Here is a 57671-nt window from a genome sequence, read left to right on the forward strand (position 1 = left end):
TATCGGGTTCTTTGGGCAGAGTAAAACTCAGCGCAATCTACTCAATCACTTCGATGAAGGGCGTTTTGTACAGCAATCTTATTACGGTGATAAAGATGGCTCCAACTGGAATGGCAAGCCATGGATTTATAATCCGGTACAAGGCGGTAGTTGGGATAAGCAGCCATCGCGTTTACTTGATTTTAAAGTGAATCAAAAAGATAATAGTTTGTATTCCAAAGTGGAACCACGGCGCTGGTCGAGTGCTAAGCCTTGTCCAGAAGCGATTATGGAACAGCAGATTAAACTCAAGGATAATATTGCCTGTATCACTTTTACTATGAATTACAGTGGTGAAGATCATAAGAAGAAACGCCACCAGGAAATGCCTGCAGTATTTATTGATGGTGAGTTAAAGAATTTTTATTACAGTAAAGAAGGCAAGCTGGTTCAAGTAGATCCAAGAATCTTGGCAGAGAACGGTAAGCCTGGGAAAAGTGGCTTAGAGTTGGGGAAATCTACATCTGAATGGCTTGCCTATGTCGATGAGAATAAATGGGGCGTTGGAATTTATACTCCAGGAACGACAGACTTTACAGTTTATAGAGCTTTGGGAAACGGCACGACCGGCCCCGATGGCTCGGCGTGTTCATACGTTGCTCCACTGCGTACCTTTACGCTAAAAAAGGGGCTCAAAGTTGAGTACACAGTTTATATGACCATTGGTTCTCTCAAGCAGATAAAAAGTCGTTTTGAAAAGCTAAAGACCAAACAAAAACATTTAAAATAGTCACAAACATTATTTTAAATTAGCTCGAGCGTGATTTTACTCGCTTTAATACTTTCGTGACTTTGTAGTGAATAAATATCATTTATTTACAAACTTTGTTATGTGAAAAAATTATCACAATAAACTCAGATAAAGTCTGAACCTACTGATACAGACTTATAAGATTTTTTGAAAATCATAATAGAAAATAATAAATTAATAAAAGAAGAGACCTCCATGAAATGGTTTAAAAATGTAATTTGTTTAGTGGCCTTATCCGGCTCCTTAGTAGGTGCGCAACTAGAGTTAAAAGATGGCGACCGTGTTGCTTTAGTAGGTGGTACTTTTGTTGAACGAGAGGCTGAGCAAGGCTTCATAGAAACGTATCTAACCTTAGCGAATCGAGATAAGGAGATACAATTCCGCAACTTTGGTTGGTCGGCCGATACGGTCCGAGGCGATTCGCGTGGCTACTTTAAAGTGGCAGAAGGCTATGGCTTACTATTACAAAAAGTCAGCAATAGCAAGCCAAGCGCTATTGTCCTTACTTATGGAGCCAATGCGTCTTGGTCCGGCAAAGCAGGTCTACAGTCATTTATAAAAAATTATAGTGCTCTGATTAATGATTTAAAGATACGCACAAAAGCTCGAATAATCCTTATGAGTACACCGCGTCAAGAAAACCTTGGAGCGCCTTACCCCAAGCCGCTAAAACATAATAAAAATCAACAGCTGTATTTCTCTGCCGTTGCTCAATTGGCTCAGCGACAGGGCTTGGATTTCATTGACCTCTTTAATGAACTTGGAGATGTGACAGGTCTGACGTCAAACTCAATACACCTCAATGAAGACGGCTATCGTAAAGTAGCCGAGGTTTTGAGTGGATTAAAGAAATCACATTCACAAGTCATTACAAAAACAGGGCTTAAGCCGGGTAAATACAAGCTTCAGGCCAAGGGGCGTACTTTAATTTTAGCTGATGCTAAAACCTTTGCTAAAGGTATTGAGATCCATGGACTTAAGCTACATGAACGTCTTCTTCAAAAAGAAATCTTAGAAAAAAATGAGCAATTTTTCCATTCATGGAGACCTCAAAACACGACTTATCTCTTCGATTTCAGAAAGCATGAGCAAGGACAAAATGGTAAGGAAATCAAAGAATTTCTTACTTACATTGATAAGCACGAAGAAAAGATTCAGCAATTAAAAAATCTAGAAGATATTTCTTACGAAATTGTTCCTCAGATCATGCCCGTACTAAGTGCAAAGAGAACAGGTGAAGAACTTATCTTATCGGCTGACGATGAACTCAAAACTTTTACTCTTCCCGAGGATCTAGAGCTCAATTTATTTGCAGCCGAACCGATGATTATTAATCCCACGAATATGAATTGGGATAATGAAGGGCGCCTTTGGGTGGCTTGTGCGCCGGGCTATCCACAAATTAAGCCAGGTCACATGGCGAGTGATCAGATCGTCGTTTTAGAAGACACTAATAATGACGGTAAAGCCGACAAGCGCCACGTGTTTGTGGATAATGTACTTATACCCACTGCAGTATTGCCTGGTAATGGTGGTGTCTATGTCGCAAACTCTACAGAAATTGTACATTACAAAGATACTGATGGCGATATGAAAGCTGACAGCAAAAAGGTCATCATGTCGGGATTTGGTACTGAAGATACACATCATATCATTCATACACCTCAATGGGGTCAAGATGGTATGCTTTACTTCAGCCAATCGGTTTACATTCACAGCCATATTGAAACACCTTGGGGAGTTAAACGTCTGATGGCGGGGGGAATTTGGCAGTACAACCCTCATACAGAGAAATTAAAAGTTTATTCGAGAGGTCTAATTAATGCTTGGGGTTTTAGTATCGATAAATACGGACAAACCTTTGCGACTGATGGTGCGGGTAATCAGGGTATTAACTACCTCTTCCCCGATGTTGCCCAGCTAACCGCTCACGGTACAAACCACCTCTATCCAGGACTCAATCCAGGTCAGCCTAAGCACTGTGGTTTAGAAATTATTTCAGGAAATCATTTTCCTGAAAAATATCAGGGGCTCCTTGTGACTAATGACTTTCGCGGGCATCGCATAAATACATTTAGACTTAAAGAAAATGGTAGTGCTTTTATATCTAGACAAGAAGGAGACTTGATGTCCACCGGCTCAGGGAAAATTGACTTCGATGGTAAAGATGGTGGCTTTCGTCCCGTGGATGTAAAAATGGGCCCCGATGGCGCGCTTTATATTGCGGATTGGTCAAATATTATTATTCAGCATGGGGAAGTAGATTTTCGTGATGCGCGTCGTGATCAGAGTCATGGTCGTATTTGGCGCATAACTGCTAAGGACAAGGCTCTATCAACTAAGCCCTTGATTGCTCAGGCTTCTACTGAACAATTGCTCGCAAATTTAAAATCTGACGATCGCTACACAATCGATAAAAGTAAGCGTGAACTGATTGAGCGTGGAGCTCAGGAAGTTATTCCAAAACTGAATCAGTTTTTGTCTCAAGAACAAAGTGATTATACTAAGTTGCAAGCGCTCTGGTTGCGCGTTGGTTTAAACACACCCGATAATCAACTACTCAAAGAGATGCTCGCTGTTAAAGATTATCGTATTCGTGCTGCTGTAATTCGAATAGCGGCGCAACAATATCTAGAGATGGCGGGCTTAATTGATTCATTCAAAATCTCAATCAAAGATGATTCACCAATTGTCCGATTGGAAACAGTTAATGCCTTACGCCTTATACAATCTACTCAATCAGTTGAAGTTGCATTGCAAGCACTTGATAGTGAGCTCGATAAAACCATTGATTACGCACTAGTACTCAACGTAAGAACAATGATGGATCATTGGATCGGAAAAACACTTTTTAATGGCAATAGTAAGCACCTAACTTATGCTGTTAACGCTAGTCGTAATCCTAAAGCTTTGCTGGCCTTGTACCAGGCCTATAAAGCTGGTGAAATCCCTACTAAAAATCAAGATGATGTACTGCGTTTGATCGGTGAACTCGGCAATCACCAACAAGTCACAGAGCTCTATAATTTGGCGATGATGCAAAATACGAGTCCTACTAGTCGAAAAGTTATCTTACAGTCATTGCTTAAGACTAGCCAATCACGTGGAATTAAACCACAATTGAATTTCGATGGGCTAGGAAAATACCTAAGCGATAAGCAATTAAGTTCCGTAATTAGCCAATTAATTGGTGAGTGGCAGATTGTTAGCTTGGTTCCACAGCTGGCACCTTCAGCCTTACAGGGTGAGGATGCAAGCCTTACTGCTCTCGCAAAAATCAAAAGTCCTAAATCCGAGCAAGTTCTCTTGTCAGTGATTGAGAAAAATAAATCTACTCAAATTTCCGTCAAAGCGATTGCTGCACTTGCTTCTATTAATATGAAAAGTTCGGTGGAGCATAGTCTCGCAGCCTTTGAGCATGCTAGTGCTGATCTGGATTATGGACCTATTTTTGAAGTCATTCTTAAAGATAAAGAAGGTCCGGCTATTCTTAGTCATGCTCTCAAAGGTAGGAAGATAAATGCTGCAGTGGCTCTCCTCGGTGTACAAAGAGCCAATATGGGCGGTCGTGATTTAAGCCAACTCATTTTGAGCCTCAGTAAAGCTGGTGAACTCAAGCCCATGAAGCATACTCTGAGTCCCCAAGAATTGCTCGCCATGGTGAAAGCTGTACGCGAAAAAGGCAATCCACATTTGGGAGAAAATATTTATCGAAAGCAATCCATTGCCTGTATTAACTGCCATGCCATTGGCGGTGCGGGACCGAAGATTGGGCCCGACCTCATTAGTATTGGAGCATCGGCCCCGGTGGATTACTTGATTGAATCCATTCTTCAGCCCAGTAAAAAAATCAAAGAGGGCTACCATATGACAATGGTGTCTACTAAAGATGGTCAAATGATTGCGGGTTCGCAGGTGTCTGCTAATAAAGAGCAGGTGCTTATTCGCGATGCGCTTGGTAATATTACTAAAATTCCGACCAGAAATATAAAACGTAAAGAGGTCAACCCCATGTCAATGATGCCACCTGGTCTCGCTAGTTCACTTAGTGAAGAGGAGTTCATTCACTTGATTGCCTTCCTTTCTGAACTTGGTAAAGAGGGCGATTTTAAAATGTCACCTAAACGTACAATTCGTTCTTTTGGTACGACCGGTGAGGCGATCAATAAACGCACTTGGAACAAACTTAAAACACTTAGTTTTAATAATAATTACGCCAAAGTAGATGGGACTATTCCACTTAAAGATAAGTCTATGTTTCCAAGTTCTACACCCGTGATTAAATTTGATTTAGAAGTGATCAAGAAGGGGCAACTAACACTTCAATTCTCAACTATTGAAGACTTAAACGCCTTTAAAATAAACCGTGAAAAACTGAAGGTAGATCCAGTTAATAAAACAGCTTCAATTGAAGTCGATAAAGGTAAAACGAGTATCATTATTTTACTCAATAAAAGCTTTAAAGAAGATGACTTAAAAATTGCTATACTGGAAAACAAAACCACGGCCTTAGTGAAATTAAATTAATCAGTTCCATGGTCCTCAGTTTTGAGGCCCTTGTTAGAACTTGCGCTAAAATTATGAACAATCATCCAAAGAATTTCAGCAAAAGTAAACATCATAAGATACTTCTGTTATAAGACTTAATACTAAGCAAAAGAGACGCAGTATCATTAAAATCAATACGGGCTATCTCTATTTCATTATCGCAGTATGAACTTGACGCGGTCCATTCATAAAACTAAATATTTAGAGGCATAAAAATGTATAAACAATTTCTTCTTATCTGTACTATCTTTGCACTACTTTCTTGTTCATCAAAACAAGTAGAACCGACTGATGGAAGCGTTCGCATTACTGATATAAACAAGGAATCCCCAGCGACCGGATCGGAGCAAGCCGCACATCTTGCCAACGAAAGGATGATCCTGTCGGGCGATACATCTGCCGTAAAGGGATCAAGCATCTTCGATAGCCAGAAGGGCCTCTTCAAGCTGTCACCGGATGGAAAGAAACTGTTATTCTACCGCGCGGAGCCTGCGGAGGAGAATGGTCACAAGGGAGTAGTCAGGCTGGTGCTGCGGGACCTGACGGACGGGAGCGAGACGCTCTTGCCGTTTCCCGCACTTCCCAAGCAACTGGTCCAATACCTCCCCATGATGTCGTTCTCAAATAATCCTTTCGACAAAACAGGCACCAAAATTGTGATGGGAGTCGGAATCGATACGGACGAAAACGGCATATTCGATGCTCAGACCGAAAAGATGCAGGCGGTTGTGTTCGACTTCACAACTTCCAAAACAACGAATCTCTCCGCGACGGGATCATTCGTCACGGCCAGCTATGACAACACTGGTGACCGATATATCGTGTCTGCCATCGACCAGGGCGAACACGACAAGATACACCCGGGCGAACACGACAAGATACGCTTGCTTCTCGCCGACACGGACCAGCTCAATTGGCAGGAACATGTTTTATCAGGCTATCCACGAGCCATCTCGCCCTGCACCGACCTAATCATGCTCCTAAAGGCATCAGAAGTGCATGGCCGTGAGCTCCCTACCGATCTCCTCTTGTATAACACCAGAGAGCGCAAGGAAACCGCAACGCTGCCGGCGTTCAATAAGATCGGCGCATTGTCACTGTATACATACGTCTTTGTTCCGCAGTGGACGGCATCGGGCGAACACCTCCACTACATCGACGTCTTCGGTTTTCCCTATGACCCGCGGCATGGAACAAGAATCTGGGAACGGGATTCGCAAGCCGTTATCAAGGACCTGCCAAACGTTGTCCCCATTGGCCCCGGCCCCACCAAGTCGTCCCTGGTCCTTGTGCGTGTGGACGAGGTAAAAGAAAGTGGCAGTAGGGTGATTGGGATCGTGGTGCATGACGCATCCAACAACCAAACGTGGGAAATCCCCCTGCCGGATACCCGCATCCTCGGAACGCACGGCAGTCACGTGATTTACACAAGAAAGGACAAGGCTGGCAAGGAAGCCGTATACATGGCGAAGATCGTGCTGCCGAAAGCCACATCCGCTTTGCCTGAATAACATACACGGGACACGGGCTTGCCTAATCAGGTCCGTAGCTAGGTGATCGACGGGTTTATTGGCGAGCCAAGAAGAGCCAGAATATGCTGATGACCAACGGGAACGCGCCAGGGCTAACAAAGAGTCGCGCTGATATTCTCGCCTAGGCTCGAAAACAGGTAAACTCAGACGTTCTGTAGGAATAATAATAAATATTTTTTTTTTGAGTAAAACGAATCTAAAAAAACACATCTCCAAAGACTCAATAATTCATCGATCATTACAAGAAAATACGAAACATAAATCAATGGGTTCACACCCCAGGCTAGAAGGTTTCATGGCGATGCCATGTAAAACGAATCCCAAAGGGATGGCATAGTACGCCTATGCGTACACAACATCAGCGAGGTGAAAGACCTCGTCAGGGTTGGCCGTTAGCCCTGTAGTCGAAGCCAACTGCGTCGTTGTGAGACGGGGTGGGTAGTAGGGCCGAGATGAAATACCAGTCCGTAGGATGACGAACACGATTCGGCCGGTTAGGGTGTCGAGCCCGCTATGTCATGGCGAAGACCAGAGAGTGGGTGGAAGAGCTGCGTAGCCTGAGGGCGAAGTAAGCCAACTGCTCAAGCTGTACACGCTGAAGAAAGGCGGAAAGAAAAGCGATGTATAGACGCTGACAGGTGATTGGTGATGGAATGGTGTGAAGGTGTTGTGGATCAAGTAGGGAGACCTGTGTGGGCAGTACGGATGAATCCGCCACGCAGGAGTCAGAGCCCCCATAGTAGCGATGAAGGTGGTGAAAGCCACTGGAGCAAAGGGGGGCAGGAAGGTGAAACTGAGAAGAAAAGAGTAGAAGGAATGTAAGAATGTCAGAAATGGCTAAACAAATATTAGGACGAGATGAACGCTTTGTTGAAATACAAGCGTGGGCGTCACCTTCTGTCTGGACGGATCAGATGCTGAAAACTCTTCATAGAGGAGTTGAAAAAGGCAAGTGGTACAGCTTATCAGATAAGCTGATGCGTAAGAATAATATTATGGAGGCTTGGGAGAAAGTGTGTTCAAATAAGGGCAAACATGGAGTGGACATGGTATCAATCGAGCGCTACGAATCAGAGCTGGAGCATAATAATGCTAAGCTTCTCGAAGAACTGCAAGATGGAAGGTATGATCCCCGTGCAGTGCGCCGAGTGGAAATCCCAAAAGGTGATGGTCGAAAGACCAGACCTCTGGGAATACCCACAGTGCGTGATCGAGTAGTTCAAACAGCTCTGAAACATGTGATAGAGCCGATATTCGATATCGACTTCTCGCCCTACAGTTTTGGATTTCGTCCAAAGCTGGGTTGCAAGGATGCACTTAGACGAGTGAATGAATTGTTAAAGCAGGGCTATCTCTATGTTATGGATGCCGACATCCAAAGCTACTTCGATACTATACCACATGAGAAACTCATGAGTCGAGTCAAGGAAAAGATCATTGATGGTAAAATTCTTGATCTGATCGAACAATTCCTCAAAGCCAATATCTTTGATGGTCTCAAACATTGGGAACCTGAAGAAGGTACACCGCAGGGAGGAATTATCAGTCCTCTGTTAGCAAATATCTATCTTGATCCCTTTGATCACAAGATGACCGAGGCTGGATTCGAGATAGTGCGCTATGCAGACGATTTCCTGATCATGTGTAAAAGTAAAGAATCAGCCAAAAGGGCATTGCGCAAAACGCGAAGGTGGATGAAAGCCAATGGGCTGAAACTTCATCCAGAAAAAACGCGAATTGCCGACATGACAGAGAAGTGCGAGTACTTCGAGTTTCTCGGATACCATTTCGAGAGAACGCGAAATACACATCGCATTAAACGTTGGCCAAGGAAGCAGAGTCTGAAGAAATGCAAAGATGCCATACGCAAGAAAACGAGGAGAAGCAATAAGGACTCAATAGAGGACATAATTGCTTACCTTCGGCCAAATCTTGTCGGATGGTATCAATACTTCAAGCACTCCACTGTGTATGCAATGCGAGGGATAGATGAATTTACACGCAGAAGACTGCGCAGCATTATAGCCAAATATAATCGCAAGAGAGGTTCTCATCGCATGATTGATACTCGTAAATACAATAAAGCCTACTTTACAGATCTAGGCTTCTTTTCACTGGAAGAAGCCTGGAAACTGGAATTTCAGTCTCTTCGGAGTAAGCACTGACTGGAGAGCCGTATGCGGGAGAACCGCACGTACGGTTCGGAAGGAGGGGAGACTCCGCAAGGAGTCTTCCCTACCCTTATTACTAGCTCCAGGTGTAAACGTGGGGCTAAATGATGTAATAAAAATCGCGTGCTTTTAGGTACACTAAACCCCAAAGTTATGGCTCAACAAAATCGTAGAGGAATAGAACGACTCCGATGTGAGAGCTATACCAAAATTGATTATAATCAAAGCCAACAACGATACGCTTATCGGGTTGCAAGTAATAGGTCGTGTAATTCGCCGTTTGCATGGCACGCTGAAGCATAGTTTTGTCATTGCTCGCTTCAGCTAATTGCTTGAGCGTTGATGCCCAGTTGAGGCTGTGGATACCCATGACATAATTACATTGAAGTTGCTCGCGGATACCTTCTGCGGGCTCAAAACCTTTGATTTTATCCATGAAGATCTCTTCAACCCATTCATTGAGTTCGAGAGCCAGTTCTAGGTAGTTATTATCCTCTGTGCGATTTTTCAAGAGATAACGAATGGTGTCGAGACAGTCATAATTCGTACGACCGTTTTTACTTTCTGGGATGTCTTCATAAAAGCCACGAAACTCTTTTGTTTTAATGGGGCCATTGATGAGCCAATTCCATGTTCTATCACGGCAGGATTTATACTGTTGATTATTGTTAATGGCATCGAGTTTTTCAAATAATTGCACGGCATAAATGACGCTGCTGGTGTATTCCTCGATGATTTTCTTTGTTTTGGGATCAACTCTAAAAGGCCAGGTGCCATTAGGTCTTTGATTATTTACGAGCGATTTCGCAATCACTTTAGCAGCATTAAGAAAGCGCTCCTCCTTACTGGCATCGTACAAATCTATATAGCTTATGCCAAGTACGGCAGCTTTATCGGGCATAATGCCGGATTTGTCGCGAAATCCACCGGGTTTTTTGTGTTCAAAAGTGCTGTAGGGCATGCCGGCATATGCCCAATCAGATGGCGTACTATTGGCAATATTCCAGTCGCCTAAATTAATGGCCTCATCGAGAGCTCGCTGATCTTTGGTCGTCCGCCAGTATGTGAGAAAAGTTTTGATACTCAGAGCGTGATGAGCAGCTGGGTAGGAAGTGAATCGGTCAATGGCACGCGGAAATGGATAGCCGTTGTGTTGGAGATTTGAAAAGTAAATCCAGGGCATTTGGACTTTTCCGTCGTCATCAATTAACGAGTCTTTAGGCCCCTTGAACCATTGTGGATGATCATCAAATATGAATGACATGCCCCTGTCAATAGTTTCCTGATAGCTTTGGAGTGGAAGTAGGAACCCCTTGGCGTCGCGTTTACGAGCTGCAACAACCATGTGCTTTTGCCACTTAAAAGTCTTGATCTGATCCCATCTTATATCGGAATGGTTTTGTTTATTGGCATGAGTGGATAATTGCGGAATTGATAAAAGGGCTGTAATGCCCAGTACCATAAATTTGATATTCATAATGACCTCTTAAATGATGAACTGTAATTGATCTCATAAGGTGGATACACTTACTTAGCCATTTATTACTGTCGCAAGCGCCAAAATGACTGTCCTATTCTATATTTTGACGGGATGCGTCAAAAACAGGGGTGATCAAACTTATAGGAATGGATGTGATTTTTACATTTAAATTAAGCAATGATATCCTTAATGACGTGACCAAAGTCGCGGTCCAGACGCTTATAACCTGGGACCTCCATTCGACGAGGGTCGAGGCCCATTTGATGGAGAATCGTCGCGTGCACATCGGTCACGTAGTGAGGTTTTTCGACGGCGTGGAAACCCAATTCATCTGTTGAGCCGTGGACAATTCCCTTTTTGAGACCTCCACCGGCCATCCAGACACTGAAACCAAAGGGGTGGTGGTCGCGTCCATCGGCACCTTGTGAACCGGGTGTACGGCCAAATTCCGTGGCAAAAACGACGATGGTGTCATCGAGTAAACCGCGTTGTTTAAGGTCTTTGATGAGCCCAGCAGTGGGCAAGTCCACTTGCTTAGATAGTTTAGTATGTCCCTTTTTAAGCCCGGAGTGATTATCCCAAGCACCGGCTGCACCATCGCCATGCATGATTTGAATGAAGCGAACACCCCGTTCTGAAAAACGACGGGCGGCTAAGAGCTGCTGGCCGAATTCACGCGTTTCTGGGTAGTCTAAACCATAGAGCTTTCTAGTTTCCGAAGATTCTTTTGTGAAGTCAATGATATTAGGAACGGCTTCCTGCATGCGAAATGCCAGTTCATAGGATTTCATGCGAGCTTCCAAGGCGGGGTCCTTGGGGAATTGTCTGGCAGCGAGCCGATTCATCTGATTCGTAAAAGAGAGTGCTTTTTGCTGATCTTTGCGGGAGAGATTATCAAAGGGCTTCGCATAGTTGAGGGGATTCTTGGGATCGATTTTTAGGTTGATCGCATCGTAGGCCGGACCTAGATAATGCCCATCCTTTTTTTCAAAAAAGCGAGGGCCAACATTGATGAATTGAGGCAGATCCTGACTGAGAGGATTAAGGCCATAATTGATCCAAGCACCAATAGTTGGAACACGGGGGTCAAGGAAGTGTCGACCCGAGTGGAATTGAACCTGGGCACCATGATTATTATCGGTGGTCCACATGGAGCGAATAAATGCTATCTCATCGGCACAGCTACCAATGTTGGGGAACCAATCGCTGATTTCAACGCCCGCTTGGCCGTACTTCTTGAAACCCGTTTGCATGGGGTAGATTTTTTCGCGATTTTGACCATTAGCATCACCTTTAATGGGGACGCGTAGGTCCTTGAGATTACTAGGATCTAAGACATGGGCAAAAGGACTTTCGCTAATGGATTTTCCCGCATACTTATTCAGCGCTGGCTTGGGGTCAAAGCTCTCCATTTGACTGAGTCCACCACGCATAAAGAGCCAAATAACTTTTTTAGCTTTGGGAGCAAAATGGGGAAGCCCGTCGGGGGGAGCATGAGCTTGGCTAGCGTTTAGGCCACCACCTAGGGCCAAAGAACCGAGTCCTAGTGAAGAATGCTTGAGGAAAGAGCGTCGAGTACTGCTGTAGTTTGAATTTTTCATCGGATCACCAAGAAGTCGTTAAGGTTTAAAAGGGAATGGATAAGGCCTCTGCGCTCTTTATTTTCCTGTAGGAAAATTAGGCAAAGTTCTAGTTCTTCGGGGGAGATTTCTTTACCGATAATTTGATAATACGCTTGTCGGCAAAATTCGGCATTGCTGAGCTTTGAGTCAAATTTTTTACTAATGGCTTCGGCCGCTTCGATCGCAGTTTGACTATTCATAAGTGCGAGGGCTTGTTGAGGCACAATACTTTCACTCCTGCGGTAACAGCTAAAGACGTCGGCATCATCAAAGGGTTCGAGAAACTGGGAACGTCCGTCACGGGAGTGAAAAAAGTAGATACTTCGTCGCTTAGCACTGGGACTTGGAGTCAAAGTGGGCCCGCCCATTTTCAGTTCGAGTTTGCCACTCAGAGCTAAAATACCATCTCGTAGGATTTGTGATTCCATTCGTCGTGGGTTCATGCGCCAGTAGTATTTGTTTTCTGGATCAGCAGATATTGTTGCGACATCTGCATTTAAGTTGGACGAGCTGCGTTGCCAGGCTTTTGATGAGAGCATGATTTTGTGAATGTGTTTCATGCTCCAATTGGATTCGATGAGCTCTACCGCCAAGTAATCCAGAAGGTCTTGGTGTAAGGGTTTTGGAGCCTGACGACCAAAGTCAAAAACAGTATCGACCAAGGGAGTTCCAAAATGCCTCATCCAAATGTGATTGATGGCGACGCGAGCAGTTAGTGGATGATCTCGGTGAATGAACCACTTGGCTAAGGCAGTGCGTCGTCCCGTACTGGTTTTGGGATATAGGGGTGAGTAGTCTTCGACTTTGTCCTTAGCAAGAATATGAGCCTTTAAACTCCCCTTAATAGAAGTATATGCGGGGTACTTCTTTTCCTTTAAAGCTTTTTTATCTTGCTCTATACTTTTAAGTATATGGGCTCTTTTTGCAGGATTAGCTTTGGCTAATTCGAATCTTGCTTTTGCGAGTTTGAGCTCGAGTTCCATACGTCCAGCTTTTGCGGCCTTATCTGACTTATTTTGACTAAACTTATCTTTGTCGGCAATGATGACACTTTCGAGTAAATCGAGTTCCATTTTGCTGATGTCGAGTTCCATTTTGGCAATCGTTTTTAAGTCCTGGTGAGCAATATCAATGGTTTTGTTCTTAGCAGTTTTGAGGACGAGTTGAGAATCGAGCTGACGGACGTCAATAGCATAAAAATCTGCCGTTGAATCAAAAGAGAAGAGTTCAACTGAACCTGAATTACGGTGCGGAAGATTGTAGGTGATGAGGAGTTTCTCATTGAGGTAGACATTAGCCAGTTGATCCCGAACTTGAATCTTAAGACGATATTCCTCGTTGAGTTTGATGGGGATATTGGCCAGAGCATTTGGATATATGTGTTTGCCATTTACGATGTGGAAAAATTGAATTTTTGTTCCACCCGACCAAGCACTTGTATAAACGCCATGAGCTAAACTGCCGTCTTTATTCGCATCGAAGATGGCACCCGTAGATTTCCATGTCTTACCTCCAGTCGTTTGAAACTTTAAATTGAGTTCAAAGTCACGAGGATGAGCTTTTTTAGAACGTAGGTAATTGCGTTCCATTGTCGGTGTGATATTTGAGAGTATCCCACCCTGATAACGCCAACCGGAGCCTTTCATATCCCATGTATCGGGGCGAGCCGTTTGGAATTGATCAGACAGTTCTGTAAACTCGATTAATTTTTGAGGTGCTTTTACAGGTGCATTGTTTTTGAGATCATCATATATTTTTTGAGCCTGCTGAATTTTTCCCTTAGCTTGTTTACGTAGTTGAACATGAACAAAACTTTTTGATCCAGGTGCCCAGGCGTCGAGAGGTAGCTGTACAGGCTTTGCGGACTCCGCAAAAGACCCCAGGAACTGCGGAACTGCAGAACTTATTTTCTTTCTTTTATGGGGTTTGTTTTCGTCTCCGCCTTTGTGGAGGTAGGTGGGAGTATCTAAATGTTCGTCATAGACACGCGGTAGGCCACTTTGTTCATAATTGAGTGAATCAGGAAGCGCATCTGTTCGCACATGATAAGGTTCAAAAATAGCACGAAAATTATAGTAATCTGTATGATCAATGGGATCGTATTTGTGATCGTGACATTTGGCACAGTTCATTGTTAGTCCCATGAATGCTTTACCCGTATGTTCTATCACATTATCCAACCAAGTGGTTCGATTAAATTTGTAGTAATTGCGAGCAAGAAAGCCAGTCGCCGCGATAGTTTTGGGCTCATTGGGAGCAATTTCATCAGCGGCGAGCATTTCAGTAATCATTTGATCGTAGCCTTTGTCTTCATTAAGGGAATTGACAATCCAATCACGCCAATGCCACAAGTGTTTCTGGCTATCGCGAAGTTCTTTGTCCAGTCCATACCAATCGCTGTAGCGCCACACATCCATCCAGTGGCGACCCCAGCGTTCGCCATATTGAGGGCTGGCAAGTAATTCCTCTGTAATTTCTTCTATAGATCGGGAATCTTTCATTTGCTCCGGTGTAGGAGGCAGACCAATAAGATCGAAATAGAGACGACGAATCAGTAGGCTGCGTTCGCTAAGTCCCTGAGTTTTGAGTTTTTGATCAATTTGCTTTTGCGCGAGATAAAAATCTACTGGGTTATGTCCGGCGGGGGGAATTGTCTCGGGCTTTTCAATTCTTTGGAATGACCAATGGTTTTTCGGATCACTTTCGGCTTGCTCATTTTCTGGAGCGGGAGCTCCGGCTGCAATCCAGCTTTTTATGAAGTCGATTTCTTTCTTGCTTAGGGAGTGGCCTTCTGGGGGCATTTTCTCGTCTTCCTCATCTGACTCGAGTCGAATAATGAGCTCATCATTATTAATCACGTCTCTTTCATGCATGAATTCAACCGTGTCCAAACGGAGCTTCCCCTTTTGTTTCAGTACACCATGACAAGCGAAACAGCGTTCTTTAAAAAGAGGTTTGATTTTATCGAGGTAGAGGTCTTTCTCATCTGCTGATAAAGAGATGCTGACAAGAGCTGAAACAAGGAATAAACGCAGCAAAATCATAGTGTCCCCAGCTTAGAGATTTCAAGGTTTTTTAGCACAGGGTGATTGTGGTGAATATGATTGATCAATGCTTTGCGAGCCATCTTTTTGTCGCGCTTGAGTAGAGCATTTAGTATTTCATGGTGCTGCTCCACTGCCTGATTGGCGGCGTCGCGATCTTCACCTTCCCATTCAAAGAGAATCTTAAAAAAAGCTTTGTGGCGATTGAAGAAATCTTTGATGTAGAAATTATCAGATTTTTCTACGAGATAATCATGGAGGCGATTATCGATTTTGGGATGTTTGTCTGAGGATGTCGAAGCAATATTGCCTTCAAGTATTTCTTTCAGATCACAATCCACCATTTGATCCCAGGCTAGTTCCAGCGCTTTGAGTTCCATGACTTCGCGGACTTCGCAATAATTATTGAGATCCTTTTGAGTAAATGGGCGAACTCGCCACCCACGGCGAGGGATGTGTTCTAGCAAACCTTGTCCGGCTAATTGTAGAAGGTGCTCTCTCATAGCTGAGCGACTAATATCGTATCTTTTGGCACCAGCTTCCTCTCTAATAAATTCTTCAGAATTCCTAAGACTTAACTGTACAATATCTCGTAATACATCTTCGTAGGTATTTTTTAAAAAGCCAGCTTTTGATTTTCTTGATCTAGTTCCAAGCTGTGGGCTATTGATAGCCTCAAGTCGGCCATTAGGCAATTTTTTTAATAAGTCACGTTCAAGCAAGTTTGCGACAACAGCACGTATCGGAGTAGAACTACTTTGGTAATATTCAGACAGAGCTGCAATGCTCATTTTACAGGGGATTTGTCCACGCTGTAATTGGGACGTCAAATCTTCTTCTATATGCTTACTTAGGCTCATAAATCATCTTCTCTTTATATCTTATTGTCCCCTATAACATGTTTTTGTCGACAATGTTTCATGGCTTAGTGATATTTATGTAGATTTGCCTATTTTCTTATATCAAATGCCAAAAAAGAACAAAAAAATGCAGGGGGACTAAGACCCTCTGCATGATGGATAAATGATTATTTGACTAGAGTTAAAAACCGAAAACTTTTAGGGATTCATAGGCGCGATTGAGCCAGTCGCCTATATGGTCGTTTTTGCCGTCAAGAGTGGGGCGAGCACCAAAGCCATGGCCAACTTTTGCGTAGATATGCAGTTCTGCGGGGATATTCATGGTACGGAGCTTGTGGTAAACTGCGACTGAGTTCATGGGTGAATACTGATCGGTATCGCCATGAATGAAGCACATGGGCGGGGTTTTTGCGTCGAAGGCAAAGTCTTTCACCATGGTAGAGTTATTGCCTTTACCTTTGTTGGCGCCATTGGCGCCGTCTTCCAAAACATAAGCAGGGTAAACGGGCACGGCGTAATTGACGTGGCAGGGGAGCTTATCTAATTCATCAATGGCTTTGTATGAATTTGTTTGAGAAGTGGTGGAAGTCATGAGTGTGAGGTGACCACCTGCGGAGAACCCGAGTACGGCAATTTTCTCCGGATTGATCTGCCATTCTTTGGCTTTGCTACGAATGATGCGCACCGCGCGTTGGGCATCCTGCCAAGCCGCCATGTGTTTGGGAAGGCCTTTGGGACGAGGAACGCGGTATTTGAGAACGCAAGCAGTGATTCCCTTTTTATTAAAATATTCGGCAACGGGCCAGCCCTCGTGGCCAATTGCAAGACCATTGTAAGCACCACCTGGGAAAATGAGGATGATGGAATCGGATTTTTTTTCTTTTGGGGCAAAATAGAAAAGGCGGGGAGCTTTTTTGTCGTCTTTTTCATTGGGGGCAAACTTGGGCCAGAGTTTCATCTCTACTTTTTCGGAGGCGAATAATGAAAAGCAAAGTGTAAAAAGGGTGATTAAAAGACTTAATATAAATTTTTTCATGGGTAGGGAATTCCTAGCTTGCTTATTTTTTGATACTGATAAAGAGCTTATCGAGATAGATGAAAGATTCATTTTCATTGGATCCTGATAAGCTAAAAGAGTCTGGGATATTGAACTTATGATCATAGTAAGGTAGGCGACTACTCAGGGATTCTCCCTCCTCACTGATGATGGAAATAGTGCAATAACGATCATTTTTTTCTCCAAGTCCAAAGTTCATAGCAAACTGATACCACAGACCGGGTTTTAGGCGCATTACGCTCCGACCATTAGATTTAAGTACTTGGTCGAGAATATTAATTTCGCCGATTGTCGTTCGTCTTCCAGAGCTATGATCGCGTAAAATCACCGATAGTTGCGCAGGTTTTTCCTTATCCATTTTAAAGTTAAAAGATAAGTTGAAACTACCATTAAAATCTTTGGGGATAGAATGAGTTGAATAGGAAAGGAGTGGCATCCACGAACGTTCTAAATTTGCGGAGTCAGCAAATTTGAGGGATTGATTTCCTGAAATGGATTCTTGCTTCGATAAAGACAAGCCCTCAGTCAAATCTAAGTTCTTTGAAAGTGAAGTCGCTTCAAAGTCTTCTTTGAGAAGAATAGTTTCATTAGCTTTTGCTAAACTAACTTGCTCAAAATAATCCTTGAAATTGATGGGGGCTTTCATGTCTCCTCTTGGGAAACCCGCAAATTGGGCCTGTGATGAAAAGCTGTTGTTTTGAAGTTTTGCTTTATCGATTTTTGGGTAAGTCACAAGGAAGTTATTTTCATCGATGAGGTTGATGAAGTAATGAGTTGTTTGCGGTGGCAAGTCAGCGCTTACTTTATCATTTTGAATCTTGGCGGAGATGCGTTGCCACTCTTCGTTACGGTCACCACCCTTGATCGTGTAGATCAAATCAGCATTAACAAGCTTGGCGCCTTTATTCTCATAAGTGATTTCAATTTGATTGCCTTCTTGTTTAAACCCAACAATTTTCGGAGCCTTTTCTTTGTGAGCTAGCTCACCTTCATAATCCGGATTGCCATAGGGGGTTCTACCGCCCATTTCTTTGATCATTGACTGAAGTTTAGAATTGAGTTCATGCGCCTTTTCTGGGAGTTGATCGGCCAGGTTTTTCATCTCCTCAATATCTAATCGCTTTGCCTTCCCCTGCTTCGTTGAGTAAAGCTGGTAGAGCTCTAGAGCTGCGGGCTTATTATGGCGGCGTATTAGCTTGAAGTCATTTTGGCGAATCGCACTGGTATTTTCTGCTTGAGGAAAGTGCCAAAACATCGTGTCGCGAACTTTTCCAGATGAATCACGAACGAGTTCTGAATCACTAAGATCATTTTTTAGTAGAGGATTGATATCACAACCATCTAATATTTGATCATTAGCCTTTTTGGCTCCTACAAAGGATAAAATAGTCGGGTAAAAATCAAGGCCATTGACCATGACTTGGCTTTCTTGCCCGGGACTAATACCTGGACCAGTAATGATGAGCGGGACGCGAATTCCACCCTCTTTGATAGAAATTTTTCCGCGATCTAAGGGGAAGTTATCCGTATAAATTTCTTGATTAGTGCCTTCCATGCCGCCATTATCTGAAGTGAAGATAATGAAGGTATTTTCAATGAGCTTGTGCCCCGCCCAACGAGGATCATCAGTTTCTTCTAGGTAGTTGAAGATTTGGCCCATGTAGTAATCGAGTTGCTCAACCATGGCACAGTAAAAGGGATTGCTTTGGCCTTTTTTCTTCCAGCTTTTCTTGTGTTCATCAGTAAGTTTGACGCCCAGCTTTTTTTCGTATTTACGCAGGAGTTTTTCACTGCGCATGACGATGGGGGAATGCACGAGCCAGGTGGCGTAGTAGAGAAAAAAGGGCTTGTCTTTGTTGTCTTTAATGAAATTCATGGCGGCATGTTGTGGCGCATCAAAGGGCATGTCATTATCGTCGAGGCGATAGGGATCATTTTTGTCTTTGCTAGCAAAGCCGGTTAGCCGGTCTGGGGTCATATTTACTTGTACACCTCGATCGTGGGCTGAGAAATCAAAACCATGATGAAAGGGTTTGGGATAGGCATAATGATTTTTGGAAATATGCCATTTCCCACTGTGACCAGTGGTATAGCCTTGGTCTTTAAGAGCTTCAGCTAAGGAGTAAGTGGAAGTGGGCATGCGAGCACTATACCAAGGAGAGATTTGAGCCGTACGGGTGGGGTGAGAGGGATGTGGAGGGTGGCCACCTGCGACATGAGTCATCTCACCTCGAGCGGGGTGATGTCCACTGAGAATAGCGGCTCGACTTGGAGCACAAACGGGTGCAGGTGAGTAAGCCTGCCAAAATTTGACGCCCTTTTTTGCGAGGGCATCGAGGTTTGGCGTTTCCATGGGTGAAGTGGCATCAATATCGAAGCATTTTACATCCTGCCACCCCAAATCATCAGTGAGAATCAAAAGGATATTTGGCTTAGGCCTCTGGCTTGCAAATGTGGTACAGCATAATGTAAATAATAAAAGGCCTTTAAGCATAGATGAATTTCCAGGTTTATTTGTTTTAACTAATCAACACCCTCCGAATACTTTTTGATACAAAAATGAGAAAGTTTCAGCGACTTAAAAATGACTTAATACATTATTGAGTTGAAAAGAGGTGTGATGACTTTCTAAGGCTAGTTTCTTTGATCCTTGTTCATGGGTTTTTGCTGCTGTAAGACTTATAATTAATTCGGTATTATATGTAATCATCTATGCAAAAAAATCTTTATTTTTTAGATGCAAAGTATCATTTTAACTTTTGTCTTGCTTATGAATGGTAATTATTAAAAATAATTTGGTTTTACTTATGAAGAAATACTCTGGTGTTTTGGTACTGTTACTGATAAATATCATGCTCATTGGCGCTGAAAAAGGACCTAATTTAATTCCTCAAAAAGCGGATAAGGTTGCTAATTACTGGTGTACTTGGTATGCTCAAAATTATTGGATTGGGCGTGGCACTGACCTTAATGATCTAAAGGGAGTGACGAACTCGGCGGCTCGCGAAGAAATTAATTATCACACACTTTTTAATCCTAAAGATGGCTGGGCATCGACTTATCTAGATAAGGAGAGTCGCAAGGATTATATCTTCCTAATTGATCATGGATGGCAGTCGAAAAGAAAAGAGGAATACATAGCCGGAGGCGGTCCTTTTTTTAATATGATTACTGATCCGCGAGACTTTGCGGAGTACGCACATTTGGAGCCCAAAGAGCGCCTCAAAAAATTTAATGAAGATATCAAAGCTTTGGGCTGGGATTCACTAGGACTATGGACGCGTGGGAATATTAACGAAAAGCAGGCCCGTACTTTTGTTGAGTGGTCAAAATATGCCGGAATCAAGTATTGGAAAATTGACGGTGGTAATGATGGAGGCAAGTACTTTTCCTATAAAGTGAAACAGGAAATTTATCCCGAATTGGTACTTGAGTATATTACGGGTTCAGGTGGTAATATTAACCCAAAATGGAATCAAAAATTAGATTCTTACCCATCCACTTACGAGTTCGGAGGAAGTACTCAACGCCCAATGCTTTCCATGGTGAAAAATACTGACGTCTTTCGTACTTATGATGCCTCGCCACTGATGATGTCAGTCACGACTTTGCGACGTACGCACGATATCCTCAAGCAGACTCAACAGCAGCAAGAAAACATTGCCTTACTCAATGTTCAGGATGACTGCAATATTGCGGTGGGACTTGGAGTTTTAGTGGCGAGTAAGCGACATCCCAACATGGGTGAGCGTACCTTAAAGGGGCAAGATCTGCATCACCAACTTTCGGGCCCACGTCTCATGCAAAAGCGCTGGGATGAAGTGAAACGTTTTGGCCGCTGGGCGCGCATTGCGCCGGCTTTTGCCGCTGGCGAGGGAACTTACCTGTATTCCAAAAATGAATTAGTAGATCGCTGTGTATTCACGCCTTGGGATACTTGGGCAGCAGGGACTTACGGTAAAATGGTGAGCCAGAGTGCCCCCGCAATTATGGCGCGCAATATGCCTCTAGCAATAGTTGAGGCAGGGGAGCACGCTCCTTATGTTTGTACGAGTAGGTATCCAAATGGTGCTACGGGTATTGCCACGGAGGGCCGAGTGACGCCGGAGAATCGCTGGTTTGAACCGCGAGCCAAAGTCACCGTAAAAATTAAGGATGCATCCAAGCCAATTGCAATTGTCGGTCGTTACAAGGAGCTCGTGCTGGAATTTGCAGATGAACTTTCTGGACTCGATCAAGTATGGGCGCAGGATCTTTTGGCCGATCATTCCGAGGACATAAAAAATAAAGTTAAAATATCAGCTAATCGCCTGATCATCAGTGGTGCGCTTATTGATGAAATTGGGACTTCTTCGGCTACGCCAGGTGATCTTTCAGTTCCGGGTATGATCTTGAGTTTGAGTGGGAAAAATCTACCCGTCTGGGGAAGCGATTACACACCTAAAGTAAAGCTGGAAACGGCGCCTAAAGCGAAGTTTGTGAAGACCAAAGGCTTCTCGGGTCCGGCGTCTATTCAGAAGAATAATTATGGTCATTTAGTCTCTAGCTCTGAGTCTAATAAAATTTCTTATGCGCTGAAAAAGCTACCACAAAGTTTTAGCTCGGGAAAAGTAACAATTCAGTGGAAGATGAAGGATGCCAATTCGGGTGCCGCCACGCGCAATGGCTTTTTGGTGGTGAGCAGTGACGAAGATTCCTTATCTTCTGTTTTGGCAGGTGCTTGGACGGGATCTAAACAAATGACTGTTTTTGAAGGCCTAGGCGGACATCATAAAGTTGCCAAGCCGGCTTTTAATCCGGGTGCAGAAATGAATTGTCGTCTACAAATTGATCTTGATAAGCGCAGCGCTGAAATGACGGTCAATGGCGTTACATCAAAAATCTTGTTTTCCGAAAGTATGACCAGTATTAGTTATGTGGGTTTTGCGGTTAAGGGAGCCAAAACATCCTTCAGCAAACTCAAAATTAGTCGAGAATAAGTGCTCACTTCAATGATAAAGTAAAGGATTTAATGATGAAGTCAATTATCTGCTTAAGCCTACAAGTATTACTATTGAGTTTTACACAAGTTTTAGCTGGGAGTTTAGAAAAGGACGAAGCATTAAGTTCTGACTTTCGAATCATGGCTTTTAATATCCGCAATAGTTATGCTAGGGATAAAGAACAGAATCAGTGGAAGTTGAGAAAAGACCTCGTTTATAAAGTTATACGGGATCATGAACCAGATGTACTGGGGCTGCAGGAAGCCAATCACAAACAGCTAGGTGAGCTTAAAAAACAGTTCCCAAATTATGGATGTATTGGCGTGGCGTCTGGAGGCGGAACAAAGGGGCAGTATTCAGCTATTCTATACCTAAAGAGTCGTTTTAAGCTTGTTGATTCGGGGGGTTTTTGGATCTCAGAGACTCCAGAAAAAGTATCTAAAAGTTGGAGTAGTGCTCATCTTCGTATTTGCACATGGACACGATTAAAGGACTTAAAAACTTCCAAAGAATTAGTGGTTTATAATACTCATTTGGATGATGGGTCTAAACAGGCACGCGAAAAGGGCGCAGAAATGATCATGAAGCATCTGCATGGTCAAAAACTCAAAGATTCATTTATTGTCATGGGTGACTTCAATGCGCCAGAAGAAAGTAGGGCCATAGCGCAAGTAAAAGGCACCGGAACTTTCACTAAAGATCCGTATCCCAAAGCAGTAGATGCCTTTCGAGTTTTAAATCCTGAGGCCAAAAATGTGGGGACTTATAATGGTTTTTCTGGGAAGGATAGTGGTGCGAAAATTGATTATATTTTTGTGCCCAAAAACGCTCAGATTATGGAAGCCGAGATCTTAAAAACAAATCATAATGGACGATATCCTTCAGATCATTTCCCCGTGACAGCTCGAGTTCGTTTTAAGTAAGATGTTAATGTAGGTGGCTTGCAGTAGCCAAGTGATTTTTACAGTGAAGTTGATTTAGAGAATTCAATAAAGAGTTTTTTAATCAATACTTGTAACAAAGGTACATGAATCTTGTAAAATAAGTTAAGTGCCGAGGAGTTTTTTCGAACTCAAAGGCGATGAAAATTTATTTAAGGAAACTCGTACAATGAAAAAATTTCTTGACCTAGCTATATTTAGTTTTCTAGCTTGTATAAGTTCTTTGTCAGCTAGTAGTGAACGCCCAAACATTCTACTCATCTTTTCCGATGATCACGCTCAGAAGGCCTTGAGCTGTTATGGTAATACTGATATTCAGACTCCGGCCTTAGATCGCCTGGCGGAAAGCGGCATGCGTTTTAATCACGCGCTGGTCACCAATTCTTTTTGTACGCCTTCCAGAGCTACGGCTCTAACGGGGAAATACTCTCATAAAAATGGTGTCACGAAGCTCAATCAGCCCTTTGATGGTTCTCAGCAGACTTTCCCCAAGCTGCTTCAAAAAGCGGGGTTTGAAACAGCGCTATTTGGTAAGTGGCACCTCTTATCGCAGCCCACTGGTTTTGATTATTACTGTGTTCAAAAAATGCAGGGTATGCCTTTTAATCCACGAGTCTTTGAACCCCAACACAAGTGGATCCCTTGGAGTCCTCAAGACCGTAAGTCTTACATGAAAGGCGGGCGAGTATTGCAGGGCTACAATAATGATGTGATAACGACTGAGGCCATTAATTGGATAAAAAATAGAAAGGATAAGTCTAAGCCTTTTTGTCTCTTGCTTCACCCCAAACCACCGCACGCTCCCTATACGCCCGCAACGCAAGACGAAAATTATTTAAAGGATGTGACCATACCCGAGCCACCAACACTCTACGATGATTATAAGGGGCGTACTCCTGAGGCTATTGCCAAAGTCATGCGATCCAATCGCATCATTTTAAATCCTGCCTTTAAGTCTATGCGAGCGAGGATTGAAAAAGAAAATCCTAATATAAGCGAAGGTGAATTAACCAGCAAAATGTACCAGGAATATATCAAGGGTTATTATCGTTTGGTAAAGTCAGTAGATGATAATGTGGGGCGCGTTTTGGATTATCTTAAAGAAAGCGGTTTGGAGAAAAATACCATAGTCATTTATACTTCAGATCAGGGCTTTTCTCTAGGTGAGCATGGCTTCTACAATAAGCAGTGGATGTATGAAGAGCCTTTGCATGCACCTTATTTAGTGAGCTTTCCTGGGCGCATCAAGGCAAAGCAAATTCACGAATCCATGACTAGCCATGTGGATATCGCACCAACGATTTTGGATTTTGCGGGCATCGCAATCCCTCAAGATATGCAGGGTTATTCACTTAAATCTATTTTAATGGGAGATGCCGAAAAAGTTAGGGATGAATCCTATTATCATTTCTACGATCACGGTAAACAATTGCCCGAGATGATTGGCATTCGTACAGATCGCTACAAATTGATCTTTTATCCCACTATGCAGGGCAAGTATCGCTGGGAGTTGTTTAATTTGGAGAAGGATTCTCAGGAAATGAAAAATCTGGCTCACAACCCCGAATACCGCAAACTAAAAGAGAATCTGAAAAATCAATTACGTCAATTGATAAAAAAATATGACGACAATTCTGGTAATACGAAGCAATTATTTATCAATAAATAGGAAAAATCATGTTTAAGAAGAGCTTACTTTTATTAATCACTGTGGGGCTGAGTTTCGGTCTCGTGGCGCAAAAGAAAAAACGCCTTAAAGAACCAAAGCCAACATATGCGAATGTGGCTTATGGAGAGTTTGAGCGCAACAAGATTGATGTTTGGCTTGCCAAGGGAGACGGTCCTCGCCCCGTACTGATTTTTATTCACGGAGGTGGATGGGTCGTTGGTGATAAAAGTAAGACTCGGGGCATTCAGCAAATACTCGACAAGGGAATTTCTTTTGTTGCAGTCAACTATCGTTTGACGGCGACTGATCCACTTCCTGCACCAGTAATTGACGCTGCGCGTGCGGTTCAGTTCGTGCGTTACAAAGCTAAAGAATGGAATCTTGATAAGAACAAAATCGTACTACGTGGAGGAAGTGCGGGGGCAGCTACATCCATGTGGATTGCCTGTCGCGACGACTTAGCCAATCCGGATTCAGATGATCCCGTTGAGCGGGAATCAACTCGCGTGCAGGGCATCGTTGCTGCTGGTGGTCAGAGTGCTATTGATCCTAAGCTCATTGAACCATGGATCGGTCCCAATGTCTATCATGAGATGATTTATAAGGCCGTTGGTGAAAGTTCTATAAAAGATGCCTTAAAAAATTATTCCAAGCATGAAAAACTCTATAAAGAATTCTCGGCTTACAATCATTTAAGCAAAGATGATCCACCGATGTTTTTATCTTATGGCGCTGATTTAACTGTGCCCTCAAAGAATTTGGGACATGGCATTCACCACGGTTTATTTGGTATCAAAATGAAAGAAAAATCACAGCAAATCGGCCATGATAAGATCTACCTCAATATTGGCAAAAAGGATGTTTCTGAGTTTAAAAATCCCGATGCTTTTATAGAGGCAATACTACTTGGAAAAGAAAGGAAATAATAATGAGAAAAGTCTTTATGAAAACACTTAATAAGTATTCGTCTTTAATATTGACGAGCACGGTCTTGCTTTCTTGTCAGAGTTCAAAAATTGAAAAAGCAGGATTTGTACAAAACTTAGAAGCTGGGGAAGAGCAAACTATCGTGACCTACGGGACGAGCCTCACAGCAGTTGGCGCCTGGGTGGGTCAACTCGATGTTTTATTGGAGCAGCAGTTTCCGGGCAAGGCAAAGGTCATAAATGGCGCCCAGGGAGGAGCTAATTCCGCTTGGGGTGTAAAAGCATTGGATCAAAAGGTTTTGAAGCATAAGCCCGATACAGTCTTTATTGAGTTTGCCGTCAATGACGCGGTGGAGAGAAGAAAAACGAGTGTTGAAGTAGCCAAGAACAATTTAAATAATCTCATTGAACGCATCTTGGCTCAGAACCCCCAATGTGAGATCATTCTTGCGACCATGAATGTTCCCGTTGGCCATACGGGTGTTCAGCGCCCTAAAGTTGATGATTATTATCAGATGTACAGGGATGAGGCCAAGAGGCATGGTTTTAAGCTTGTTGATCACAATGCAGTATGGAAGGATTTGCTTGAAAAAGACCCAGCGCTTTACATTCAATACATGCCGGATGCCATTCACCCAGTTTATGAGGGATCGCTCAAAATTATTACACCACATTTAGTCAAAGAGCTTGGCTTAAAAGGTGGTGATGCGAGTAAGAGTCAATTGGCACCCTGTTGGAAGTACATGTTTAATTCTATGGATAAGATCAAAAAGGATCGCAAAGTCACTCGGGCTGAATATGAGCTGTTTTGGGCCAATCACTTCAAGATGCAGGATGCCAATAAGGATGGCTTGGTCCAGCCCAATGAATATCCGGAGCAGGGCATTTTTAATCACTTTGATGCCAACGGTGATAAGCTTGTTTCATTGGATGAGTATCAGAAAGTTTATGCCTATCATTTTGAGAAGTTTGATAAAGCTAAGCAAGGTGAGTTAGATTTAAAAAAATTGAAATATAATTACTAGGGACAGAATTATGTTGAAAGTAGGTATGTTGAGTTTTTTATTTTTGAGTTTTGTAAGTTTTGTCTACTGCGAGCAACTCAAAGGGACGAAACCCAATATAATTTTTATTCTGACGGATGATCAGGGAAAAGGGCAACTGGGCTGTGAGGGGCATCCCTGGTTGCAGACTCCACATATTGATAAGCTTTTTAGTGAGAGTACGTATTTTTCTGATTTTCATATGAGTCCGACCTGTACGCCAAGTCGAGCGGCATTGATGACGGGTAATTACCCTTTTAGAAATGGTATTACTCACACGGGCGGAGCGCGGGCCCGTATGACTTTGAAAACAAAAACCTTGCCTGAGTTTTTGAAAGAAGCGGGGTATACGACAGGTATTTTTGGCAAATGGCATTTGGGTTATGAAGAAGCTTATCAGCCGCAATCGCGGGGCTTCGATGAGGTCTTTATTCACGGTTATGGTGGTATAGGTCAGCCCATGGGTGTTCCCAAGAATAAGTATGAAAATCCCATCATTCGCCACAATGGTAAATTTGTGAAAACTCAGGGTTTTTGTACAGATGTTTTCTTCGATCAGGCCATGAATTGGATCAAAAAAGTGAAATCAAAGCCCTTTTTTGCCTACATTTCAACGAATGCTCCCCATGGTCCCTATATTGCGCCAAAAGATAAAAGAGAAAAATTTAAGGCCTATGGCTTTGGAAATGCTGATGCCGGTTTCTATGGCATGATTGAAAATATTGATGATAAGGTCGGACGCTTGATAAATAAGCTCAAGCAATGGGATCTGGATAAAAATACCTTAGTGATTTTTATGTCGGATAATGGTTTTGCCAGCCTCGTGACAAACGAGAAAAAACTGGGCAAAAAAGATGGTAAGGAACTCTTTGCGTATCGCGCAAATTTACGCGGCTATAAAAAAACTCCCTATGAGGGTGGCACCTTAGTTCCGGCATTTTTTCGCTGGAAAGGCACTCTTAAACCTGGGCAAAAAATTACGGCTTTGAGCGCTCATATTGACCTGATGCCGACTCTACTTGAACTCGCTGGAGTTGAATTAAATAAGAAAATTGATGGTAGAAGTCTTTTGCCTCTTTTGCGGGATCCGCAATCAAAGTGGGAAGAGCGCCAGCTCTTTTTTCACATAGGTCGCTGGGGATTTAAGACTAAGCCCGATGATGCCAAGTACGATAATCGACCAGGCAAAGCAGGTTTTGCGGTGCGAAATTCTCGCTTCCGCTTAGTGAATCACGAGGAATTATATGATATTCAAAATGATCCCTCAGAGAGCAAGGATGTGGCGGCGCAATTTCCGGAAGTTGTGAAGAGCATGCAGCAGGCCTATGATCGTTGGTGGGATGATGTCAAACCCTACATGATCAACGAAGGCCTTCAGAAAATGGAGCCCAATCCCTTTCACGTTAAATATAAAAAGCAATTGCAGAATGAGGGCATCCCGACTTTAGATAAGCCGAGATTTTAAGGAGCTTAGATCAAAATTGGCCTATCATTAAGTTTTTAAACGCTGTTTATTTATGCGCATCCCACATGGTTCCTGTGGTAGCAGAAGCCGTTCCCACTCCTCCACCGCTGATGCTCAGAGTCGCTTGAGAAGTTAAAGACTCAACGTGACCATCAACAAACAAAAAATTAGATTTACCTGATTCTTCATGGGGGATATTGTCTACATTGGCAAAAAAGGTACTAGGGAGAACTACGCTGAATCCTCCTCCTCCATATTTACTGGGGTGTCGGCCACCAGCACCTAAAGAGTTATTTGAGGCCATATATTCAAAAGTTGACATGGTACTACTAGTTTGATTTATCTCACTTATTTGTAGCGACACAGGTGCACCAGATCCCCAGTGAATGCCAGTTATTCCGCGCTGGCCTGTGTTAATAAAAGAGCCACCATGAATAGTTAATTGAGTTGGTGAATAGCTAAGAGTTAAGGTGTCATCTGCACGTTCTAGGTAATCTGAAGGGCAGGCATACACACCTCCAGAGTACTGACTCGCACTTAATGGAGTATTGGTGTTTAAATCGGCATAATCAACTTTACGCCCATCATAGCCAGCAAGGTGATCATTCCATGACATATCAACTATATCGAAGGGAAAGTAATCATCGTTATCATCCGTATACATCATGTACGCCATGTGTAATTGCTTCATATTGCTTTTGCACACAGACATTTGTGATTTTTTTCTCGCCTTTCCCAAAGCGGGAAGAATAAGTGAAGCAAGGATACCAATGATGGCGACGACAACGAGCACTTCTATTAGGGTGAATTTCTTATTGTTCATATTTTTCCCAGGATTTTTAAAATTGTAAACTCTTAAGCAAGAGAAGTTTTTAGTTTGATACAAAGAAGCGATAAGTTTTTTGAGATAACTTAGTTTTCGAGAAAAACCTCATAAGAAATGAGGAATTAATACTAAAATCAGGGTGCATCATATAATGCATACTTGTTATGCGGAAGCTCACTAGAGTCCCAGGAAATTATTTGTGCGCATCCCACATGGTGTTGTTAACTGGATTATTGCTAAAGCTACCTGAGGTGGTAGTTGCTGTAGAGAAGTAGTTGAGTTTTCTAACACTTCCATCCATTAACAAATAATTAGTTCCTTGTAGCCCTTCGTGAGGTAATTCAGCATCTGGGAAATCTAAGGCTACATTAAGGTTGTTATTTACTGTACTTGCACCTAAATAGTTGGTGGTATGTGGGCGTTCTGCCATGGCTATGACGTCAGAGGGATCTATTGTGTCAGTGATTTTAGATGAACCGTAGGGGGGTAATTCACCCGGTCCCCAACTGGTAATACCACGGCAATAACCGCGCCAGGTAGTCGTGTTCCAGACAATTCTTCCTAAGTTTAAACCATAAGTTAAGCGAGCTTTTGTGGTGTCATCACGAGTAACTTCATCAGAGGGGCATACATAGATTTTGATATCATCTCCTATAACACCATCAGCATTTTTTTCAGCATCAGTATAGCCTCTACCATCATAGTCGGATAGTTTATCATCCCAGGAACCGGCACCACTTTGATTAGCATTTACTGGATAATAATCATCATTATCATCTAAAAATGAGAAAAGAAATAGGTTGACTTGCTTCTGATTACTTTTACAGACGGCCATTTTAGCTCTTTCTCTAGCCTTACTAAGTGAAGGAAGAAGAAGGGAAGCAAGTATGCCAATGATGGCCACAACAACGAGTAATTCTATAAGAGTAAATTTCTTATTGTGCATATTTTCTTCCTTGTGTGATTACAGTTGAAATCTTAAGCAATAAAATTTTTAGCTTGATACAAATAAGATATAAGTTTTTTGCAATAGGAACTTATTTGATGAAACGCTTATAAAAAATGAGGGATTGACACTAAAAACCAAGAAGCCTCATGCAATGAATACTTGCTTTGCTGTGAAGAAGCTCATTAGAGCGCAAGAAAATTATTTATGCGCATCCCACATGGTGTTAGTTTGATCGGCGGCTGAACCCCTACCACCGTTGCTATTTTGCATAGTTTGAAAATAACTCTTAATTAGTCGCGCTTTACGGAGTGAGCTATTTTAAACGGTTCAATAATTCATATTCAATTATTTGGGATAAGCTCACACAAAATTGAAGCGTATACACCAACTAAGTCATAACTCAATAGAATTAATTTTAGGTTTGAAACTAAAGTTCATGCAGGAGCACATCTAACGAGTAGTATCCCACATTGTGTCACTTATCCAAACACCTCCAGCCACTACACCACTTCCATCTCTTTTCATCCAGCTCTGGAATAAGGTCATACTAGTTACACTCCCATCTGCCAATAAGAAATTATCCTTCGGCCCTTTATGTACTTGATTGAAGGCGTTCATACCCGAGGCTTGTCTTACTGCCCCACCACCATGGCCTACAATATAACTATCCGTATTCTCGATCATCATTATACTTTTACTAGGTTGTGGAATGGAAGTTATTTTAACATTAGTAGTAGTACTGTAACCCGAAGTATTAGGAAGTAGACCTCTCCCCCAGCCAGTTATCCCAGTATTATTATAACTTCTCCAATTAAAAGCATACGAACGAATATTTACATCCGTCCCCGTCCAATGAGCCCTAGTAGCATTATCGGAGGGACATTTATATTGTACAATTTCATTCTGTGATTTGAAGATAAGCGGGTAGTCCAGTTGACCCTCGCTTAAGTAATTTCGGCCATCGTAAGAGGCTAAATGATCATCCCATGATCTATGGTAAGGATTTGCAGTCCTATTATTCATGAATTTACCATCATTATCCCCAATAAACATAAATGTGGAGTACGAAATCTGCTTCATGTTGCTCCCGCAAGCCACTTTTTGGGCTTTATCACGAGATTTGCCTAGTGAAGGAAGAAGAAGTGAAAAAAGGATGCCAATGATTGCCACAACAACGAGTAATTCGATGAGAGTAAATTTCTTATTGTGCATATTTTCTTCCTAGGGTGATTATAGTTGAACTCTTAAGCAAGAAAATTCTTAGCTTGATACAAATAAGCGATTTTTTTTTAATAGGAAGTATCATACCCTAAATTTAGCTTGTAAGGAAATATTAACGATTTACAAGACAGCCTGAAACTGGTGTTGATTTTAGCGACCTGCATCCCAGGCGGTATCAGTGACATCACCTATAGAGCCTACGGCTCCATCATTTCTTACAAGTGATTGAATGAAATTCATGTTTGATATGTGACCATCGGCCATGAGAAAATTGAATTTTAAATTAGAGTGATAAGGATCATTTAATTCAAAGGTTTCTGCTGATATACCACTCCATTCCCAGCTATTTCCTAGGCGCAGTCTAATATAATTATTATTGTCCATTGGTGCGAAGTTTTCTGTAAAAGTTGCGACTTCAGAGACGCTGTTAATTTCACTTATATTTTTAGAATCCCAAACACCGTAAACTCCAAGTACGAAAGTCCATGGATCACGTCCACCCTGAGTAGGCGCATAAGTTCTAAGAATACCGTCGCCATTAGTTCTGTCTTCTAAGGGACACCTGTAAAGAGGGCCATGATTAAAACCGCCGGGCATATTCGTAGCTGCCGGTCCCCACCAACCTCCAGATGTTCTCTGTGCAACTGTGAGATTACGTCCATCGTACGAGCTCAAAAAATCATCCCAGCTATGTGGAGTTGGAGATGAGGATATCCTGTAGGGGTAATATCCGTCATTATCATCAACATACATCGCAACAGCAGTGCCAATTTGTTTTAGATTACTTTTACAAACAGTAATTTTTGCTTTTTCACGAGCTTTGCCCAGAGAAGGAAGAAGAAGGGAGGCAAGGATGCCAATGATGGCGACGACGACGAGTAATTCGATGAGCGTAAATTTTTTATTGTGCATGTTTTCTTCCTATCTTGATTATAGTTACAAGATATTAATATATAAAAATTTCATATTGATACAAAAAAATACAACTTTATTCTAATAAGAACTTGTTTGATGAGAAGGTCATATAAAATGCAGATTTGATACTAAAAAATGGGAGAGGTTTATACCAGAATCAAAAGAAATCGATTATAGCCAGCTTAGACAGAATTTAGATCAATGACAAGCCAATTGAATACAAGACCCATATATTTTAAAATAAGTGGGTGATATGCGCAAAGCTTATGATTAGCTAAAGGTAGTGGAGTAAAATATGGACTCAGTCCCTTTTACATAAAATATAAAGAGCCATTCGAGGATAAGCCTATTTCGAATTTAAATAAACCGAGTCTTCAAGTAGACATCAAATAAATAAATAAAACTAAATACATCGTCTACTTTTTAGAGAATTAGCTCGAGAATGACAAGGAGAGATTATAGGTGGAGGATTTTATCATAATGTAAAATAAATAATCGTGTAATGAATTGTGTTTTTTTGTAACACTCGTTATTTTCCCATTGTAAATAATCTTAGATTTACGAAAAATAGGATTATTTAATATGAACAGAAAGACATTCACTCTCATCGAACTACTTGTTGTTATAGCCATAGTAGCGATACTTGCAAGTTTACTTTTGCCAGCACTAAGAATTGCGAGAGAAAAATCAAAAATGGCAGTTTGCAAAAGTAATATGAAACAAATTAACTATGCGATGATGATGTACCATGATGATAATAATGGTTATTATCCATTTTCAGATAATCAGAACTCAAGTGGTCCTCCGGGTCAGTATTCATGGGATGATTTATTATCTTCCTATGATGGAAGAGAGATAAGAGATACAGCTGCGTTACAGAACCAAGTTCTTTTAAAAAGTTTAGGATATAATTCAGATTTGTATTCATGTCCGTCGGATACATTACAACGTACTCATTGGATCGGAAATGCTAAAATTTTACCCGCAAGCTATGCTTTACCTGTTCGTTATTTTGGGCCTAATTGGGTACTAACTGATTGGGCACGTGGAATCACGAGTAAAAATCCAAGTAGGACTCAAAATATTAGTAATTTGAATTCACCTTCAACAACTTTAACGATGGTAGAACTATCAGCTACTAACAGAATTGTCGGTCGCGGTGAGGGATCATTTGTGGCAATAAATTCTTATCAAAATGCGCAAACGCCCCATGAAAAATATGGTAAAGATAATTACCTCATGGCCGATGGCAGTGTTAAAACAATGACTTTTTTGGGCACTTTAGTCAAAGATGGCGGCGGATCGGGTACTCCGAATGATATCATTGACACTATTTGGGATAGTGAAAAATAATCACGATAGCTTAAGGTCTAAATTGTGTGAATTAAAATCGTAGGTTAATTCTTTTGCGAATCCCACATGGTATTGATTTGGTCAGTAGCTGAACCCATTCCGCCATCAAGTTTTTGCATAGTTTGAAAATAACTCAATGATTCTACATGACCATCAACAAATAAAAAATTTGATTTAGTTAAACCCTCGTGAGGTATCCTATCGGGATTGTTGATGAGTGAAGAGGTTTTGATAATACTTTTATCTTTCCTACCAAGGCAGCGCTGAGCTTCCATATATTCAAAGGTCATTAAAGTTTCGCTTTGTTGATTAATATCGGATATCTTTAGGCTTCGATTTTTACGGGTTCCACCGTAATTGTAGTCTCCCTTGAATTCAACTCATAAGTGCAACACCCACTTTTTTTGTTAAATCAATTCCAGTTAGTTTCTGAAATACTTCATAAGGTGTTTTAAACTTCAAGCATTTTCGAGGTCTATTATTAAGCTTGTGAACAGCAATTTCAACCTCTGAAACATTAACTTTATCAAGAGGCATATTCTTAGGGAAATATTGACGTAGCAAACCATTGGCATTTTCATTCTGCCCTCGCTCCCATGAATGATATGGTTTAGCAAAATAGCTTTTACATTCCAAGATTTCAGAAATACTTTCATGTTTAGCAAATTCTTTCCCATTATCAAATGTTAGGGTATGAACTTGTTCTTTAATGGGTTTTAACAAATTAATGATGGCTTCACTAACTAAAGAAGCCTTTTTTTGAGAAACAGGCAGTGCTAATCGTACTTTTGATTTACGGTCATCCATTGTTACTATTGCGCCTTTGTGAGCTTTCCCTATGATTGTATCAAGCTCCCAATCACCAACTCGTTCTCTTTTATTAGCCGCTTCAGGGCGCTGATCTATATCAACTCTGTTGGGAATGCCATTCCTACTGTGTTGGTTACCATATCGCTTACGGTAAGGTTTACCTTGATGTCGAAGCAATTTATACAATTCGCCTCCAGACTGCTTGTCTTTGAGAATGTATTGGTAAATGGTTTCATGATGAAGAGACACTGCCTTATCATCTTTTAATCGACCTACTATTTGTTCAGGGCTCCAATTCATTTCAAGATGTTCATTGATATAAGTCTTAATCTCAACGTTTAACTTAACTGCTTTCGCTTTCTCTTTTTGTCGCCTTTGAGCTAGTTCATTAGCCTGTTTATTACGATATCCACGTTGGCCTGTATTACGGTTAATCTCACGTGATAACGTACTTGTTGAACGACTGAGCTTTTTTGCTATTTTATTGAGTGATTCGCCTGCCTTTCGCTCTAACTCAAGGTAATGTCTTTCTTCAAGACTCAGGTGTTTATAGGACATGATAGTCTCCTCTGTGTTTAGTTTGGTCACTAATACAGATTACATCTGAGTCTTGTTTTACTCGATATCTTACATACTAGTGACTAACAGAGGTGTTGCTCTTACTACTCGAATTCAGCTCCGATTATTCCTCGGGAATCTGCATAAATTTTAGGATTTGATCCACTCCCACCAGATAGCCAGCTTGGCGAATAAGATAAAGTTAAAGCATCGGGATCAGTCCCATATAAACGTTGGATATCATCCGAAGGGCAAGCGTAAATTCCCGCATTTGATCGGCTTGCTTTAATGGCAGTATTTGTGTAAAGGTCCGAATAAGCAACGGTTCGGCCATCATAATCTGCTAATTTATCACTCCAGCCCAAATGCCACCCGTCTGTAGGGTAATAACCATCATTATCATCAGCGAATAGAGCGTATGCAATATTCATTTGTTTTAAATTACTTTTACAGGTGGCGAGTTTAGCTTTGTCTCTCGCACTAGATAAAGCGGGCAGTAATAAGCTTGTTAGTATACCGATAATGGCAACTACGACTAATATTTCGATAAGTGTAAATTTATTTTTTCGCATTACTAATTTCCTTAATATTTCCAGTATCAAACATTGCATTTTTTGAGGTGATACAAAAAACTACTGCCGAGCCATATCTTTATTTGCCTAATTTGTTTTTAATATTTAGTGTGTTTTTTGACTTTTTAATTGAATCATAAAAACTATGATATTGTGATATACTTAGTTTTATCAACTATTCTCAAAAGTTAAAAAACAGTTTATTTTTTGAGATAAACTAAATTTTTCTTCCTTTAACCATGAGTATTAGATATGGATTTTTCATAAGAATTAAATAAATCAACTAATTATCTGAATCACTTGTAGCGATTAGGGAAAATTAAATTTGAAGATTGAAAAAAAATTAAAGTTAGCACTTCTAACATTGGTTATTTTTACAACCGTGGTTGGAGTTATGGCATATTTTCAAACAAGGAAAATTATATATAATTCATTTGAAGAACTTCATCGGGTTCAAGCGGTGACAATAGTTGAAGAGATTGATCGCCTGCTACACAATAGAGTTGCTATTTGGCGTGCATATGCAGAAACCAATAAAGTGCAAATGAAGCTTACTGAGTCGAATTTATTTTATGCTAATCTAGAAAATTTAGAAGAAGATATTAATCAAAAAGAAAAAGAATGGCTCAGATCACCTAACGATTCAACTTTTATTGAAACAATTCTCAACACGCCTTTGTCGAAAGATATGTTGAAAATGATCAATATTTTTACTGAAGAAAAAAATTTTAAAGTCTTTGGAGAGGTTTTTCTTACGAATCGTTATGGAGTTAATGTTAGTCAGTCTCATCTAACAACTGATTTTATTCAAAGTGATGAACTTTGGTGGCAGATGGCCATGAAGAACGGTACGTATATCGGTGACGTGGCCTACGATAAAAGTTCTCAGCTGTACTCTGTCGACTTATGTTTTAAAATTTTAAATAAAGAAAAAGAACCTATTGGAGTTCTGAAAGCAGTTTTGAATATACAGGAAATCATAGATGTAATCGAATCTAAGTTTGAGCATCCACAATCTCATGTGTACAACATTTTATTATTAAATAAAGATCGAAAAGTTATTTATGACTATCTTAATAAAAATGATATTTTAAGTCGCCTAGTAAATTATGACTTGGATTTAAATTCTGAAACTAAAACTAGTCACTTTTCTAGAGGAAGTGAAAAGTATATTGCTATACCTGCGGAATCATCTGGTTATCATTGTTCTCCAGGACTTGAATGGACTGTTTTAATAGAATTAAGTGCGAGAGAGGTTTTTGGGCACATTGATTTTTCATATTTAATTTTATCTAGCATTTTAGCATTAATTTTTTTTAGTATTCTAACCACTTGGTATTTTTTATCTCAATCAGTTCATCGGAATATTAAAGTGCTTAATGAAGCTACAAACGAAATTATGAAAAATAATTATTCCTATAGAGTATGTATTAATGACTCATATGAATTCAAAATGATTGGAAAAGTTTTTAATGAAATGGTCAAAAAAATTGAAATTAATTCTAACGAGCAAGAGGAAAAACGACAGCTTATCACTAAGTATGCAGAAGAGATCAAAATAGCTAATGAAGAGATGTTTTTACTTAAGGAGAAAGCCGACAAGGCTAATGTAGCAAAAAGTAGATTTTTAGCTAATATGAGTCATGAAATTCGGACTCCCATAAATGCTATTGTGGGACTTACTCAACTTAGTCTGAAAAATGAAACTAAGCCACAACAGATTCACTATCTTGAAAAAATTAATGAATCAAGTGATTTACTCATGATGATTATTAATGAAATTCTAGACTTTTCAAAAATTGAAGCAGGAAAGATGACTTTGGAATTAATTCCCTTAAAGCTTCATGATATTATGGTTCCTTTAGTAGATTTGATGAAAGTTCGTTTAAAAAACTGTGATATCGAGCCCATTTTTAATTGCCCAATAAATTATCCAATTATTGGAGACCAACTCCGACTAACTCAAATTTTATCTAATCTAATCAGCAATGCGATGAAATTCACCACGAAGGGTGAGATAAAATTGACTGTAAGTGAACAAACAAGAGATGAAAAAAATATTAGTTTGAAATTTGAGGTAAGCGATACTGGCTTAGGTATTAAAAAAGAACAAAGTAAATCTTTATTTGAAGCTTTTCAGCAGGCAGATATTTCAACTACCCGAGAACACGGAGGCACCGGGCTTGGTTTAAAAATTACACAGCAGCTATTAAAAATGATGGGTAGTGAAATTTATGTTGATAGTAAATATGGTGAAGGTAGTAAGTTTTACTTTACCATTGAATTTCCAATTGATTGCAGCTCAAATGAACAGGGTTTTGAAGTAGAAAAATTAAAAAATCTAAATTTGGCAGTCGTTGAACCATCAAAACAACAATGTCAGGCAATTATAGATATTTTTAAAAGTGTAAATATTAAAGTTAGATCTTTTTGTGAGATTGAGGATATTCCATCAAACTTTAAAGCAGATTATGTGATATGCCCAAATGGAACGCCGTTAAATATCCCAATGATTGAGACATCACATCCGTGTATGCAGAATAGGGATGTAAAGAAAGAAAAATTATCAAAAGGTCATATAACAAAACCAATTTTAGCACCAATACTTTTAGATAAAATTCTCAAATTAGTAGATGATACAAAAAAACAGAAAAACAAATCAGTCTTAAAGTGTGAATTACCTTCTTATCCGAAGGCAAAACTTTTACTTACAGATGACAATGAATTAAATCGTTTTGTCATAATTGAGATGCTCAAAGATATAAATATTCATCCAGATATAGCTGTAAATGGGAAAGAAGCAGTCGAGCTTTGTGAGAAAACAAAATATGATCTCATTTTAATGGATATCCAAATGCCAGTAATGGATGGAATTGAAGCTACTAATTTGATACATAGCGATAGTCGAAATAAGAAGGTTCCAATTATTGGGATCACTGCAGATGCTTTACTTGGTCAGGCAGAACACTACATTAAACAAGGTTTAGATGACTTGATTACAAAACCATTTCACCATCATAGACTTCAGCAGGTTTTATTAAAATGGCTTCCTCACTTAGAGGAGAAATTATCTACAAATTTAAAATCAGTAAGCAAAAAATTACAAAATACATCTATTCAACATGTAGATATTGAAGAAGGAATAAAGTATGCGAACAATAATCAAGAGCATTACTTACATGTAATTTACAAGTTTTGTAATAATTATAGTGAAATAGGTGAGAGAATTAAGAATTATTTTATGGAAGAAGAATGGTCTGATTTATTTCGAGAAATTCATTCCTTGAAGGGCTTGGCGAAATTAATTGGAGCACATGAGCTATCGGACTTAGCTCAAAAGCTAAATCAAAAATTGAAGAATCAAGATGATGAGGCCTATCAAATTGACAGTTATAATGAACTTGAAAATAAACTTCAGGCAGTTTTATCAGAATTAAATGAAATCCTAAATATTTAAATTTCATCCAATTATTGATTTTAGGATTGCCATAAGACTAGTCAACTTTATTATCTTATAATTTTACGTATATTTATCTTTCTCACTGAAGTGATTATACAAAAATTGGTAAATATTATAGGCTGTTTTCAAATTAGGCAGAATTATTTAGATTTGAATTTATTTAACTAGTTCAATCAAGTTGTAACAGAAAAGTGGGCTAGCGAGATTTTGTCCCTCAGCACTTTTAATCTTATCCAGTTCAAATTGATAGACATGCCCTTCACTTAGTTTAGGAAAAGTGATATTCACACTCATGCCATCGGGGCTTATAGTAATTTTTGAAGGATTAATTTTTCTTTCATTTTTACGTGGTGAACCGTATTTTGAATGATATTCAAAGCTATAGGATTTAATGAGATAATTAGAGAGTTTCTGAGCAGATTTCAGATCTACTTTTTGCGTAAAGCGCAAGTGAAAGCCATTGGCAAGCTGTTTCGCCGAGTGAAGATCAAAATCAACTTTTCCATCCCAAGTAATTTTCTTTAGGCCTTCGTCTCCAGCCCAGGATAAATGGGTCTTCCCCACCCATAAAGCGCCGTCGTTATCAAAGGCGAGGCGATTATTGCCATTGCCGAGCTCATTGCCATCTAAGAAAGGAACGAGAGTTCCCTGAACGGTGCCATTGACTTCATCAGGGATAAAACGAAGCAGACGTTTGAGGTTCATTTCCCCCACAAACATTTGCTTTGTAAATGGACCGAATTTGCCATCTGTATCATCTAGAAGTGGTTGAGTGGGGCTATTAGCTAGAATGCCTTGTGGGAATAGGGCAGCGGCAGGTTGACGCATTTCATCGAGTTCTTTTATAGACATTTTTTTGGGATCTTTAGTCCAGCCTTCTTTCCAAATTAAGGAGGCGGGATGACCGTGAAAAGCACCTTCTTGAATGTGATGCAGTTTACTGGTTCCGAGCCAATCGCCTTGATTATCACTAACAAAAAGTCGGCCTTTGTGGTCAAAACCCAAGCCATTGGGAGAACGCACTCCAGAGGCATAGGGGGTGGCATTGCCTTGGGGATCAATCTTCATAATCCAACCACGATAGGGGACGCAGCTATACATGCGAGTGACTGTTTTCTTGACGAGTTTTTGATTGTAATCCCCCTCAAGATCTTTTTTCTCGATGTCATAGCTGAGAAATTTTCCTCTCGGTTCTGCAAGAATTCCGCCGTTATTGGAAGCGACATTGAGGCCGATGTAAAAATTGCCTTTAGCATCGCGGACGGGACCAAAACCAAATTCGTGATAATTGCCGGAGAGCCCAAAAGCATCGTTAAATTTTAGGTAGGTATCGGCCTTGCCATCTTTATCTGAATCAATGATTCGAGTCAGCTCTGGTCGTTGCATGACCATGAGTTCGTGATTATTAATGGCCACAATTCCGAGGGGAAGGTGAAGTCCCTCTGCAAAGAGTTTCCACTCATTATTTTTTGGATTGTAAGTGAAAATCTTCCCGTAGTTGAAGGAGACTGCCAAGCGACCATCGGGCATAAATGCTAGCCCACCTATCTGCGCATCTACTCCTTTCGGGGTGTCGATTCGTTCGATCTTGTAACCTGCAGATAATTGTACAGAAATTAGGAGGCCTATGAGTAATAATAAGTACTTCATTTTACTTCTCCTTAGTTAAATTTATGGTGAAATTATTGAGTTCATTTTTGTTCAAAAGAACTAGGTCATTATCATTTTTACCTTTGTCACAAGACACTTTATAGCCCTGAACTTTTGGGAGTTGATAAGTAAGTGAGCTGGGACCAGAGACCTTATAGCTCCAACTTATGTTCCCATTATCACTAGTGTGAGTTTCCTGTATTTTGACAGGGCCTCTTTGATACAAGAATGTGGGTAGACCATCTGCATTTATTCTGTAACCTTGGAAATTTATTTTCCCCTCAAGACCTGAAAAGGGCTGTTGGGAGGATTCGGAAATGATATCACCAACAATAGCGGGTATGACTTTGCCATTTCCTGTGAAATGCGTCTTTGGATCAATCTTTCCTTGCCAAATATATCGGGTGGTGCCCTTTTCGGCATCCCAGCAAAGTGATAAATCATCCTTAAATTTAATTGCAAATGAAGCTACACTCGAATTAGGCATGAAAGTCCTTTGGATCCTGCCGAGTTCTTCTTTAAAGACATTATTAGCTCTCAGGGCTTTTCGAGAAACCCTAGAACCCGCGTAGAGCATATAATCGGCAATAAGCTTCAGGTCTTTATCGGGTATATGCGCCATGGCGGGCATCGCAATTCCTTCAGTTCTTTTACGCCCAGGTTTTTTCGCCCAGGAGACGATGTCATCGGCTTTGCCTTCATAGAGTTTGTTAATTTCGTGCAGGGTGGGGCCCGCAATCATTTTAATGGGGTCATGACAGGCTAGGCAATTCGTTTCAAAAAGTTTTTGAGCTACGGGATTAGCTTTGTCTTTTTTCTTTTTAGGCTTGGCATCTGCGCTCATCGCAAAGGCAAAGAAAACGGCAATGGCAACGATTATTTTCATTTCAGTTCTTGAATCCATACATTTCTAAACTGGACGGGATTCCCATGGTCTTGCAAGCGCAGAGGAAAGGCTTCTGGAGTTTCTTTTTTACCATGTCCCGTTTTATTGGGGATTTCCACGTTATCGTGAACTTTCACACCATTGTGAATAAGAGTGAGGCGAGCATTAGCAGTTTTTTTATCACCATCCCATTGAGCTGCATGGAATTCAATGTCATAGCTCTGCCATTCACCCACAGGTTTACAAACAATTTGATCGGGTTTCTTAAATTTGTAGATAGATGCACAGTCGTACTTTTGGTAGTCATCATCATGGCCATGAGAGTCGAGGATTTGGATTTCGTAACGCTGTTGGATATAGACACCGCTATTGCCATCATTACCTCGGCCTTTACTCTTTTTCTTTTTGGGACCATTGATGACTTTAAATTCGAGATGAGCCTTAAAATTAGTGACAGGAAAATTTGTCACAATATGGCCCTTCCCAACGGTTAAAACACCGTTATCGAATTTCCATGTGAGTGCTTCTTTTGGATTAGTTTCATTCACCAAGTCTTTTGTTCCGCTTGGTCCAATAAGCTGAATGGCTCCTTCTGGTTTTTCTGACGCAAAGGTGCAAGTGGCAATAAGTAGTAAGAAAGTAGTAATGAATTTCATGTGAGTCTCCGTTGTTTGTCTATGCTATACTTAGACAAAGTTTACATGGCTTTCGTTATATAAAAAAAAGATATTTGAATAAAATATTTGTCTAATTTGCCTAACTTGTCTGTTTTTCGCAATTTCGCAGCAATTCTGTCGACTAGCCTGTACTTTAAAACACTTAGAAATCAGTTCCCAGTGATTATAATTGTTTGAAATAAACAATTTGCCGAAGTTATCAGTTTTATTTTATCGCAAGAGGTTTTGTTATTAGTTGACATTCAGTAACATATTTCATTTTTGTTTGTCTAATATAGTGAGTAGTGACTCTATTTTACTCGAAATTATTACGATCTTTTAATAGTTGACAACAAATGAAACGTATTAGGATCAAACATTTTGTAATTAGCTAGGAGGAAAAATTCGTGAACTATCTTTACTATGTTTTAATTTTTATATTCTCAGTTTCTGTTTACTCAGAAACGGGCTCAGTCATAGCTGAATCGGATATGAAGAAAGGTGAACAAATTGACGCTACACCGGCATTTGATGGCGATATAGAGACGATGTGGAGTGAGAGCTTCAATAAAAAAATGAGTTTGTTTATAGTTTTATCAGAACAAAAAACCATAGAAGCATTAGAAATTATTTGGGGTGATGAATTTGCCAAAGAAATTCAATTAGAACTCAAAGTTAAGGGAGGATGGAAGGGCCCCGATAAAATTGAGGGAAAACAAAATTCTGACGCAACTTATTTTAATTTGGATACTAAACGAAATTCAAAATTCATTCGCATTTCTTTTAAAGCTAATGAAAGCCCCAAATTAATCACGATTAAAGAGATCAAAATCAATGGAGAGGCTTCTACATTGAGTACTTTGAAAAATACCCCGCGAACTCAGCATGGAGAAAGGCAAATTAAAGAGCAAACACCCGTTCAACTCAGCAAGCCTCAAGATAAATTAGAAAATGTACCCGACTCAGATAAAGCCTCAGGTGATCAGCCCATACGCGTCAAAAAAAGTGCTAATAAAATATATATCTAAGCGGAGCTTTTTATCTCGATGAAGTTGTTAACAATGATAAGTTAATATCATCAATGTATACAAATCATTAACTGAAAAGTTATCTTATTATTGGTTCATGAGCTCAGTGATTTTTGGAGAAATTGCTTCGGCCCATTTGGGGTACATATCTTTGCTGGGATGAAGGAAATCTCTCATGACTGATCTATGCACGATGCGTTTATCATCGAGGAATATTTTATTGATATTCATGAAGAAAATATTTTTATCGTCGGCGTAAGTTTTGATAATTTCATCGGTCCCCATGGTGAGTTGACGCATGGGGCTACTATCGTCTTTCCCACGCGGGAATATGGCGAGCATAAGAATTTTGGTTTTGGGAAGACGTTGTCGTAAATCTTGGAGAATGGCTTTGACCCCGATTGCGGTTTCCGCAGATGCTTCTTTATATTTGCCGGCGTTATTGGTGCCTATCATCATGACAAGTACTTTCGGTTTAATACCATCGACGGCACCATTCTCGAGTCTCCATAGGACGTTCTCTGTGCGATCACCGCTAAAGCCAATATTGAGGGCATTGTACTTGGCAAAGTATTGATTCCAGGGCTCTTGATACTTATCCCAGGCATGAGTAATGGAGTCGCCAAGGAAGACGACTTGAACATCGCCGAGTTGTTCTTTTTGAGTGAGTTTTTCCTGATGACGACGCAACCACCACCGAGCGGCTTTTTTATTTTGTTTTACCGCAGTACTGGCCCGCGTCGTATTTTTTACAGGTTCACCTAGCGCAGAATTTGAAGCAAAGCAATTGAGAGAAAAGAGTAAAAAAGTAAGTATGAAAATATGTTTTTTCATGAATAGGCCTGTGTTAGTTTAGAGTTGTAACTATTAGACCAATGTAGAGTGTATTTGTTACATGAAATTTCATATACGCAGCGGAGACTTTATGATTTCTCTAGGCAAGTAAAGGTACGAATATAACCTTTGATTTTTCCTCAATATATAATTCTTAAAAAGCCTTATTAGTGTTTAATAAAGTTTCTTTTTGTGCTGTTCAGCGGCTTGTTTGAGCTCATCCGCTAGTTCAGGGAATTTGGCAATGATATTCTTTGATTCCTTAGGATCATTTTTCATATCATAGAGGGCAAGTGCTTGTTTCTGACGGGAATATTTTGCATCGTAGCCATCTTTGCCTGCGACTTCAACGTGACGGTAAGAATGAGGAAGGTGGAGTTTCCAACGGCCATCTGCACTAATGATAGCCTCAAGATTTTTACCTATAGTAAAGTAGTAATAATCATGAGGGTTTTCGGCTCCTTCTTTGTTGCTTATTAGGTCTAAAACATTTTTGCCATCAATTTCATTTTCAGGGAGGGGAGCCTTGGCTAGGTCTAAAATCGTGGGCATGATATCGATGGAGCAGAAAACTTTTTTTGACTGAATACCAGCGGGAATCGCTTTAGGGTATTTGACGATGAGTGGGCTACGCGTACCACCATCGAAACTGGTCGCTTTCGCTTCGCGGTAGGGGGTTTTACCGGCGTGGTCACCATAGCCTGCCCAGGGACCATTATCAGAACTAAAGATGACCATGGTATTGTCTGCAAGACCGTGATCTTTTAGAGCTTGATTAATTTGACCCACAGACCAATCTAATTCGGCAATGACGTCGCCGTAGAGTCCTTTGCCAGAAATGTCTTCGAAGTCTTTGCTCACATAAAGCGGTACGTGAGGCATCGGGTGGGCAGTATAGAGAAAAAAGGGATTGTCTTTATTACGCTTAATAAAATCGACCGACTTTTCTGTTGTCCACTTAGTTAGATTCTTTTGATCTTTGGGCTGAAGGTTATCAATTTCGATTTCGCCATTATTCCAAAAGCGCAGAGGGAATTTACCCCAATGTTTGGGCTTCATGGGGTGAAGGTGCCACATATCATTAGAATACATGAGCCCGGCGTGCTCATCAAAGCCGCGAGCCAAGGGGCGAGTCTCTTCGCGGTCTCCGCAATGCCATTTGCCAAAGTGAGCCGTGGCATAGCCGGCTTTTTTCAATTGCTCTGCGATGGTCGCAAATTTCGGATCTAGGCCTTTACCATTGGGGCCATGAGCTCCAAAAACTTTTGTTCTGCTAGGGTAAGAGCCACTTAGTAGGGCCGCACGTGATGCCGAACAAATGGCTTGTGGAACATAGAATTGAGAGAATACGGCGCCCTCTTCGGCGAGTTTTTTGACTTGGGGGGTCTGGTAGTGATCCTCTCCAAAAGGCTGGAAATCTTCCCAGCCAGCATCATCGAGAAAAATGATGACAAAGTTAGTATGATTGCTTTTATCGCTTGCCCATACCGAAGGGATTAGGGTTATTAGTAAGATGAAAAATATTTTCATATTCATTTAGTAAGTTCTAAGGTTTTATTTACAAAAAAGGGACTCTGAAATTTAGCTGAATAGTTGATTTAGTCGCTCTGTACTGTGGCTGAAAGTATCGATATCAATTCCAGTCTCTTGAAGAAGTGTTAGCCAAACATTTGCCAGTGGCGTATTTTTGGGAAGTTTAATACTTTCCCCAAGACGAAGATTTTTAATGCCGCCTCCAGATAGAAATAATGGAAACCCTTTAATCCCATGGGCAGACTTAATGTTAGTTCCATAACTGACAATGCAAGTGTCGTAAACACTCCTGCCATCAGGGTCCTTCGTTCCTTTCAATCGATCCAATAGATAGCCAAAAAGCTCAGTGCATTTTTTGTCGCGAAGACCCGCTTGCTGCTTTCTTTCCTTAGATACGTTGTAGTGAGATAAAGCATGTACCAGAGTCGTGATGCCCATACTACTGAGAACCGACTGCGAAGGCATCATGTAAGTCGCCACGCGTGTCTGGTCGGTCTGGAAGGCGAGGGCAATCATGTCAAACATCAGTTTAACCTCAGCTTCTCCGTCTATTTGATCTGGGTGATGGCCAAACGGCGACTTTGGTTTGGGAGTATTAGCCCATTTAAGTTGCCTTTCCAATCCCAACTCAAGCTGTCGAATGGTTTGGTAATACTCATCAAGCTTTTCATGGTCTGTCCTGGCAATCTGGTGAGAAATAGATTTAGCGTTTACTTTTAAACTATCAAGCACACTTCTTCGCGTCTGGATTCTCCTTTTTACATGTTCCGGTGATTCATCTGCTGAAAAAAGCTTTCTGTAAAGTTCTAAAGAAGTATTTAAACCGGGAATTGGACTACCCTGCTTATTCCAGGCCAATGATAAGCAATTACCATGGCCGCCTTTTTCTTTTGTACTCAAAGTTAAATGGGCGTATCTGTTGTTCTTGCACAAATGTTCAGCAGCAATCTGATCACAGGAAATCGTATTATTGAGATTACTGCTTTGGGGAGCGCCAGTGAGAAAGGTCAGACTGCCCGCATGAGGTTGTGCAGCTCCCACATTTAGTAGATTCCCTAACAGGGTAATGTCATCTTTATGCCTCTTGAGAGGCGACAGTCCTTCGGTCAAACCTATTTTAGAAAACTTACCGCTTTCCTTAGGGTAAAAAGAGGGAAGGAAACCATAACCTTGCGATAGAAAAAGCATTCTCTTTATTGGCCCTTTAGTTGCTTTAGAGCCAGTGGAGGCAAACGTTTCGAGATAGGGTAAAGCCAGGCAGGCAGAAGCTGATTTAAAAAAAGATCGGCGTGAATATGTGTTTGTTATTAGGCTCATTATTTATCTCTATGCATTATTTAGTCGCAAACATTTGTGAAGAGAGAATTTCAAAAACCATCTCTTTAAGTGGATAATTTTTCTTTTTCAATTCAATCAAATTTTCGTTGATCTCCGCCTTGTCAATAAATTCAATTTTTCGGCCAATGCCATAGGACATCATTGATTCATAAATAGATATGGCGAGTTTGTCTTTATGCTTTAAAAGGACTCTCTGCAATCCTTTAAAATCTTTGAATGACTCTCCGTCTAAATGACCGTTCGCGAGTACGGGTACTGTTTCAGGAGGCGTTATTTTTGTATTGGCTTTCCCTTTTCTGGTGTTCTTTACCGGTTCGGCTTTGATGAGTTCTTCTGTTCGCCATTTCCCAAGGTAGTCAAAGTTTTCTAGACCCAAACCAATGGGGTCTATTTTTTTGTGGCAGGAGGCACACTGAGGAATGTTCATATGACGGTCTACCAACTGTCTCACAGTCAGTTTAGCTCCCTCAGGAGGCTCAATAGCAGGAACATTAGGAGGTGGAGGTGGAGGTTCGTCAAAAAGAAACTTATCCCTAATGATTGTTCCACGAATGGTGGGAGAAGTACGACTGTCATTAGTGCCCATTATGAGAAAGGCAAATTGAGTCAACATTCCACCACGAGGACCAATGGAGGACTCAGGGTTTAGGTCTGGTAATTTAAATTTCTTGAAGCCAGTAAAAGCTCTTGTTTTGAACCCATAATGACCCGCGAGTCTATGATCAGCTACCACAAAGTCTGATGCAATCATATTATCCACAGGCAGGTTTTCTCTAACTAAAACTTTGAAAAATTCGCCAATTGCACGACGTGCTGAATCTGGGAACCCGCCCTTACCTAAGTCACCAGGAATATCAATTTCGTCAAAGCGTTCAATATCCGACCATTGATTTATAAAATCAATTAAAAAATGATCAGCTTTATTGGATGATAGCATTCGTTCAAACTGATTTCTTAAGATACCTGGGGCAAATAATTTATTTGATGCTGCCAGTTCATAGAGTTCTTTATCCGGTGGCGAGCGCCATAAGAAATAGGCCATGCGAATGGCGAATTCTTTTTGGCTCAAGGGATTTCTTTCGCCATCATTTTTCTCTTTTATATATAAAAACGCCGGAGATGTAAGGATAGCTGTAAGGGGCTCAATCAAAGAGTTTGCAATGCCTTTACCATTTTCTCTTTCCAGTCGATACAACTTGAGCAATGCAGTTATATAATCTTTGTCTACTCCTTGGTAACGAAAAGCTCGATCGGCAAACTTTGTCAACATTGCCGCAATTTCACTTTCACTGGCATTGCTTTTTTTAGTGATCGGACTGACTAAGGAATTAAAGAAAGTCATCTTTTTATCTTTTAATTTAAATGGTCCCGTCAAGGAAAGGTAATCGAGAATATCATCATCACCGGCTCTGATTCTAATTTGTACTTTAGAATCAAATAATCCGGTTTTGAAACCCACTTCAGACGAAGTCATGGTGCCGGACTTGGGGGTGAAATTTAATGGCAGGCGCTCACCATTGACATACGCCCTTGCATTTATCTCTTGTTTAACTTTTTTGCTTTCTGAAAAGCTATGAGCTGTGGCTGTTAACTTATAGAGACTGTTTGGTCTTAAGGTTGTTGTATATACAAAGCTACCGGGCACACCTGGGATATTAGTTTTGTTATACTTTTTTTCTGCTTTTTCCAATTTCCCATTGTATCTTCTTTTGAATATATCTAGCTGGCCTTGATCAGCGATATGGGGATCAACCTTAGTTATTTCAGAAAGCGGAGCATTAGCTTCGATTAACTTCTTAAGGGCTTTCATCCTTAGGTAATCTTGTTCTGCTTTTTTAGCGGGCAATATTTCAGGATCATACCGTATGGTATTGGAGTCAAAAGGGGCCGTCATATCGATAATATTTGTTTCGACCACTTTTCTGCTAGCTTTATAGAATTGCTCATACTGCTTTAAAGAGAAAAACTGATCGGAGCCAATGGTATCAAATTCAGGACTTACTTCGTCTGGTAAAAAATCTTCTGGAATTTTCATGCCGAAAAGGTCTGTCGCACTGCTAAGGTATTCTCTTTTGGTCAGATAGCGCATTGAAATTTTTCCGCCTGTGGCAGCCAATCTCTTGTGTGCCAATTTAATGTTATCAGCTACGTCTCCAATGAATGCAGTCAGCTCGCCTGTTGATGGTTGTGCTTCATCTTCGGGAGGCATTTCTTCGATATTGAGAACGTCAAGAACATCCTGCCACATATGAACAGAAGCGGAATCATTGAACTTGTAGTCTATGTTATCTAAGCGAATTCCCCCTTTCTCTTTTTCCTCATTATGGCATTCAAAGCAATATTTTGTCAAAAAGGGTTTGAGACCCTGTACCTTTTTTTCTAAGGTTATTTTATCTTGTGGGCTTAGTCCCTGTGTAGTTTTTTGGGAGGCAGTAATTTCTTTATCTAAAGATGAGTGTGGGCCAGTTGCTACTTCTGCTTGCTTTCCTTCATTTGATAAGTTCTGAAAGCCAATAATAACTCCGATAGTTAATAAAATAAATAATATTGAGATAAGAGGAGCTTTTGAACTTTTTTTCTTTGCTTTGATACGAGTGTGTTTGGCTTTTCTACTGGAACTTTTTGTTTGTTTTTTAAGCTTTTGCGCTCGGATCGTTTTTTGCCTCGATGGGCGTACATTTGTTGCGTGAGGTTCAGCCAGATCTTCTTGCTTATGTAGATGTTCTTCGTAAGATTTATTATCAGGTACGGAAAGGGTGCTTGAACAGGATGGGCAGTTTATGTTTACGCCAATGAGTTCAATGGAAGAACTTAGTTTTTGGTCACAACTGGGGCAGGAAAACTTAAATTCCTCATTTGCAAGACCTGTAGCTGTTTGAGGAACTGTATTTATCATGTTGCAGGCGGGACATTCCACACTTGAGCCACAAAATTCTTCTGGGACACTTAGTTTTTGCTCACAATCTTGGCAATGGAATTTTATCATAATTTTCTGGGTACAACATTTTTATTGGACTATAAAATCATAGACAAGTTTTTTTTACTCTGGTTACAATTTTTCAGCAAAAGCAAAGGTTTTAATTTTGGTAAACGATATTTTTTTCAATACTTCAATAAGCTGAATCAATGAAAACCAAACGCCACCATCTAGTTCTAAATTCGTTTGCGTATTGATTTTAGTGTTATCTTTTTTGACATCGTTAGGATAGTATTTCCTGTCCACGTTAATGCGGTTATAGTAATGTTTATCTTTGTGAGCATCATCACTATTTTCAGTTAAAGCCGTTAACCAGCCATTTCTGTTTTGAGCAAATATCAGAGTACTACTTAGCTGATTCAATGGAGTATAGAGCTAGTCAAAAAAGCTTAATTACTTCTTCCGCTTTGTTTAAATTGTTCGAGCTTGGCTTTCAATTCTTTGACGACTTCAGGGTGTTTTAGGTAGAGATTTTCAAGCTCCTGCGGGTCTTTATCCAAGTTGTAGAGTTGCACGGGAGCTTTGGTATCGAACTCTTCTGGAAGTAGGTGCTGGATCCTTTTGCCATTATAGTTATTCCCACCTGAACTTGAGTGATCGAGGTATTTCCAAGGTCCTTTACGAATAGCTAGGTTTAAAGAAATGGTTTGAGTCAGTAAGTATTCACGGATATTAGTTTTTTCATCGAGCAGGAGAGGTAAGAGATTAAAACTATCTTCGGCGCTATTTGGCGGGAGTTTATAATCCACGAGAGCGGCACAACTTGCCATAATATCGCATAGCGAGACAAGCTCATTGCTGACAGAAGGTTTTATTTTATTTGGCCATGAAATAATGAGTGGGGTTCTATGGCCGCCTTCCCACTGATCTCTTTTAAGTCCTCGCCAGGGATAAGAACCATCGTGATTATAGGTTTTTATCATGTTTAATGCAGTAGGAACTTCTGGGCCATTGTCACTGCAGAAAATGATTAGGGTGTTATCTAAGGCCTTGAGCTCGTCTAATGTTTTTACGAGTTCGCCGACGATATGATCCAATTGAAAAATAAAATCGCCATGGGGCCCTAATTGAGTCTTGCCCTGAAACTGTTTTGCCGGGAATGAGGGGAGGTGAACGGCTTGCATGGAGTGAAAGAGAAAAAAGGGCTGATCTTTTTTCTTTTGAAGGTGCTGACGAATATAGTCCTGGCTTTTTTTGAGAAAGACCATGTCAACTTCTTCGTGGTCAAAGTTATCGGCTATCATTCCAATCCGACAATCCTTGCTGTAAACATGATTGGGAAGCTTTGAGCGATCAAGAATTTTAGTGGGTGGCAAGGGGATGCGATCATTTTCGATGTAGGCGTATAGAAAGTCAGTCGTGGGACAACTTACTGTGCCGTAAAAATAATCGAAGCCACGATTGACGGGGCCATCGGGTATGGGGCGGGAGTAATCAATTTGCTGAATACCCTTAATGCGTTGGTCCGTGATTCGCTTACCATTTTTATCAAAGAAGCTCATGCCTATGTGCCATTTCCCGACACAGGCTGTGGCATAGCCCTTTTCTTTGAGTATTTGGGGTAGCGTCAGACGTGATTCTTCGATTAGACATGGCCCACCTGCACCAGTGAACACCCCTTTCATACCTGTACGGAACTGCATTCTTCCAGTTAGTAAACTGTAGCGTGTGGGAGTACAGACATTTGAGGGACTATGCCCATCTGTGAAGAGCATGCTCGACTCAGCCAATTTGTTTAGATGAGGAGTAGGGATTTTTGAGTTTTTGTTGTAGCACTGAAGGTCACCATAGCCGAGATCATCAGTTAAAATTAGCAGGATATTGGGCTTCTTGCTATCTTTAGCCACAAGGCTGTTTCCTGCAATAAACAAAAGACCAATCGCGATAAGTGATTTATAGATTAAATGAGTCATTGTTTTTCCTTAATTTTTATGAGGCTAGCTTCTCTCAAACGGGTATTAAGCTCGCGGTCAAGCTTGCTGATGGTTTGTTTATGCTCGGGATTTTGGATGAGGTTGACCAACTGTTTGGGGTCCTTAATCATGTTGTAAAGTTCTGCGGCACCATTTTGGTAGCGAATATAACTAAAGTCTTCGGTTCTGATAGAGTAGCCTTTTTTGCCTTGCATAAGCGATAAAGCAGAATTTCGAAAGTCTTCAGTTTTATTTTTCAAGAAGGGCAAAAAGCTTTTGCCCTGTACGGTTTTTGGTTTGTAAACCCCTAGTAGTTCAGTAAGACTTGGGTAGATATCAACTAATTCAGTGACTTCATTTATTCGTCCAGGAGCTAGACCTGGTATGTAGGCAATAAGGGGTACTCGAGTAACTTCTTCATGTAAATTATTTTTTTGCCAAAAGCCATGTTCCCCCAAATGGTAACCATGGTCACTTAAAAAAATGATGGCGGTATTATTTTTTAGTCCAAGCCTATCAACTTCCTCTAAAATACGTCCAATTTGCTGATCCATAAACTCAACTGTAGCATAATAGGCCGCCCACATACGTTTTTGATTATCAGGATATTTACCAATTGAGTTATTAGAGTTAGTTATTCTCGGGTGACCTTCTATCGGTATACCTAAAGAAGCTGGATTTCTTAGTTCTGGTGAGTCTATCTTTTGCCAGGGGTAGTTTTGGAAAAATTCTTTGGGCGCGACATTTGGGTAATGGGGACGAACTAAACCGGTAGCAATGAAGAAAGGCTCATTTTTACGCTGATTTAGCAACTCAATAGTTTTCTCTGCACTCTTAAAGTCTGGCTGATCAGAGCCATCACCTTCTGAAATAACACTTACAAACATGCGATTTTTCATTTTAGAACTTTCGCGGTTTTTAAGGCTTTTGGTAAAAATATTTTGATTGAGGCAAGCATAGTCACCGGGGGTGTGAGATTCGGCTCCCTTGGAGTTGAACTTCTCAGTCCATGAAGACGGGATATCTTGACCATCAGTACCATGAATTATGTCATAGGGAACACGCATGTGATAAATTTTCCCGACTCTAGCAGTGTACCAACCGTTGTTCTTGAGGTGCTCGGGGAGGTTGATGCCTTCTGAACCAAGATAGCGACTATGCATTAAAGATGTACGAGATGGACCGCATGATAGTCCCTGGCAATAAGCGCGATCAAAGACAATGCTTTGGCTAGCCAGTTTATCTAAATTGGGAGTTTGGCAGATTTTGTCACCGTAGCAAGCTAGGACACTGGCTTTTAAGTCATCTGCAATAATAAATAAAACATTTTTGATTTTATTCGGCTGTGCTGCATCGCAAGTATCAATGACGAAGGCAAGAGAAATAAAGATGAGTGCTTTGAGGGTGAAATTCATGTCGATTTACTTGTTTTAATTATTAGTTTAGGACTTAATCCCAGTTGTTTTTAATGATTTTTTGTATTTCGGGGTATTTTTTATCTTGCTCATTAAGTTCTTTACGAATTTCCAATAACTGTGTTTTAAGTCTTTTTATTATCTCTTTATATTCTGGGTTTTTATATTCGTTTTTCATTTCTTTGGGGTCTTTTTCCAAATCATAAAACTCCCATGAAATTGGGGTGGGCTTGCCTCCACGACGTCCATATTTACTGCCGTAGAAAAAAATCAGCTTATGAGACTCAGATCGAATTCCAAAGTGTGCTGGTACGGCCAGTTTATGAGCCATGTGCATCCAGTAACGGTAATAAGTAACGGTTCTCCATTCATCGGGCTTTTTCTGGTTTGATAAAGCTTTATAAAAACTTTTGCCCTGCATGTAATTTGGAGTCTTTTTTAGGCCTGCGATCTCTAACAAAGTCGGTGCAAAATCAGTATTATTGATTAACCACTTATTTTTTAAATTGTTTTTAATCATACCGGGTGCGTAAACGATAAAGGGCATGCCCATGGCTTCTTCGTACATCCAGCGTTTATCGATGAGATTGTGTTCGCCAAGGAAAAATCCCTGATCACTGGTGTAAATAATGATGGTATTATCAAGTTGCTTGGAAGCCTCTAAATAGGAAATCAAACGAGCTATATTATCATCTATGCCTTTTACACAGCGCAAATAAGCTTTTAGGTACTTTTGGTAAGCCAGCTTGGTATATTCAGGCTCGGGAATGTCATCACTTACACCTAATTTTTGTGGTAGCAGCCAAGGATTATGATTCTTGCTTAGGCCTGAACCAAGGTCCTGACTGCCAGCGGAGCCCGCAGGCACCGAAAATAAACTTTCCGGTTCGGGGATATGCACATCCTCAAGGTAAGTTTCATATCTTTTAGCGTACTCAAACATATCATGAGGAGCTTTGAAATGATGCATGAGAAAAAAGGGCTTTGCTTTGTTGCGGTCATTTTTAAGCCAATGAAGACTGATGTCGGTAATAGCATCACTGGAGTGCTGATCTTTTTTGGTGATAGTATTTTTAGGCCATGGCTTTGAACCGCGAATATTAAAAATGGGATTATGATATAAACCCTGACCGGGAAGGACACAGTAATAATCAAAGGCGGCGGGTTCTTTTTTTAGGTGCCACTTACCGATCATAGCTGTTTCATATCCAGCTTTTTGCATTTCTTTTGGCAAGAATTGTTTGTCAGATCCAATACTGCCATTTAGATCCAAAACGCCATTAGTTTGAGAGTATTGGCCGCTAATTATACTGGCACGACTGGGGGTACAAATGGCGTTGGTACAAAAGACATTATCAAATTGAATGCCTTGGGAGGCTAGCCTATCAATTGTGGGGGTAGGGTTAAGTTTACTGAGTCGACTCCCGTAAGAGCCAATTGCCTGTTTGGTATGATCGTCAGCCATAATAAAAAGAATATTTGGCTTTGCATTTTGAATTGGAAGATCTTGTGCAATAAGGTTTTTTTGCAGAATTACACAGGCAATCCAAGAAAGACTAATGATTAGATTTTTCATTTCACATCTGATTTAATTTAAATTCATAATATCAGACAAAGAGAATCAAAGGGTGTTATAAATTTTGCTTAAATTTACTCAATTAATTTTGAGGGTCGCTTTCCTGAGCGGTAGTTTATAGATCGAATTATTGCTTTGAATCTTTTAAGGCTTCATTTAAGAAAAGGCTAAATTTTTCAACGATTGCAGGGTGTTTAGAAGCAATATTATTTTGCTCGCTTAGATCATTACTGAGATCATATAAGGCAATTTCTGGGTAGTTCGAACGGCCTTTTTTGTGCTTGAGGATGAGTTTCCATTTGCCATCGCGTATGGTCCAGCGATCGTGAATAATAGCGGGGCGTTTTTCTATGTTTTTATCTCCCTTGAGAAAGGCGAGGAAGCTCACGCTATCTTCACCATTATTTTTCGCGGGCTTGTGATTTCCCTTGTTGAGTTCTGCGAAGGTCGCAAAAAGGTCGGAAAAGACAATGGTTTGCTCACATGTACTGGCCTTGGGTGTCTCTTTTGGCCATGAGGCAATAAAAGGCATGCGGTGACCTCCTTCATGGGAGGAGAATTTCATGCCGCGCAGTTCTCCCGTCGCTTTATGGGCAAAGCGTTCGCAATCTTTGTCATACCAAACGGGGCCATTATCACTAGAAAATATAATGAGGGTATTGTCCTGCATCTGTTTGTGATTAAGAGCCTTTGATACCTGACCAACGACATCATCTACCTGCAAGACAAAGTCGCCATACATGCCGGCCCCACTTTTTCCGACAAACTCTTTTGGAGGCAACCAAGGGGTGTGGGGTGAGGGTAAGGAAAGGTAGAGGAAGAGCGGTTTTTCTTGAGTATGGTTTTGGATTACCTGAACGGCTTCGTCGGCTAGCCTTTGGGTGACGTCTTCCATTTTGAAGTCGGGAGCAATTTTTCCCTTGCGCCAAAAAGCACCCTGAATATTAGTCCATTTATCTGCAGTGTTCATGCTATTGTTTGCAGCGATATCCTCAGAGGGAGGCATCGTGGCTTTACGATCACGGATATAAAAGTAGGGCGGAAGGTCTAGAGAGGCATGCATGCCGAAGAAAGTGTCGAAACCACAGTCAACTGGACCACCCTTGAGCTCCTGTGTGTAATCAGCGGGCTTTTTTGTATTTTGCAGGTAGGGGTCAAAGCCTAAATGCCATTTCCCAACCATGGCCGTTGAGTAGCCCTGTTCTTTAAGAAGCGAGGCAATCGTTTCGCGACCATTTTTGATGAGAGGGCCATCGTTGAGGCGCATGCTCTGGTGCACGGCAAAGCGACCAGTCATCAGTGCGTAGCGAGAAGGAATACACGAACTTCCCCCTGAGTGAGCGTCAGTGAAACGCATGCCATTAGCCGCCAGTGCATCTAAATGTGGAGTAGGAATTTTACCCTTTGGATTATAGCAAGTCAGATCTCCATAACCCATATCATCGGCGAGGATAATAAGAATATTTGGTTTTTCTGAAGCGGATAGGGAGAGGGCAAAGAGAGAAAACATGCACCAAAGTAATGGTTGAAAACGTGAACGTACAAAGGATGAGAATGACTTAAGGGAAGTTCTTATGATCATAGTTTTGGCCTTTTACTTTTTCTTCTTGTTCTTTGTGACCTGCGGGATATCGACGACGTCGTATTGCTGACGAAGTTCTTGCAGTTCCTGTTTTAAGTTTGCAATGATCGCAGAGTATTCTGGGTTTGAGTATTGATTTGCTCTTTCATGTTTGTCACGTGCTAAGTCATAGAGCTCCCACTCTTCACCATTAGGGACATCCACACCATAGAAGCGGATGAGCTTATAGCGACCTGTGGTCACACCTTCGTGACGACGAACTTTGTGAGTCCCAGGATATTCGTAGTAGTGATAATAGAGGCTATCTCTCCAATCATCAGGTCTTTCATTTTTCATTAAAGGGAGAAGACTTTTTCCCTGCATATCGCGCGGGATCTCAGCTCCTGCGAGATCGAGAAAAGTTTCGGCAAAATCGATGTTTTGGACGAGGTCAGTATTAATTGAACCGGGCTTGATGACTTCGGGCCATTTCGCCAAAAGTGGAGTGCGAAAGGATTCCTCGTACATGAAGCGCTTGTCGAACCAACCGTGTTCGCCAAGGTAAAAACCCTGATCAGCAGAATACATGACTAAGGTGTTTTTCTCCAGATCTTCATCTTTCAGGTACTGCAAGAGGCGGCCAATATTCTCATCCACACCAGCAATACAGGCCAGGTAGTCGCGCATATACATCTGGTACTTTTCACGGATGAGGTCTTTACCTGTGAGTTTGGTGTTTTCAAAAAACTCTTTTCTATGCTTCCAACGATCAGCTTTGAAATCCCAGTTATTGCGCATGCTATGGGCAATACTTAGATCTTGTTTATGAGCAGCGACACCACGCGTTTGATAGTCGTCGAAGAGTGTTTCCGGTTCGGGGAAAGTCATGGTTTTGAAGCGTTCTCTGAAGCGCGGCGCTGCAATCCAGTTTCTATGGGGCGCCTTGTAGTGAACCATCGCCATGAAGGGCTTTGATTTGTCGCGTTCATTAGAGAGCCAATTAAGGGCGCGGTCAGTAATAATGTCAGTGGAATGACCTTGGTATTGTTTACGACCCGCTTCACTAATAAATTCGGGATTTTTGTACTTACCCTGACCGGGGAGAACTTCCCAATAATCAAAGCCCTGCATGGCACCACTAAGATGGATTTTGCCAATCATTGCAGTCTGATAGCCACTTTTTTGGAGGAGCTTTTGGAATTGCTGCTGATCGTGATCAAAAGGGCCACGATTATCGATCTTACCATTCTTATGACTATGCTTTCCAGTGAGCAAAGTCGCGCGGCTAGGAGCACAAATCGAATTGCCGACATAAGCTTTGTCAAAGCGCATGCCCTCGCTGGCAATGGAATCTAAGTTGGAAGTGAGGTTTAAGCTTTCAAAGCGACCACCATAGGCGCCAATAGCTTGGAAGGCGTGATCATCGGAAAAGATCCAAAGGATGTTGGGCTTTGTGTCGTTTTGGGCATTCGCGATACATGTGATTAGGAGTAAAAATAAAAAAAGCGGT

40 protein-coding genes (2 of these 40 only partly in view) are annotated in these 57671 nt (G+C 41.0%); 14 read left to right on the forward strand and 26 right to left on the reverse strand.

The features are described from left to right. The 5 genes from PQO01_RS02985 to ltrA all read left to right on the forward strand — a co-directional run. On the forward strand, positions 1-769 hold the 3' portion of the coding sequence (locus PQO01_RS02985) for a hypothetical protein (protein WP_274312558.1). It extends 140 nt beyond the left edge of the window; 769 of the gene's 909 nt are visible here — the last part of the coding sequence; its start codon lies off the left edge, out of view; the stop codon is at positions 767-769. Positions 770-985: 216 nt separating this feature from the next. After that, entirely contained in the window at positions 986-5317 is a 4332-nt protein-coding gene (locus PQO01_RS02990; protein WP_274312559.1) for a PVC-type heme-binding CxxCH protein, read from the forward strand. 236 nt (positions 5318-5553) lie between these two features. After that, on the forward strand, positions 5554-6849 hold the full coding sequence (locus PQO01_RS02995; RefSeq protein WP_274312560.1) for a hypothetical protein: 1296 nt from the start codon (positions 5554-5556) through the stop codon (positions 6847-6849). Positions 6850-7518: 669 nt separating this feature from the next. Beyond that, positions 7519-7692 (forward strand): hypothetical protein, encoded by a 174-nt coding sequence (locus tag PQO01_RS03000; protein ID WP_274312561.1) that lies wholly within the window; start codon positions 7519-7521, stop codon positions 7690-7692. An 11-nt stretch (positions 7693-7703) separates the two neighbouring features. Further along, positions 7704-9035 (forward strand): group II intron reverse transcriptase/maturase, encoded by a 1332-nt coding sequence (gene ltrA, locus PQO01_RS03005; protein ID WP_274312562.1) that lies wholly within the window; start codon positions 7704-7706, stop codon positions 9033-9035. A 157-nt stretch (positions 9036-9192) separates the two neighbouring features. Here the strand turns inward: ltrA and PQO01_RS03010 are convergent, their stop codons facing one another. The 6 genes from PQO01_RS03010 to PQO01_RS03035 form a co-directional block, all read right to left on the reverse strand. Continuing rightward, on the reverse strand, positions 9193-10518 hold the full coding sequence (locus tag PQO01_RS03010; RefSeq protein ID WP_274312563.1) for a hypothetical protein: 1326 nt from the start codon (positions 10516-10518) through the stop codon (positions 9193-9195). A 173-nt stretch (positions 10519-10691) separates the two neighbouring features. Then, a complete protein-coding gene (locus PQO01_RS03015; RefSeq protein ID WP_274312564.1) occupies positions 10692-12122 on the reverse strand; it encodes a DUF1501 domain-containing protein in 1431 nt (476 codons plus the stop codon). Further along, on the reverse strand, positions 12119-15187 hold the full coding sequence (locus tag PQO01_RS03020; RefSeq protein ID WP_274312565.1) for a PSD1 and planctomycete cytochrome C domain-containing protein: 3069 nt from the start codon (positions 15185-15187) through the stop codon (positions 12119-12121). The genes PQO01_RS03015 and PQO01_RS03020 overlap by 4 nt, the downstream gene beginning before the upstream one ends. After that, positions 15184-16047: a GntR family transcriptional regulator gene (locus PQO01_RS03025; RefSeq protein ID WP_274312566.1), complete on the reverse strand. Its 864-nt coding sequence runs from the start codon at positions 16045-16047 to the stop codon at positions 15184-15186. The genes PQO01_RS03020 and PQO01_RS03025 overlap by 4 nt, the downstream gene beginning before the upstream one ends. A 181-nt stretch (positions 16048-16228) precedes the next feature. After that, positions 16229-17083 carry an alpha/beta hydrolase gene (locus tag PQO01_RS03030; protein WP_274312567.1) on the reverse strand — a complete coding sequence of 285 codons (855 nt, stop codon included), beginning with the start codon at positions 17081-17083 and terminating at the stop codon, positions 16229-16231. 22 nt (positions 17084-17105) lie between these two features. Beyond that, a complete protein-coding gene (locus PQO01_RS03035; RefSeq protein WP_274312568.1) occupies positions 17106-19598 on the reverse strand; it encodes a sulfatase in 2493 nt (830 codons plus the stop codon). Between the two features lie 313 nt (positions 19599-19911). Here PQO01_RS03035 and PQO01_RS03040 point away from each other — a divergent pair, with 313 nt between their 5' ends. The 6 genes from PQO01_RS03040 to PQO01_RS03065 all read left to right on the forward strand — a co-directional run bounded on the left by PQO01_RS03040 (position 19912) and on the right by PQO01_RS03065 (position 28130). Further along, positions 19912-22083: a hypothetical protein gene (locus PQO01_RS03040; RefSeq protein WP_274312569.1), complete on the forward strand. Its 2172-nt coding sequence runs from the start codon at positions 19912-19914 to the stop codon at positions 22081-22083. Between the two features lie 35 nt (positions 22084-22118). Next, the gene (locus tag PQO01_RS03045; RefSeq protein WP_274312570.1) at positions 22119-23009 is read left to right on the forward strand and encodes an endonuclease/exonuclease/phosphatase family protein; all 891 of its coding nucleotides are present in this window, start codon (positions 22119-22121) and stop codon (positions 23007-23009) included. Positions 23010-23196: 187 nt separating this feature from the next. After that, positions 23197-24696 carry a sulfatase family protein gene (locus tag PQO01_RS03050; protein ID WP_274312571.1) on the forward strand — a complete coding sequence of 500 codons (1500 nt, stop codon included), beginning with the start codon at positions 23197-23199 and terminating at the stop codon, positions 24694-24696. An 8-nt stretch (positions 24697-24704) separates the two neighbouring features. Continuing rightward, the gene (locus PQO01_RS03055) at positions 24705-25622 is read left to right on the forward strand and encodes an alpha/beta hydrolase (RefSeq protein ID WP_274312572.1); all 918 of its coding nucleotides are present in this window, start codon (positions 24705-24707) and stop codon (positions 25620-25622) included. Positions 25623-25624: 2 nt separating this feature from the next. Then, entirely contained in the window at positions 25625-26647 is a 1023-nt protein-coding gene (locus PQO01_RS03060) for a GDSL-type esterase/lipase family protein (RefSeq protein ID WP_274312573.1), read from the forward strand. A 10-nt stretch (positions 26648-26657) separates the two neighbouring features. Further along, a complete protein-coding gene (locus PQO01_RS03065) occupies positions 26658-28130 on the forward strand; it encodes an arylsulfatase (RefSeq protein ID WP_274312574.1) in 1473 nt (490 codons plus the stop codon). Positions 28131-28176: 46 nt separating this feature from the next. Here the strand turns inward: PQO01_RS03065 and PQO01_RS03070 are convergent, their stop codons facing one another. The 4 genes from PQO01_RS03070 to PQO01_RS03085 form a co-directional block, all read right to left on the reverse strand. Beyond that, positions 28177-28953: a type II secretion system protein gene (locus tag PQO01_RS03070; RefSeq protein WP_274312575.1), complete on the reverse strand. Its 777-nt coding sequence runs from the start codon at positions 28951-28953 to the stop codon at positions 28177-28179. A 196-nt stretch (positions 28954-29149) separates the two neighbouring features. After that, a complete protein-coding gene (locus PQO01_RS03075) occupies positions 29150-29902 on the reverse strand; it encodes a type II secretion system protein (RefSeq protein ID WP_274312576.1) in 753 nt (250 codons plus the stop codon). A 453-nt stretch (positions 29903-30355) separates the two neighbouring features. Then, positions 30356-31117 carry a type II secretion system protein gene (locus tag PQO01_RS03080; RefSeq protein ID WP_274312577.1) on the reverse strand — a complete coding sequence of 254 codons (762 nt, stop codon included), beginning with the start codon at positions 31115-31117 and terminating at the stop codon, positions 30356-30358. 159 nt (positions 31118-31276) lie between these two features. Further along, positions 31277-32038 carry a DUF1559 family PulG-like putative transporter gene (locus PQO01_RS03085; RefSeq protein ID WP_274312578.1) on the reverse strand — a complete coding sequence of 254 codons (762 nt, stop codon included), beginning with the start codon at positions 32036-32038 and terminating at the stop codon, positions 31277-31279. Between the two features lie 585 nt (positions 32039-32623). Here PQO01_RS03085 and PQO01_RS03090 point away from each other — a divergent pair. Further along, entirely contained in the window at positions 32624-33394 is a 771-nt protein-coding gene (locus tag PQO01_RS03090) for a type II secretion system protein (RefSeq protein WP_274312579.1), read from the forward strand. Between the two features lie 44 nt (positions 33395-33438). Here PQO01_RS03090 and PQO01_RS03095 read toward each other — a convergent pair whose 3' ends face one another. From PQO01_RS03095 to PQO01_RS03105, 3 genes are all read right to left on the reverse strand, one after another. Continuing rightward, positions 33439-33684, reverse strand: a complete 246-nt coding sequence (locus tag PQO01_RS03095) for an H-X9-DG-CTERM domain-containing protein (RefSeq protein WP_274312580.1) — start codon at positions 33682-33684, stop codon at positions 33439-33441. Between the two features lie 85 nt (positions 33685-33769). Then, on the reverse strand, positions 33770-34762 hold the full coding sequence (locus PQO01_RS03100) for an IS30 family transposase (RefSeq protein WP_274312581.1): 993 nt from the start codon (positions 34760-34762) through the stop codon (positions 33770-33772). Positions 34763-34866: 104 nt separating this feature from the next. Then, on the reverse strand, positions 34867-35334 hold the full coding sequence (locus tag PQO01_RS03105; RefSeq protein WP_274312582.1) for a type II secretion system protein: 468 nt from the start codon (positions 35332-35334) through the stop codon (positions 34867-34869). A gap of 325 nt (positions 35335-35659) precedes the next feature. On the opposite strand from PQO01_RS03105, the gene PQO01_RS03110 reads away from it, so the two are divergent. Next, positions 35660-38791 (forward strand): HAMP domain-containing sensor histidine kinase, encoded by a 3132-nt coding sequence (locus tag PQO01_RS03110; protein WP_274312583.1) that lies wholly within the window; start codon positions 35660-35662, stop codon positions 38789-38791. 159 nt (positions 38792-38950) lie between these two features. On the opposite strand, the gene PQO01_RS03115 is transcribed toward PQO01_RS03110, so the two are convergent. The 3 genes from PQO01_RS03115 to PQO01_RS03125 are packed head-to-tail and all read right to left on the reverse strand — an operon-like array spanning position 38951 to position 41986. Further along, positions 38951-40444 carry a PQQ-dependent sugar dehydrogenase family protein gene (locus tag PQO01_RS03115; protein WP_274312584.1) on the reverse strand — a complete coding sequence of 498 codons (1494 nt, stop codon included), beginning with the start codon at positions 40442-40444 and terminating at the stop codon, positions 38951-38953. Between the two features lies 1 nt (position 40445). Further along, positions 40446-41330, reverse strand: a complete 885-nt coding sequence (locus PQO01_RS03120) for a c-type cytochrome (protein ID WP_274312585.1) — start codon at positions 41328-41330, stop codon at positions 40446-40448. Then, the gene (locus tag PQO01_RS03125) at positions 41327-41986 is read right to left on the reverse strand and encodes a 3-keto-disaccharide hydrolase (RefSeq protein WP_274312586.1); all 660 of its coding nucleotides are present in this window, start codon (positions 41984-41986) and stop codon (positions 41327-41329) included. Before PQO01_RS03125 ends, PQO01_RS03120 begins: the two co-directional genes overlap by 4 nt. A gap of 407 nt (positions 41987-42393) precedes the next feature. On the opposite strand from PQO01_RS03125, the gene PQO01_RS03130 reads away from it, so the two are divergent. Beyond that, a complete protein-coding gene (locus tag PQO01_RS03130; RefSeq protein ID WP_274312587.1) occupies positions 42394-43014 on the forward strand; it encodes a discoidin domain-containing protein in 621 nt (206 codons plus the stop codon). An 87-nt stretch (positions 43015-43101) separates the two neighbouring features. On the opposite strand, the gene PQO01_RS03135 is transcribed toward PQO01_RS03130, so the two are convergent. The 10 genes from PQO01_RS03135 to PQO01_RS03180 form a co-directional block, all read right to left on the reverse strand. Continuing rightward, a complete protein-coding gene (locus PQO01_RS03135; protein WP_274312588.1) occupies positions 43102-43848 on the reverse strand; it encodes a GDSL-type esterase/lipase family protein in 747 nt (248 codons plus the stop codon). 174 nt (positions 43849-44022) lie between these two features. Next, complete coding sequence (locus PQO01_RS03140; RefSeq protein ID WP_274312589.1) at positions 44023-45384, reverse strand: sulfatase family protein; 1362 nt, start codon at positions 45382-45384, stop codon at positions 44023-44025. 45 nt (positions 45385-45429) lie between these two features. Beyond that, positions 45430-46698, reverse strand: a complete 1269-nt coding sequence (locus PQO01_RS03145) for a DUF1552 domain-containing protein (RefSeq protein ID WP_274312590.1) — start codon at positions 46696-46698, stop codon at positions 45430-45432. A gap of 16 nt (positions 46699-46714) precedes the next feature. Next, the gene (locus tag PQO01_RS03150) at positions 46715-49705 is read right to left on the reverse strand and encodes a DUF1588 domain-containing protein (RefSeq protein WP_274312591.1); all 2991 of its coding nucleotides are present in this window, start codon (positions 49703-49705) and stop codon (positions 46715-46717) included. Positions 49706-49768: 63 nt separating this feature from the next. Further along, positions 49769-50059 (reverse strand): hypothetical protein, encoded by a 291-nt coding sequence (locus tag PQO01_RS03155; RefSeq protein WP_274312592.1) that lies wholly within the window; start codon positions 50057-50059, stop codon positions 49769-49771. A gap of 26 nt (positions 50060-50085) precedes the next feature. After that, entirely contained in the window at positions 50086-51609 is a 1524-nt protein-coding gene (locus PQO01_RS03160) for a sulfatase family protein (protein WP_274312593.1), read from the reverse strand. Then, the gene (locus PQO01_RS03165; RefSeq protein ID WP_274312594.1) at positions 51606-53024 is read right to left on the reverse strand and encodes a sulfatase; all 1419 of its coding nucleotides are present in this window, start codon (positions 53022-53024) and stop codon (positions 51606-51608) included. The genes PQO01_RS03160 and PQO01_RS03165 overlap by 4 nt, the downstream gene beginning before the upstream one ends. A 34-nt stretch (positions 53025-53058) precedes the next feature. Then, positions 53059-54600, reverse strand: a complete 1542-nt coding sequence (locus tag PQO01_RS03170) for a sulfatase family protein (protein ID WP_274312595.1) — start codon at positions 54598-54600, stop codon at positions 53059-53061. Positions 54601-54727: 127 nt separating this feature from the next. Next, entirely contained in the window at positions 54728-56182 is a 1455-nt protein-coding gene (locus PQO01_RS03175) for a sulfatase family protein (protein WP_274312596.1), read from the reverse strand. A 12-nt stretch (positions 56183-56194) separates the two neighbouring features. Beyond that, positions 56195-57671, reverse strand: partial view of a sulfatase family protein gene (locus PQO01_RS03180; RefSeq protein ID WP_274312597.1) — the 3' portion only. Its footprint extends 20 nt past the window's final position; only the last 1477 of its 1497 coding nucleotides appear in the window; its start codon lies off the right edge, out of view; the stop codon is at positions 56195-56197.

The organism is Lentisphaera marina, from assembly GCF_028745505.1.
In the GTDB taxonomy this organism is placed as follows: Bacteria; Verrucomicrobiota; Lentisphaeria; order Lentisphaerales; family Lentisphaeraceae; genus Lentisphaera; species Lentisphaera marina.

Coding starts and splice junctions, on each gene's coding strand:
- PQO01_RS02990 (WP_274312559.1), top strand. CDS start 986: ATGAAATGGTTTAAAAATGTAATTTGTTTAGTGGCCTTATCCGGCTCC.
- PQO01_RS02995 (WP_274312560.1), top strand. CDS start 5,554: ATGTATAAACAATTTCTTCTTATCTGTACTATCTTTGCACTACTTTCT.
- PQO01_RS03000 (WP_274312561.1), top strand. CDS start 7,519: ATGGAATGGTGTGAAGGTGTTGTGGATCAAGTAGGGAGACCTGTGTGG.
- ltrA (WP_274312562.1), top strand. CDS start 7,704: ATGGCTAAACAAATATTAGGACGAGATGAACGCTTTGTTGAAATACAA.
- PQO01_RS03010 (WP_274312563.1), bottom strand. CDS start 10,518: ATGAATATCAAATTTATGGTACTGGGCATTACAGCCCTTTTATCAATT.
- PQO01_RS03015 (WP_274312564.1), bottom strand. CDS start 12,122: ATGAAAAATTCAAACTACAGCAGTACTCGACGCTCTTTCCTCAAGCAT.
- PQO01_RS03020 (WP_274312565.1), bottom strand. CDS start 15,187: ATGATTTTGCTGCGTTTATTCCTTGTTTCAGCTCTTGTCAGCATCTCT.
- PQO01_RS03025 (WP_274312566.1), bottom strand. CDS start 16,047: ATGAGCCTAAGTAAGCATATAGAAGAAGATTTGACGTCCCAATTACAG.
- PQO01_RS03030 (WP_274312567.1), bottom strand. CDS start 17,083: ATGAAAAAATTTATATTAAGTCTTTTAATCACCCTTTTTACACTTTGC.
- PQO01_RS03035 (WP_274312568.1), bottom strand. CDS start 19,598: ATGCTTAAAGGCCTTTTATTATTTACATTATGCTGTACCACATTTGCA.
- PQO01_RS03040 (WP_274312569.1), top strand. CDS start 19,912: ATGAAGAAATACTCTGGTGTTTTGGTACTGTTACTGATAAATATCATG.
- PQO01_RS03045 (WP_274312570.1), top strand. CDS start 22,119: ATGAAGTCAATTATCTGCTTAAGCCTACAAGTATTACTATTGAGTTTT.
- PQO01_RS03050 (WP_274312571.1), top strand. CDS start 23,197: ATGAAAAAATTTCTTGACCTAGCTATATTTAGTTTTCTAGCTTGTATA.
- PQO01_RS03055 (WP_274312572.1), top strand. CDS start 24,705: ATGTTTAAGAAGAGCTTACTTTTATTAATCACTGTGGGGCTGAGTTTC.
- PQO01_RS03060 (WP_274312573.1), top strand. CDS start 25,625: ATGAGAAAAGTCTTTATGAAAACACTTAATAAGTATTCGTCTTTAATA.
- PQO01_RS03065 (WP_274312574.1), top strand. CDS start 26,658: ATGTTGAAAGTAGGTATGTTGAGTTTTTTATTTTTGAGTTTTGTAAGT.
- PQO01_RS03070 (WP_274312575.1), bottom strand. CDS start 28,953: ATGAACAATAAGAAATTCACCCTAATAGAAGTGCTCGTTGTCGTCGCC.
- PQO01_RS03075 (WP_274312576.1), bottom strand. CDS start 29,902: ATGCACAATAAGAAATTTACTCTTATAGAATTACTCGTTGTTGTGGCC.
- PQO01_RS03080 (WP_274312577.1), bottom strand. CDS start 31,117: ATGCACAATAAGAAATTTACTCTCATCGAATTACTCGTTGTTGTGGCA.
- PQO01_RS03085 (WP_274312578.1), bottom strand. CDS start 32,038: ATGCACAATAAAAAATTTACGCTCATCGAATTACTCGTCGTCGTCGCC.
- PQO01_RS03090 (WP_274312579.1), top strand. CDS start 32,624: ATGAACAGAAAGACATTCACTCTCATCGAACTACTTGTTGTTATAGCC.
- PQO01_RS03095 (WP_274312580.1), bottom strand. CDS start 33,684: ATGACCTTTGAATATATGGAAGCTCAGCGCTGCCTTGGTAGGAAAGAT.
- PQO01_RS03100 (WP_274312581.1), bottom strand. CDS start 34,762: ATGTCCTATAAACACCTGAGTCTTGAAGAAAGACATTACCTTGAGTTA.
- PQO01_RS03105 (WP_274312582.1), bottom strand. CDS start 35,334: ATGCGAAAAAATAAATTTACACTTATCGAAATATTAGTCGTAGTTGCC.
- PQO01_RS03115 (WP_274312584.1), bottom strand. CDS start 40,444: ATGAAGTACTTATTATTACTCATAGGCCTCCTAATTTCTGTACAATTA.
- PQO01_RS03120 (WP_274312585.1), bottom strand. CDS start 41,330: ATGAAAATAATCGTTGCCATTGCCGTTTTCTTTGCCTTTGCGATGAGC.
- PQO01_RS03125 (WP_274312586.1), bottom strand. CDS start 41,986: ATGAAATTCATTACTACTTTCTTACTACTTATTGCCACTTGCACCTTT.
- PQO01_RS03135 (WP_274312588.1), bottom strand. CDS start 43,848: ATGAAAAAACATATTTTCATACTTACTTTTTTACTCTTTTCTCTCAAT.
- PQO01_RS03140 (WP_274312589.1), bottom strand. CDS start 45,384: ATGAATATGAAAATATTTTTCATCTTACTAATAACCCTAATCCCTTCG.
- PQO01_RS03145 (WP_274312590.1), bottom strand. CDS start 46,698: ATGAGCCTAATAACAAACACATATTCACGCCGATCTTTTTTTAAATCA.
- PQO01_RS03150 (WP_274312591.1), bottom strand. CDS start 49,705: ATGATAAAATTCCATTGCCAAGATTGTGAGCAAAAACTAAGTGTCCCA.
- PQO01_RS03160 (WP_274312593.1), bottom strand. CDS start 51,609: ATGACTCATTTAATCTATAAATCACTTATCGCGATTGGTCTTTTGTTT.
- PQO01_RS03165 (WP_274312594.1), bottom strand. CDS start 53,024: ATGAATTTCACCCTCAAAGCACTCATCTTTATTTCTCTTGCCTTCGTC.
- PQO01_RS03170 (WP_274312595.1), bottom strand. CDS start 54,600: ATGAAAAATCTAATCATTAGTCTTTCTTGGATTGCCTGTGTAATTCTG.
- PQO01_RS03175 (WP_274312596.1), bottom strand. CDS start 56,182: ATGATCATAAGAACTTCCCTTAAGTCATTCTCATCCTTTGTACGTTCA.